We start from the raw sequence: 57671 nt of genomic DNA, 5'->3' as shown, positions 1-57671 counted from the left end.
GGCCGTCACCACCAGCTTAGCGTTACAGTCAATGATGCGCCCGGCTACGGCCTCAGGGGAGAAGCCGCCGAAGATCACCGAATGCACGGCACCAATGCGGGCACAGGCCAGCATCGCTACGGCGGCTTCCGGCACCATAGGCATATAAATTGCCACCACATCCCCTTTGTTTACCCCCAGTTCGGTCAGGGAGTTGGCAAAGCGGCAGACCTCACGGTGCAGTTCACGGAAGGTCAGGGTTTTACTTTCGTTTGCGTTATCGCCTTCCCAGATAATGGCGGGATGATCGCCACGGCTGTGAAGATGGCGATCGAGGCAGTTGGCGGCGAGATTCAGCGTGCCGTCTTCGTACCAGCGAATAGTGATATTGCCCGGCGCGAACGAAGTGTTCTTCACCGAGGTATAGGGTTTGATCCAGTCCAGTATTTTGCCTTGTTCACCCCAAAAAGCATCGGGGTCCTGCACAGACTGCTGATACATAGCCTGGTACTGCTGTGCGTTAATCAGGGTACTTTCCGCAATGTTGGCGGGAATGGGATGACGGTGTAGTTGGCTCATGGCGAATCTCCTTGAAGATGTTAATCATATGTCAATCAAAGGTTAAATGAAGCGAGGCGGGAAGATTTGTTTGCTTTTTGCGCCACAGATCACGTCATAACGACAGGTAATGAAAAGATGAAAAACAGGCCTCTGACGGAGGGAACCTTTCTCTGAGATTACTCACAAAACCGGCACAGAGAGAGATTTTACTGTACAAAAAAGACAATCGATACCCGGCTTTATCCTGGATCAATGAAGGGATATGAATAGCTATGCGTTAAGTTAAATCATTATTGCCATTTATAACAATGGCTTAGTTTATGTGGGGGTGTTTCAGAGCTTTATCCTGCTGTCCGTGTATAAAGTAGCCACATGTCGCTTAGGGTTGCATTTATACCAGTGAAAATGGTACTGATTACGCGCCTGAAATTCAGGTTTCAACCATCCATTATCCGCGAATTAGCCGACATCGGCCTACTCCCCTTGAGAGTGATTCATTCCGCTTATCCTGCGCGGAGACCGGGTTTTGTTAAGGAAAAAGACAAGTTATGAAAGTAAAATTCAGCCTTGCCTGGCAAATTCTGACGGCGTTAGTACTGGGGATCATCGTCGGCGCTATCTTGCATAATCAACCGGGAGAGCGTGAATGGTTAATCACCAATATTCTCAGCCCGGCCGGAGATATCTTTATTCATCTGATCAAAATGATCGTGGTGCCTATTGTTATCTCAACGCTGATCGTGGGCATTGCCGGTGTCGGTGATGCAAAAAAACTGGGACGGATTGGCGTTAAAACCATCGTCTACTTTGAAGTGATAACCACCATTGCCATTGTGGTAGGTATTACCCTGGCGAACGTGTTTCAACCCGGCTACGGCATTGATATGTCGACGCTGGCAACGGTGGACATCTCTAAATATGAAGCAACCACAGCACAGGTGCAGGGTGGGGCGCACAGCCTTGTCACCACCATTCTGTCGTTGATCCCGCAGAATATCTTCGCTGCTATCGCCAAAGGCGACATGCTGCCGATCATCTTCTTCTCGGTGCTGTTTGGACTGGGGCTTTCCTCGCTGCCTGCCGAACACCGTGAACCTTTGCTGAAGGTGTTCCGCTCCACGTCAGAGGCGATGTTCAAAGTTACGCACATGATCATGCGTTATGCGCCGATCGGCGTATTTGCCCTGATCTCCGTCACCATTGCCAACTTCGGTTTTGCCTCGCTCTGGCCGCTGGCTAAGCTGGTTATCCTGGTTTACGCCGCGATCCTGTTCTTTGCTTTCGTGGTGCTGGGTGCCGTGGCCCGCATCTGCAATCTGCGTATCACTACGTTGATGCGTATCCTGAAGGACGAACTGATCCTCTCTTACTCCACCTCCAGCTCCGAAACGGTGCTGCCGCGTATTATGGAGAAGATGGAAGCCTACGGGGCACCGAAATCGATCACCAGCTTCGTGGTGCCAACGGGCTATTCCTTTAACCTGGATGGATCAACCCTGTATCAGAGCATCGCGGCGATCTTTATCGCTCAGCTTTACGGGATTGACCTGTCGATTGGTCAGGAAATCGTGCTGGTGTTGACCCTGATGGTGACCTCAAAAGGTATTGCAGGCGTTCCTGGCGTCTCCTTTGTGGTGCTGCTGGCAACCCTGGGCAGCGTGGGTATTCCACTTGAAGGCCTGGCGTTTATTGCCGGCGTTGACCGCATCATGGACATGGCCCGTACGGCGCTGAACGTGGTGGGAAATGCGCTGGCGGTGCTGGTTATCGCCAAATGGGAGAACCAGTTTGATGCTAAGCAGGCTGTGGCATATGAATCAGAAATGAAGAAATTAGCTTCAGCTTCCTGATTTTAGCCTGATGCTGGTGGCGGGCTCCCTGTCACCAGCTCTCTCTACGGACATTTCCTTTCGCACCTCTTCCTGGCTCTTCCCGAACTGACAGCAATAAATGACTTACCCGCCAGTGTGAAATACCCTCATCTTTATATCCCGCCTCTACTTAAGACATCTCCGTAATACACTGAAATTTCCCTTGATAATTATTGCCTGGATTACCGATGTGCAAATCCTGCGGTAATTGGCTTATTTTGTGAACAATCCGCAACCGGTGGGCTTTGGCAGCATTGTGTTCAGGATCACGAAATATCCCTTATGACACTAAAGTTACCGGTGCTGGCGCCGAAAATATAAAAAAACATAACACATTCTCCTAAACCCAATCCTGGCGGCGTCTTCAAGGATATTCACCCATGCGCATTAACTCCCCCATTACCCAGCAAGAGTACGTGTTTGACGATCGGGCTACCCTGATGTCAACCACCGATACCAACAGCCATATCACCTATGCCAACGATGCCTTTATCGACGTCAGTGGATTTACCCAGGATGAGATCAACGGGCAACCGCACAACATCGTGCGCCATCCGGATATGCCGCCGGAAGCGTTTGCCGATATGTGGGCCACCCTGAAAAAGGGAGAACCCTGGACAGCGCTGGTAAAAAACCGCCGTAAAAATGGCGACCATTATTGGGTGCGGACCAATGCCATTCCCGTGGTGCGGGAAGGGCAGGTGCAGGGCTATATGTCCGTGCGGACGAAACCCGGCGCGCAGGAAGTGCAGGAAACCGAGCGGCTGTACCGTGAATTCCGTGAAGGTAAACGCAAAGGCTGGCGCTTTCATAAAGGACTGCTGGTAAGAACCGGCATGATGCGCTGGGCTTCCCTGTTTAAAACCTTGCCACTGCGCTGGCGGATCCGCAGTGCGCTGATCGCTGTGCTGCCGCTCTCGGTTGTGGGCGTCTGGGCCGTGGGTTTACCGGCTCAGTCGCTGGCTCTATTTGCCGGCATCATGGCCCTGTTGCTGATGCTGGCTTCTGCCTGGCTTGAGCAGCAAATTTCCCGCCCGATTGAACGGATGTGCCAGCAGGCACTGCGCATAGCCACAGGGGCCAGTCATAAAGTTGAGCAAATAGATCGCGTTGATGAAGTGGGAACAACCCTGCGGGCAATTGGTCAGCTGGGGCTGATGTTCCGCTGGCTGGTGGATGATGTCAGCGGCCAGGCGATTACCGTGCTGGGTGCCAGTGATGCCATCGCTCACGGCAACAACGAGCTGAGCCGCCGGACAGAACAGGCCGCCGCCAACGTGCAGCAGACAGCCGCGACTATGAATGAGATGACCGCCACGGTGCAGAGCAACACCGAGACGGCTCAGCAGGTGAACACGCTGTCCAGAAGCACCAGCGACGTGGCGACCAAAGGCGGCAAGGCAATGAATGAAATGGTCACCATGATGGGCGAAATTGCCGACAGTTCGAAGAAAATTGCCAGCATTACCAGCGTGATTGACGGCATTGCCTTCCAGACTAATATCCTGGCGCTGAATGCCGCAGTGGAAGCGGCCCGTGCAGGTGAACAGGGCAAGGGGTTTGCGGTGGTAGCAGGGGAAGTTCGTAGCCTGGCCCAGCGAAGTGCCAAAGCAGCCAGCGAGATCAAAAACCTGGTGGAGAACAGCGCGACAAAAGTGAAGCTGGGCAGCGATCATGTTAACGACGCCGGTAAAACTATGGAGAACATCGTGTTGCAGGTGCAGAACGTCACTTCGCTGGTTGCACAAATCAGTGCGGCCACCTCGGAACAGGCTACGGCGTTGCGTGAGGTCAGTCTGGCGGTGGAAGATCTGGATAACATCACCCATCAGAATGCCGCTCGTGTGGAAGAGGGTGCTCAGGCTTCCGGCCGCATGACCCATCAGGCCACACGCCTGGTTGAAGCCATCAGCGTTTTCCGCTAAAAGCTGTTCGCCCTGTGCCAGCGCATCCGGACTCAGCCCGCGAAGCGCTGGGCTTATAAGCAACAAACGAAAAAAAAGCAGGCTTTTCAGCCTGCTCTCTGTAACGCCCTGGTGTTGGCGTGGTGGTTCTGATGTTTTGCTGTAGGCGGTATTTTAATGGTTTTGAGTCCCTTTCCGCGTAGTTCTTTTTAAACGAAAAAAATGTTTGCTTCAAGCCTTTCTCTGAGACCGACATCTTTTTAAGCTATTTCGTAGAATAATGCATCAATAATCGGGATAAATTGTGACTTAAACAGCAATTTAGCGCCATTGCTCCCGATTAAGAGCACTAATGCTAACAAAGTGTTGTAAAATAAATAACTTATAAATCAGTCAGATAAATTTATCTAAAATTCCCTGGCGCTGTTATTTAAGGAATTTAAGGCCAGTTATAAATAAAGCAGTAGATTATTCTGTTCGGCCCGGAATATGAACGCTGATTAGTTAGCTGTTTCACTAATGCTTATTTCAGAAAAACTTCAGTACCCGCCTGAATTATCTTTTATTCCCCGATTCATTCTCCCCTCAATTTGCCGGTTGAGCCTGTTTACTTCAGCTACAGTTAGGGGCTTAGCTTCCTTTTCACCCTTCATCATCAGAGAGAGATGCGTCATGAGTCAGTTTTTTATGAATCAGAAGAGCGACCTGGTTAATGAGGCAATAGAAGGCGCCCTGGTCAGCAGCCGTTTTCACAACCTGAGCCAGCTGGATGTCGGGCCTGACATCAGAGTGGTGGTCCGCAATGACTGGGATAAATCACAGGTTGCCCTGATTTCCGGCGGCGGTTCGGGACATGAGCCTGCCCATGTTGGGTTTGTCGGCAAGGGGATGCTGACCGCAGCAGTTTGCGGCGATATTTTTGCTTCTCCCAGCGTGGAAGCGGTGCTGAATGCCATTGTGAACGTGACCGGCGAGAAGGGTTGCCTGCTGATTGTAAAAAACTATACCGGCGATCGGCTCAATTTTGGTCTGGCTGCAGAGAAAGCTAAAAAGCTCGGTTTTGACGTGGAACTGGTGATGGTCACCGATGATATCGCTTTGCCTGATAATCCTCAGCCGCGAGGGATTGCCGGGACGGCCCTGGTACACAAAGTGGCAGGGTTTGCGGCCGGGCAGGGCAAATCCCTGAAAGAGGTGGCCGCGCTTGCCAGCGAAGCGATTGAGGCTACCGCAAGTATCGGACTGGCTTTCTCCTCCTGCCATGTCCCCGGCGAGCAGCAGGACGATCGGGTGAAACAAGGTCATAGCGAACTCGGGATGGGCATCCACGGCGAGCCGGGTGCCTCCACCCTGAAAACGCAAAACAGCCTTGAGATCGTCAGGGTGCTGACTGAAAAGCTGGCGGCGCATAATCCGGACGAGAAAAAGGTTGCGCTGCTGGTGAATAACCTGGGCGGATTCTCCGCGCTGGAGATGGCGGTGCTGACGCGAGAAACGTTAAAAACCTCACTGGGGAAAACCGTCAGGCTGCTGATCGGCCCGGCGACGCTGGTCAGCGCGCTGGATATGAAAGGCTTTTCACTTTCCACGCTGGTGCTGACTCCCGCCCTGGAGGAAGCCCTGCTGGCACCGGTGGAAACCAGCGGCTGGCAGCCCGCCGTGACTGTGCAGGCGTTGCAGCGCGTGAAAGGGGAAAAGGTGCAGCAGGCACAGCAGGTGCGACCTTCAGAGAATGCCGCCGTTGCGGCAGTAGTGGAGCAGGTCTGTCAGACGCTGGTGGAACTGGAGAGTGAGCTTAACCAGCTGGATGCCAAAGTAGGCGACGGCGATACCGGCTCGACGTTTGCCGCCGGGGCCGGGAAGGTGCTTAAAGAGTTACAGGAGAAAAAGCTGCCTTTAAACGAGCTGAGTGCGCTGTTAACGCTGGTAGGCGAACAACTGGCCGTGGTCATGGGCGGCTCAAGCGGCGTGCTGATGTCAATTATGTTCACCGCAGCCGGACAGAAGCTGGAGGAGGGTAAACCCTTAGCTGAAGCGCTGAGCTGGGGCCTGGACAGAATGCAGCATTACGGCGGCGCGCAACCGGGAGATCGCACCATGATCGATGCGCTGCACCCGGCTTTTGCGGCACTGGTGGCAGGTAAGGATCTGACTGCTGTCGCTGCTGCGGCTAAACAGGGGGCGGATGAGACGGCCACAATGACTTCTGCCAAAGCCGGGCGTTCCTCATACCTGAATCAGGAGAGCCTGAACGGCGTCAAAGATCCCGGTGCTTACGCCGTAGAACAGGTATTCGCCCGGTTGGCTAAGGGCTGACGGACAGTATTTGTTTTAACAATCCCTTCCTCTGCTGACAGCTTTCACTCCCTCTGCCGGTAACTTTATGGCGGAGGGAGCTTCCCTGCTCCCCGGAAGTAGCCTATCCGACGGTGACATCCTCCCGATCGGGCAGGTTGTCGAGCGTTCTTTCAAAGCTGCGGAGACGTTTGTAGATCGATAACAGCTCTACCAGCGTGGTCCAGGAATTGATCAGATACTGGAAGGAGCTGCGTACCTGATCGAACACGTTAGTGATTTGGGTCATCAGGCCCAGGGTAATGGCGCCGGTAACGATGGACGGGAACAGCACAAAGATGCTGAATACCGCATCCAGTTGCAGGTAGAGAATACGGGCGATATTGAAGTACAGGTAGTGGAAGTACAGGCGGAAATAGTTTTTACGCACGTTGTGAAACAGCTCGCGAACCGTGGGTGGGCGCGCACGATGAGGATCGTCTTCTCCGTAAACCAGCTCTTTACGGTAAGCGGCTTCCACCCGCTGATTACGGAACTCCAGCCCCGGTAGTTTAATCCCAATCACCGCCAGCAATCCGGTACCAAACAGCGACCAGAGCACCGCCGCAATCACCAGCGCATAGGGAATGCTACCCAGAATTGGCACGGTTTTAACGTGCACCGACAGCGCAACCAGCACCGGTAAAAATGCAATCAGCGTCATAATGGCGTTGATAAAGCTGGTGCCCATATCTTCCAGCGTTGTGGAAAATCGCATGGTGTCTTCCTGCACACGCTGCGCTGCACCTTCAATCCCCCGCAGTTCTGACCAGTGCTCCATGTAATAGTTGTTCATGGCCGTGCGCCAGCGGAAGACATAATGGCTGACAAAAAACATATTCAGCACATTGATCACCACCGCAATCATCGCAATGCTTAAAAACCCCTGGGTCTGAGCATAAAAGGTCTCAATCTTAACAGTATTGGGATGCGTCATGGCCCGCTGAATCAGATCGTAGAAGGGCTCATACCAGGCATTTACCGCCACGCCAACCTGCACGGAAAACCAGGTCACAAAGATGATCAGCGCCGAGCCCAGTACGGACCAGCGCTGCCAGGGATGCGGGCTGACAATCGCCCAGAAGGCCGCAAAGATCGCCACCACGACCAGATAATAGAAGTAGAAGGCCAGGGCCGAAGGGGCAACAAAGCGCCAGGCATTGTTGGGCAGCGGCTCGTCAGGGTTGCCAGCAAAAGCGGACAGATGAGTGAACCAGTGACTGGCCCCGGCAAACCAGACCAGAATGGCGAGAGCGCTCCAGAGCACGACACTTGTGAAAAATAGCCCCGGTCGGGGAAAAAACGATTTGAACATAATGACTCCAGTTATTGTGCTCTTTTTATAACGCTTTTTACTGTGAACAATCTTTTTTTGGTTGTTTCTATTGATGTCAAAATTAAAAGTGCTGAATGTTTTTTAAACAATGCCGATAAACTAAACATAACCTCCGCCAGAAAGGGGGAAATGTCTTGATACAGCAAGGCTTTTCAGTTTATAGCTAGTAGGACTTTTCTTAATAAAAACAGGCAACCTGCTGAAATCGTGGCAGTGTTAAGCCATTTTGCGTCGCCCTCTGACGCATGTGACAGCCGGATATTGACTGGCAGCGATCGGTCACAGTCTCCGGCAACCAGGCGAAAAGACCATGACAGAAAATAACGATGTAATGTACCGCCTGCTGGTGCAGAGCGTAGTCGATTACGCGATTTACATGCTTAAACCGGATGGCACCATAGCCAACTGGAATGCCGGGGCTCAACGGGCTAAAGGCTATCTGCCCGAGGAAATTGTGGGCAAAAATTTTGCCCTATTTTACAGCGAGGAAGATCGCGCGAAGGGCGTGCCGCAGCATGGACTGGCTACCGCAGCCCAAACCGGTCGCTATGAAGTGGAAGGCTGGCGTTACCGTAAAGATGGCAGCGCATTCTGGGCACACGTGGTGATTGATGCCGTGCGGGCAGACGATGGCTCGCTGATCGGGTTTGCCAAAATTACCCGTGACTGCACCGGGCAAAAAGCCATCCAGGCAGAACAGCGTGCACAGGAGCAAAAATTCCGTCTGCTGGTTGAAGGTGTGACGGACTACGCCATCTATATGCTGGACACTGAAGGCCATGTGGTGAACTGGAATGCCGGGGCCAGACGTTCGAAAGGATATACCGCTGACGAAATCGTCGGCAAACATTTTTCGGTGTTCTACAGCACTGAGGATCGGCTGGCAAAACTGCCGGAAGCCAATCTGAAAACCGCCTATCGTACCGGCCGCTTTGAAGAGCAGGGCTGGCGTTACCGCAAAGACGGTACCTCATTCCTGGCCCATGTCGTTATTGATACCGTTCATGATGATGATGGCAAACTGATTGGCTACGCCAAAATCACCCGCGACTGCACCGAGCAACAGCGTCTGTTAGACGAGCAGCGTGAAAGAGAGCAGGTTTTCCGCCTGCTGGTGGAGGGCGTGACTGATTACGCCATTTATATGCTGAATCCGCAGGGGTTGGTGGTGAACTGGAATGCCGGTGCGCGTCGGGCCAAAGGTTACACGGCTGATGAGATCGTCGGCCAGCACTTTTCCTGTTTTTACAGCGCACAGGACCGCCTGGCGGGACTGCCGGATATTAACCTGAATCTGGCTAAAACTACCGGACGCCTTGACGACCAGGGGTGGCGCTACCGTAAAGATGGCAGCGCGTTCTGGGCGCATGTAGTGATCGATGCGATCTACAACGATAAAAGGCAGTTGCTGGGTTACGCCAAGATCACGCGTGACTGTACCGAAGTCCGGGAATATGAGCAGCAGATCCTGCGGGCCAAAGATCTGGCGGAACAGAACAGTACCAAAATGGCTTCGCTGTCGAAGTTTCTGGATACGATTATTGCCAACATCCCCTCTTCGGTCATCGTCGAAGATGTGGTGACGCGCGAAATTCTGTTGATGAATAACAGAGCCGACCAGCTTTTTGGCCTGAAGCAAAACCAGAGCAACGGCAAAAAACTGGCGGACTGCCTGACGCCTGAAATGGGGGAGTATTTCAGCCAGCTTTCCACCGCGGCTCAGCGCAATGAAGGGCTGCATAAAAACGAGCAGCTGCTGAATACCCGTGGCGGCGAGCGAATTATTTCCGCATCAGCCTCCATTATTCGTGGCAACGATGCCCGCACCAATTATGTCCTGTTGATTGCTGATGACGTAACAGATCAGCGCGCGGCCGATGCCCGTATCCATCATATGGCGCATCACGATAACCTTACCAGCCTGCCTAACCGGGTGCTCTTCAGCCAGCGTCTGAATGAGGCGCTACGGCAGGATCGTGAAGCCGGCAAGCTCACGGCCATGCTGGGACTGGATCTCGACAATTTCAAAAACGTCAACGATGCGCTGGGGCATCAGGTCGGTGACGATCTGCTCCGCGCTGTGGCAAGCCGCTTACGCAGCGTTCTGCGGGATAAAGACACGCTGGCGCGTAACGGTGGCGATGAATTCACTATTGTCCTGCCTTCCCTCGCGCAGCAGGAAGAAGCTGAAGCGATAGCCCGGCGGCTGATTGAAGTCACCAGCCAGTCTTTTAATATTGATGGACACAATCTTTCCGTGGGCCTGAGCATAGGCATCGCCATCGGGGGCAGAGACCTGGCCACACCGGAACATTTGCTGCGCTGTGCGGATATGGCGCTGTACGAAGCGAAACGCAACGGGCGCAACCGGTTTGAACACTTCTCCGCTGAAATGGGTGAAGCAGCCAGTCTGCGCAGGCTGATTGAAAACGATCTGCGTGAAGCGATAACCCTTAAACACCTCAAGCTTTATTACCAGCCGATTACCGATAATTTTGGGCGCGACATTATCGGCTATGAGGCGCTGATGCGCTGGCATCACCCGGTGAAAGGGCTGATCATGCCGCTGGAATTTATTCCCATTGCCGAAGAGACGGGCCTGATCCACAGCCTGGGTGCCTATGCGCTCTATGAAGCCTGCCGGGAAGCAGCGGCCTGGCCTGCCAATCAGAGCGTGGCGGTAAACCTCTCGCCGTTGCAGTTCAAAAACAGTTCGCTGGTGTCGGTAGTGGAAGCGGCGTTGAAAGAGTCCGGTCTGGCTCCGCACCGTCTTGAAGTTGAGATTACAGAGTCCGTGCTGCTGGATAACACTCTGGTGAACATCCGCACGCTGCAGAAACTGAAAGCGCTGGGGGTACGGATCGCGCTGGATGATTTTGGCACAGGCTACTCCTCACTGAGCTACCTGCGCTCTTTCCCGTTCGACAAAATCAAAATTGATAAGTCCTTTATCAATGATATGAAGGATAGCCGGGAAGCGCTGGCCATAATCCGCGCTATCACCGGCATGAGCCGCAGTCTGGATATTCAGATAACCGCCGAAGGCGTGGAGAGTAATGAGCAGTTTGAGCAGCTGAAAAGTGAAGGCTGCACGCTGTTTCAGGGCTACTTCTTTGGGCGGCCGCAACCGTCGGAAACGCGGCTTAAAATGTTCCACCCGCCGGAACGCTTTGCGGAAAAAACGGAAAGCAGCAGTGAGATCTCCACCGTCGGCCCGGAGAGCTTCCCAACCGGTAACATCCTGACGCAGCCTTAACTCAGTCAGACGTTCCCCGCAGAGAAACAGCCTCTGGAAACCGGTATTGCCACAGGGAAAGGCAATACCGGCACTCTGCATCAAACCTGCTCGGGATCCACTCCACGGGTTCTGGGCCCAAAAATGCCTATCACCAGCATCACTATCAGCATACTCACCACGATAAACGCAATCACGCCCTGCGCGCCCGCCACCTGCAGGATCATGCCAATGATAATGCTGCTGAATACGGTAGAGAGACGGCTGAACGAGTAACAGAAACCCACGGCGCGGGCACGGATAAACGTCGGGAAGACTTCAGTCTGGTAGGCATGATAGCTGTAGGTCAGCCAGGCGTTGGAGTAGGTGATACAGAAGCCGCAGATAATCAGCAGCACAGGATTACTCTGCAGGGCGAAGAGCGTGCCGAATACTACTGTCATCAGCGAGGAGAGAACTATCTGCCATTTGTTCTCGATCTTATCCGCATAACGACTGCAGATCAGCGAGCCAAGGGGATAGGCGAGGGTGATAAAGAACGCATACAGCAGGCTGTGGGTGATGCTGGTACCCTGGCCGGAGAGCAGGGCCGGGAGCCAGTTACCGAAGCCAAAGAAGCCAATGGCCTGAAAAATGTTCATTACCACCAGCATCAGGGTGCGCGATCGGTATTCGGGACGCCAGATGTCACGGAAATGGCCTTTGCGCTGGATAATCTCGCCGCTGACCATCTGGTCGGGTGCCGGTTCTGTCGAAGGTGTTCCGCAACGGATTTCCATTGCCGTCACGCCCTGATGGGCTTCCAGATGGCGGCCCTGCTGGGCCAGCCAGCGCGGGGATTCAGGCAGATTTTTACGGATAAACCAGATCACCAGCGAACAGAGCGCGCCAGCAATCACCACCCAGCGCCAGCCGGTCAGTCCCAGAATAGTTTGCGGTACCAGCCACCAGGACATCAGCGCCACGGCAGGCACGGAGAGGAACTGCACAAAAAAGGCGAAGGCGAATGCCTTGCTACGCAGATAGCTGGGAACGGATTCTGTCAGATAAGTATCAATGGTTACCAGTTCAATCCCCAGCCCCACACCAACCAGGAACCGGAAGAAGATAATCCCTTCAGCCTGGTTTTGAAAAGCCATGAGCAGCGAAAAGCAGCCGTACCAGGCCAGCGCACACATAAATGTCAGCTTGCGACCAAAGCGATCGGCATAAGGCGCGAGCAGGCTTGCGCCGATAAACAGCCCCAGGAAGGTGGATGAAGCAAAAGCAGCCTGGTCGGAGATGCCAAAGACGCCCTGGCTGCCCAAATGGAAAATATTTTCTGCTACCAGGCCTGCGCTGATATAGCCGGTCTGAAAGAGGTCATAGAGTTCAAAAAAGCCCCCGAGCGAGAGCAGAGCGATAAAACGCCAGAGCCCTGCAGAGGCGGGCAGGGCATCAATACGGTCGGAAAGGGTAGGCGGGGTGGATTGACCTTGTGCGGGCAGCGTCCCTGTCGGAAAGACTTCACTCATTTTATTTTTTTAACCTCATTATTACAGTGCAGTAACCTTCCATGCTAAGGCTTACCGGCAGGAGTTATATTTTGAATTGGTCGTAAATAAACGAAAATTAAGCACAAAACATGGCTTCCGCCCAATTTCTGTTATTACCCGCTGCGTTTCCCTGATTTCTTGTTCTGCTACCTGGCCGGGGAGCGCGGACCAGGGGAACACCTCCCTGCACCTGGTTTTTCGCTTGGTTGTTAATGAATTTGTGCCATTTTGTTTCCCGGTGCTAATTTTTTGCAAAAAGACCTGTTAAAATGCAGGTTATTGTTACCGGTAACATTTGAGCCGGTAACCCTGTTTCTGCCCTGCTTATAAAAAATACTGCAAGCAACCGTGAAATCCCTCGCCGTAGCACCAGGCGCAAGTTTGATAAGGCAATGTCATGTCGAAAGAAAATACAGGAAGCTCCCGCCGGGACTTTCTGCTGAGAACCATCACCCTGGCCCCGGCCGTGGCGATTGGCAGCACCGGGCTGGGTGCCCTGACGGCAGTAGCCCCCGCAGCCGCCAAAGAGACGGCACCTGCCGGTCCGCAAAAAGCCCGCGATTACCAGCCGACCTGGTTTACTCCGGAAGAATACGCCTTTGTGCAGGCCGCCGTGGCCCGCCTGATCCCCGCTGATGAGCGCGGTCCTGGTGCTCTGGAAGCGGGCGTACCGGAATATATCGATCGCCAGATGAATACCCCGTACGCCATTGGCTCCAACTGGTATATGCAGGGGCCTTTCCATCCTGATGCGGATAAAGAGCTGGGCTATCAGTATCCGCTGGTGCCGCGTCAGATCTACCGTCTGGGGCTGGAAGATGCCGATGCTGCGGCGAAATCCCGGCATGGCAAAGTCTTCGCGCAGCTCAGCGGCGAGCAGCAGGATGCTTTGCTGCAGGCTTTTGAAGCGGGCAGCGTGGAGTTCAAACAGGTGCCGGCAAAAGTCTTCTTCTCTTTCCTGTTGCAGAACACCCGTGAAGGGTTCTTCAGCGATCCGATCCACGGTGGCAATCAGGGCATGGTCGGCTGGACGCTGATTAACTTCCCTGGCGCCCGAGCGGACTTTATGGACTGGGTTGAACGTGGCGAGCGTTATCCGTTCCCACCGGTGTCTATTCGTGGGGAAAGAGCATAACCATGGCAAACGAAATGAAAAAAGTGGATGCGGTGATCGTCGGTTTCGGCTGGGCGGGATCGATCATGGCCAAAGAGCTGTCCGAAGCTGGCCTGAGCGTAGTGGCGCTGGAACGCGGCCCGCATCGCGACACCTATCCTGACGGGGCTTATCCGCAGGTGATCGACGAGCTGACCTACAACATCCGTAAAAAGCTGTTCCAGGATCTCTCTAAAAGTACCGTCACTATCCGCCATAATTCGGCGCAGACCGCACAGCCTTACCGTCAACTGGCGGCATTCCTGCCGGGTACCGGCACCGGCGGCGCTGGCCTGCACTGGTCTGGCGTTCACTTCCGTGTGGATCCGATGGAACTGCGTATGCGCAGCCATTATGAAGAACGCTACGGCAAAAATTTTATTCCTGAAGGCATGACTATTCAGGATTACGGCGTTACCTATGACGAGCTGGAGCCCTTCTTCGATAAGGCTGAAAAAGTCTTTGGCACCTCCGGTTCTGAATGGAGTGTGAAAGGTAAAGTCATTGGTCAGGGCAAGGGCAACCCGTTTGCGCCAGATCGCTCTGATAAATTCCCGCTGCCTGCGCAGAAGCGTACCTTCTCCGCGCAGATGTTTGCTCAGGCGGCTGAATCCATCGGGTATCACCCCTACGATCTGCCTTCGGCTAACACTTCTGGCCCGTACACCAACACCTATGGTGCGCAGATGGGGCCGTGTAACTTCTGCGGTTTCTGTAGCGGCTACGCCTGCTATATGTATTCCAAAGCGTCGCCAAACGTTAACGTGCTGCCTGCACTGCGTCAGGAAGCGAAGTTCGAACTGCGCGAAAATGCCAATGTGCTGCGTGTGAACCTCACCGCTGACAAAAAACACGCTACGGGCGTCACTTACGTGGATGCGCTGGGCCGCCAGATTGAGCAGCCTGCGGATCTGGTGATCCTCTCTGCTTTCCAGTTCCACAACGTGCATTTGATGCTGCTTTCCGGTATCGGCAAGCCTTACGATCCGGTGACCAACGAAGGCACCGTAGGCCGTAACTTTGCCTACCAGAACATCTCCACCATCAAAGCGTTCTTTGATAAAGACGTCTTCACCAATAACTTTATTGGTGCGGGTGGCGCGGGCGTGGGCGTGGATGATTTCAATGCGGATAACTTTGACCACGGCAAATATGGCTTTGTGGGCGGATCGCCGATGTGGGTCAACCAGGCGGGCGTGAAGCCGATCTCCGGTCTGCCAACGCCTCCGGGCACGCCAAACTGGGGCAGCAAGTGGAAAGCCGCGGTGGCCGATCACTATACGCACCATGTGTCGATGGATGCCCACGGCGCGCATCAGTCTTACCGCAACAACTATCTGGACCTCGATCCTAATTACAAGGATGCGTTTGGTCAGCCGCTGCTGCGTATGACCTTTGACTGGCAGGAAAACGACATCAAGATGTCGCAGTTCATGCACGGCCGTATGCATAAAATTGCCGAAGCGATGAATCCGAAGCTGATCAGCGGTTCACCGAAACAGGCTGGCGCGCATTTTGACACTACCGTTTATCAGACTACCCACATGAACGGCGGCGCGATCATGGGCGAAGATCCGAAGACCAGCGCGGTTAACCGCTATCTGCAAAGCTGGGATGTACCAAACGTGTTTGTTCCGGGCGCTTCTGCCTTCCCACAAGGCCTGGGTTATAACCCGACCGGCATGGTGGCGGCACTGACTTACTGGTCAGCCAAAGCCATTCGTGAACAGTACCTGAAAAACCCAGGTCCGTTGGTACAGGCGTAAGGATAACCATGATGAAAATGATGATCCCGGCCCTGTTACTGGGCATGGCAAGCTTTGCCGCACTGGCGGACGACAACGGTGCAGAACAGATCAAACGCGGAGAATATCTGGCCCGTGCCGGTGACTGCGTGGCCTGTCACACCAAAGCGGGCGGGCAACCCTTCGCTGGTGGCCTGTCGATGGCGACGCCGATTGGTAATATCTACTCAACCAATATCACCCCGGACAAGAAAACCGGGATTGGTGACTACAGCTACGACGACTTCCAGAAAGCGGTCCGTCATGGTGTGGCGAAGAATGGCGACACGCTCTATCCGGCGATGCCTTACCCTTCTTACGCGGTAGTCAGCGATGACGATATGAAGGCAATGTACGCCTACTTTATGCATGGCGTTCAGCCGGTTGAGCAGGCCAATCAGGACAGCGACATTATGTGGCCGCTGTCAATGCGCTGGCCGCTGGCGATCTGGCGTGGCATTTTCGCACCGGACGTGAAGGCTTTCCAGCCGATCAGAGGGCAGGACCCGGTGCTGGCTCGTGGTCAGTATCTGGTGGAAGGCCTGGGTCACTGCGGCGCATGCCATACGCCGCGCAGCCTGACGATGCAGGAAAAAGCCCTGAACGACAGCGAAGGCAGTGATTATCTCTCCGGCAGCAGCGCGGCAATTGATGGCTGGACCGCCAGCAATCTGCGTGGTGATAACCGTGATGGATTAGGCCGCTGGAGCGAAGACGATCTGGTGCAGTTCCTGCGCACCGGCCGTAACGATCAGACTGCTGTATTTGGCGGTATGACCGATGTGGTTGAGCACAGCCTGCAACACCTGAGCGCGGAAGATGCCACGGCGATTGCCCGTTATCTGAAGTCGCTGGGGGCGAAAGATCCAAACCAGACCGGCTTTAAGCAGGACGACGCGGTAGCGAAAGCCTTGTGGAAAGGCGATGACAGCAAGCCGGGCGCATCTGTGTATGTCGACAGCTGTGCGGCGTGCCACAAAACAGATGGCAGCGGGTATAAGCGCTTCTTCCCTGAGCTGCGTGGTAATCCGGTAGTGCAGGCGGAAGACCCAACGTCGTTAATCCATATCGTGCTGAGCGGTGCAACGCTGCCAGGCGTGAAGGGTGCGCCTTCCAGCATCACCATGCCAGCGTTTGGCTGGCGTCTGAAGGATCAGCAGGTTGCGGATGTGGTGAATTTCGTTCGCACCAGCTGGGGCAACACGGCTAAGGCGCAGGTCAGCGCCAGCGACGTAGCGAAGATCCGCAAAACCCTGCCGAATCAGCAGGGGAATGTAGACGTCGAGAAGCTGACAGAAGAGAAGTAACCCAAACAGGGTGCGGTCAACCGTACCCTGTTTTCCCCCGCCCGATCGCCACATCCTTTTTCTGCTTTCCTTTCTCAGCCTCGCTACCCTGGCGAGTAGCCAGCATGCAAAAAATCGTCAATTTCAGATCCGGCTCTGGGTTTAGTAAAGCAAAGCTTAGAGAGGAAAAAATGTGCACTATACTGCGCGACGGGTGCTCAGGATCTTTTTGTCCTGGGTATTTGGGACAGAAAGAGAAAAGCCCCACTTGATGTTAATCAAAGTGAGGCTGCTCTTCCATCTCAACAATGTGAAGGTAGCCTTTTACCTGCTTAAAAGCAATGGAGAAAGGAGGCCAAAGGTGGCACAAAAAATGTTCGCCCTCTGTTTAATTGTGGTCTGTATTACGCTTATTACGGTGATCTGGACCACCCGCGATTCGCTCTGCGAATTGCGCTTTAAACAAGGAGGGACAGAGGTTGCTGCCAGCTTAGCCTGTAATTCGATAAGGTAAAGCAACCCCATTGACGGGCAAGTTGCCCGTCAATGCTCTGTTGAGATTTAATCCGTGAGCACCCTTCTGACATTCAGAATGGCACAGGACGATATGCCGGCCAAATGCCAAAGTTGTGACGGCGGCATGATGGTGCGGCCGGAAAAAATCATACATGCGGAAGGGTCGGTGACAGCGAACAGATGATGAGCAAACACCCCAGGCTAAATTTTCAGCTCTTCCAGTACCGCTAACAGCGCTGCCACTTTTGGCGTCAGCTGTTTTTTGCGCGGCCAGACCACGGTCAGCGGCAATCCTTTTACGGTGAGGTCTGGCAGAAGCTGCACCAGTTCACCCCTCTCTAACTGCTTTTCCATCAGCCAGGTGGCCATTTGCGCCACGCCCAGACCGGCTACTACCGCCGCTACCTGCGATTCGCCATCACCCAGCGCCATGCGGTACGGCACCGTTTTAGTGGCAATGCGCCCGTCGGCGGATTTCACATGCCAGGGACTGGTGCTGCCATCTACCCGGTCATAAACAATCGCACGGTGCGTTGAGAGTTCCTGCAACGAAGAGGGCGTGCCATGCTGAGCAAGATAAGCGGGAGAAGCGCAGAAGATCAGGCGCTCACTGCCCAGAATACGGTAGCCCAGTGAAGGGGGATAATCAGCCAGCCCGCCAATCCTGATCGCTATATCGATCCCTTCCTCAAACAGATCCACAAAACGATCGGAAAAAGAGAGGCTAATCTGCATCTCCGGGTTTTGCAGGCAGAACTGGTTCAGCAGCGGCGCTACCTGCATCCGGCCATAGGTCTGCGAAACCGCAATCCGCAAGCGTCCCACCGGGATGGTACGCTGCGCCGCCAGCACCGATTCGGCTTCCAGCAGTTCATTCAGCACCCGCGTGCAGGTTTCGTAAAATGCCTGACCCGCATCGGTGAGCGTCAGCCGTCGCGTGGTGCGCTCAAACAGCTGCGACCCTAAACGCGCTTCCAGCCTGGCAACACTTTTACTCACCGCTGAACTGGTGAGATGCAGGCTCTCTGCTGCTGCGGTGAAGCTGCCCTGTTCCACACTGGCTACAAAGGGCGTAATGCCCTTGAGACGATCCTGAGTCATCATAATTAGTGAATTCATTTCCGGAATGATGTGAATTTATACCGCAGATAAGAAACAGATTCTCTATTAAGCTTATTACCTGCCCTTAATTCAGGAGACAACCTATGCAACAACGTGCACTTATCGTCGGCGTCAGCGGCGTAATCGGAACCGCTCTGGCGGAAAAACTCACCGGTGAAGGCTGGGAAGTTTACGGTCTTTCACGCGGACGCACGGCGGTGCCAGCAGGCTGCACGTCGTTAACGGCCGATCTCACCGATCGTGATTCCGTGGTGAAAGCCCTGGATGGCCTCAAAGTGGACAAAGTCTTTTTCAGCGTCTGGGCGCGTCAGGCCAATGAGAAAGAGAATATCCGCGTTAATGGCGGGATGGTGCGCAATGTGATCGAAGCGCTGGGTGATGGCCTTAAAGGCGGCCACGTTGCGCTGGTCACCGGCCTTAAGCACTATCTTGGCCCGTTCGATGCCTATGGCAAAGGCGCGGTGCCTGTGACCCCGTTCCGTGAAGAGCAGGGCCGCCAGGACGTGGATAACTTCTACTACGCGCAGGAAGATGAAGTCTTCGCCGGTGCTGAGAAGTATGGCTTTACCTGGAGCGTTCACCGTCCGCATACCATCATCGGCTTTGCGCTGGGTAATGCGATGAACATGGGCCAGACCCTGGCGGTCTATGCCAGCCTGTGCAAGCAGACCGGCCAGCCGTTTGTCTTCCCTGGCTCTAAAGCTCAGTGGGAAGGCGTTACCGATATGACCGATGCCCATATTCTGGCCCAGCAGCTGGAATGGGCGGCGACCACGCCTTCAGCGCAGGATCAGGATTACAACGTGGTGAACGGCGATGTCTTCCGCTGGCAGTGGATGTGGGGCGAGATCGCTGATTACTTCGGTATTGAAGCCGCGCCTTTCCCTGGCGAAATGCAGCCGCTGGAAGGCCGTATGGATGCCGCACCTGAGCAGTGGCAGGCCATTGCGAAGCAGTTCAATCTGAAAGAGGCGGATATCGGCAGGCTGGTTTCATGGTGGCATACCGATGCCGATCTGGGTCGTCCGATGGAAGTGATCACCGACGTCAGCAAGAGCCGCAAAGCGGGCTTTACGGGCTATCAGTGTACCCGGGATGCCTTTATTGCCCTGTTCGATAAGCTGAAAGCTGAGAAGTTAATTCCGGCTTAATCAGGCGGCGCTGCGCAGGGTGTACTCTCTGCGCAGCAGGCCGTAAAAAGCACTGTCCCAACACTCATCGTCCACCACCACGCAGGCTCTCCGCACGCCTTCCCGCACAAATCCCAGCTTTTCATAAGTTCTGACAGCCGCAGTATTAAAGGGATAAACCTGGAGTTCAATCCGATCAAGATTTGGATCTCTGAAGGCAGCATCCACCAGGGATTGCAGCATCTGTACTGCCAGTTTTTGCCCCCGCATAGCGGGATTGACTATTACCCGTGCCAGGCAGACAAAACGATTATCCCAGTCGAATCCCATCTGTGCCACCGCCACCAGCTTCCCCTCCAGACGTCCTGCAAAGGTCAACAGGCTTGCCGGGTTCTGGCTGGCTGAATCCAGCAGGGTGTCGAGAAAGCTGTCGGTCAGCGGCCACGCCACGCCGGGGCCAGCCCACTGGGTCACCTCCTGCTGAGAAGTGAACCAGCTACTCAGAACAGTTTTATCCTCTGCCGTGAAAAAGGTGAGTTGCATAAGGGCTTCCGCGCTGAAGAAAAAAGTGAGTGGGTAATCCGTAAAAAAAGTTCTGCCATCATCCTGTTTTTGCAACAACTGTTTCCTGTGGAAAACAATAAAGGGGTAAATGCATTAATTGTTGCCATCTGAGGCGGGTAAAGTCAGGATGAGTGCAACAGGTCAGCCAGGGCCAGCCGCTAAAGCTGTGCTACCTTAAAACGTTGACCGCTTAATTTACCCTCTGAGAATCACAGGTGCGACCATGAGCAATAAGACTATCCACTGGAACGGCGGCTTACAGCCAGAAGCAGTTAACATCCTGTCTGCTGAAGGCGGCATGATCGTCTGTCCGACCAAAGTCGGTTACATCATCATGACTTCAGATGCCAAAGGCCTGGAGCGCAAGTTTGATGCCAAGCAGCGCAACCGTAACAAGCCAGGCGTGGTGCTGTGTGGTTCTCTGGAGCAGTTGAAAGAGCTGGCGCAGCTGAACCCGGAAATCGAATCGCTGTATCAGCAGCACTGGGACAAAGACGTGCTGTTGGGCTGCATCCTGCCGTGGAAAGAAGAAGCCGTGGCGCGCATCCCGGAAGACGGTTCTAAAGATCTGATGATGGATCGCCGTCAGACCAGCTGCTTCGTGATCAAATTCGGCATCCCTGGCGAGAATCTGGCGAAAGAGCTGTGGGAAAACCACGGTAAATTCTCCTTCGCCAGCTCCGCGAATCCATCAGGCAAAGGCAACCGTGGCCTGGTTGAAGGCATCGGCGAGCGCATCGAAGCTCACGCTGACCTGATTATTGAAGCCAACGACTACGTGAAATCCATCCAGGCGAATGAGTCTGAGAAAACCCGTTACGAGCAGGGTGTGATGGTGGCGATGGTGGACGAGCAGGGCAAACTGGTTCCAGAGCAGAAAGGCGAGCGTAATATCACGCCGTGTCCGGTGCTGATCCGTAAAGGCCTGGATGTCGACAAAATCATGTCCATGCTGTCAGATACCTTCACCACCTGGGATTACCGTCACGGTAACTACTACTAAGCCTGACAGGGGCGGAACATCGTTTCCGCCCGCTATTTTTGCTGCCCTAAAGCCTTCTGTAACGCTTCAATAAATACCCTGACGCGCGGTGAAATCAGGCTGCTCTCTCTGGTCAGGATCCATGACTGATACACATCCATTTCCCATTCGGGTAACACCTGACACAGTTTGCCTTCTTTAACCGCTTCCTGCGCCACATAGGCTGGCAGATAGGCGATCCCCGTCTGTGCAATGGCCGTATTCACCAGTGCAGTGCTGTTATTGGCGCGAAAACGGCTGCGCACTTCGATATCCAGCTTCTGTTTCTCTTTGCGGAACGGCAGGGAGATGGTGTGGGCCGGGCCGCGAAACAGGGCAAAGTCATGGCGGGGCAGATCGTCAGGCTGGGTAATCGGCGGAAAACGGTGCAGATAATCCGGAGAGGCGTACAGGCCCCAGCTGATATCCATCAGCAGTTTGCTGTGCCCGTGTTCGGGAGCATCGCGGCGGATAACAATCGCCAGATCGACATTGTCATCAACCAGATTGACCGGCCTGTCGGTAAGATCCAGATCAACACTCACATGCAGGTTGTTCGCCACGAACGCATTCAGCACCGGCACGATGCACTGGCAGCCAAAGGTGACAGGGGCGACCACTCGCAGGCTGCCGGTGGGTTCTTCGTGATACTGACGAATAAACAGATCGGCGCTTTTGACTTCGCTGAGGATGCGGGCGCAGTAGTGATACCAGGTCATGCCGACATCGGTCACCAGGATTTTACGCGTCGTGCGCTGCAGCAGTTTGGTGCCAAGCCGGACCTCCAGCGCTGAGATCTCTTTGCTGACTGAAGATTTTGATATTCCCAGCAGCTTTGCCGTTTCGGTATAACTCAGCGTCTCCACCACTTTGGCGAAGACGACCATTCCCTGCAGGTTCTCAACGTCGCTCATGGCCGGCTCCGGAAATCATCTGGCTGAAATGGCCAGCGCGCTGCCAGCAAAAACGAACAGGGTGCCGGTAGAACGGTTCAGCATCCGCAAACGTTTTGGGTTGGCAAACACAGAGGAGAGCCGGCGTCCGGCGCAGGCATAGGCAAACATCAGGCTGAAATCGATCACCGCCCAGGTCACCGCCAGCGTGGCGAACTGCGCCGCATGGGGCTGGCTGGCATCAATGAAGTTAGGGAACAGTGCGGCGAAAAATAGCAGATCTTTAGGATTGCTGATCCCTACCATATAGCCTTTGCGGAACAGTTTCAGGCTGTCGGGCCGCTCTTCTGGCTGCTCTGTAGCGACGGCATTTTCTACGTGACCAGGGTCACGCCAGGCGCTGATACCGAGCCAGATCAGATAAGCCGCGCCCACTACCTTCAGTACGGTAAAGGCGGTCGTGGAGGCGGCCAGAATCGCTCCCAGGCCTAACGCGGAGGCGGTCATCAGGGTCATAGCAGAGAGCACGCCACCCAGTACGGTAGCCAGCGCACAGCGGCGACCATAGCGTAAGCCGTGGGTCATATTGATCAGCGCCGAGGGGCCAGGGATAGCGATAAGGGTGGCAATGATCCCGGTATAGGCCAGCCAGAGTGTCAACGTCACGAATGTGTTCCTTTAAGGGCTGCCTGGAAAAGGGTGCAGGCGGGGGGATAGTCAGGAAAATAATGAGGGCCGTAGCTTAATGGTTGAGCAGGGGGAAGTAAATCATCAGCGCAGCAGTTAAGCAGCAGGGGCGGAGGCTGACCTCCGCCCGCAGATCAGCGAACTTTCTTCACCAGTACCGGAATTTTACGCAGATTGTTAGCTAAGAACAGGCCGCCGCTCAGCATCACAGCCACAAAAGCCGAAACGCCCATCCAGCCCCAGTTATGCCAGAACACGCCACCCAGGGTGCCCGCCACGCTGGAACCCAGGTAGTAGAAGAACAGATACAGCGAAGAAGCCTGGCCTCTGGCACGGCGTGCGCGATGGCCGACCCAGCTGCTGGCGACCGAGTGTGCGGCGAAAAAGCCTCCGGCAAACAGCATCAGGCCGGGCAGCACCAGAAACAGGCTGGTGAACTGAGTAGCCAGCAGCCCCACCAGCATCATGGTCAGCGATCCCATCAGCACTACGCCACGCCCATACTTTACCGTCATCATCCCGGCACGCGGTGAACTGAAGGTTCCGGTCAGATAGACCACGGAAAGCAAGCCCACCACTGTCTGGCTGAGTGAGAACGGGGCCGCCATAAAGCGATAGCTGACGTAGTTGAACAGGGTGACAAAACTGCCCATCAGAATAAACCCGACGAGGAACAGCATTGGCAGGCCCATATCCCGCCACTGGAACATAAAGTTCACCAGCAGCTTACGCGGACGCAGCGAACAGGCGCGGAAATGTTGAGAAGGGGGCAGCAGACGGAAGAACAGCGCAGCCGCTGCCAGGGCAAACAACCCGACCACAAACAGCGAAACGTTCCACGAAAAATGGTCTGCCAGCATCCCGGTAGAGAGCCTGCCCACCAGCCCGCCTATAGAGTTGCCGCTGATGTAGAGCCCCATCGAAAAGGAGAGAAACACCGGGTGCAGCTCTTCGCTTAACCAGGTCATCGCCACGGCTGCCACGCCGCTCAGGGCAAGCCCCGTTAGCGCCCGCATAGCGAGTACGCCTTCCCAACTGCTCATGGTGGCGCACATCAGAGTGAAAAGGGCCGCCAGCAGCATTGAAACAGACATCACCGACTTACGCCCGATCGCATCCGACAGTGGCCCTGTTACCAACAGGCCGAGCGCCATCATTGCCGTGGTCACCGAGAGCGACAGGCTGCTCTGAGCGGGCGTGAGATGGAAGCTTTGCGAGAACACCGGCAGGATCGGCTGAACGCAGTAAAGTACGGCAAAAGTAGAGAGCCCGGCACAAAATAACGCCAGCGTGGCATGCATAAACCGGCGCGTGCCTCGCGTTATATAGGTTTTATTTATGGGTGCGGTATTATCAAGGGGGGAAACTAAACTGTCATCCTCGTCAGAGAGGCTTTCCGAGTGCAACGCTGCGGATTTATTTACTACCGGTGCCACAAGAGTTCCTTAGTTATTTTCAGGTCTGGTTTGCTATCAGATAAACTTATTGATGCCAGACGTGGCGGGGAGCACACGGCGTTCTGGCCCGTACAGTATTCGACTGTTTAAATATCCTGTAAAGGGTAAAAGCAATTATTTTTCTTCCGGCTTACCGAATGGCAATTTAGTGTTTATTTCACACAGCGAACCCGCACGCAGGAATATTTGGATTAAGGACCAAAACGCCGGAATTCTGAGCTATTGCTATGAGAGTTGCTAGCTTTAATGGCTGCTTTTTGCACCAGTCGAACCGGCACATTCAGAAGAATTGTCTTAAAAAATTCACGAATTATGTCAAGTTATGTGGGGGAATAATAATGGGTGTGAATGAGGGCGGGGAATATCGCCTGCACAGGGCAATATTTATTTTTTGAAATATAATTTCATGTCCCGTAATAAATTCATCAGGTTGCGTTGTGAGACGCGGATACTATAATAAAGGCTTCTTGCAAATGACATTGTCGATATCAATTGGCATCAGGAGGTTTTTATCACTTTTAACCATAATGACCTAATCATTGACAATAACCAGACCGATTATGAAACCTGTTATCATGATTATGAGGCGGGTCTGGACGCGATAGTGGAGCCACAACCTGAGCCCATTCGCGGTCTTCCTGCACCGGACATGTTAACGCCGTCCGACCGTTATCAGGAGTTATTTGAGGCAGTGCAAACGTCGCGGATATTTACCGACAGTAAAACGTTTGCGGACTGTGCGCCAAAGCTGGAACCTGAAAGAATTCTGTACCGCTATTTTATGCAGCGTGAACGCGAAGATTTTAATCTGTTAGCGTTCGTGCTGGAGAATTTCGATCTGCCTAAAGTCCATGACAGCCGCTATGTTTCTGACCCCAATAAAAGCATGGGCGAACATATCGATTCGCTGTGGCCGGTGTTAACACGCAAGCCGGAAAAACATTCCGAATTCTCATCATTGCTCCCTCTGCCCCAGCCTTACGTGGTGCCGGGTGGGCGCTTTGGTGAAGCCTACTATTGGGATTCCTACTTCAGCATGCTGGGCTTCGCCGCCAGTGGCCGTACCGATCTGCTGAAAAGCATGGCTGACAACTTCGCCTGGATGATCGATACCTATGGCCATATCCCAAATGGTAACCGCACATACTACCTGAGCCGTTCACAGCCACCGGTTTTCGCCCTGATGGTTGAGCTGTTTGAAAAGGACGGTATCAATGAAGCGCACCGTTATCTGAAACATCTGAAGCGTGAATATGCTTTCTGGATGGATGGTGAAGAAACGCTGACGCCCAACGAAGCTTATCGCCATGTTGTGATGCTGTCTGATGGTTCGGTACTTAACCGTTACTGGGACGACCGGGATACGCCGCGTGATGAGTCCTGGATTGAGGATGTGGAGACCGCCAGAAATTCGGCCCGACCTTCCAGTGAAGTCTATCGTGATTTACGTGCCGGAGCGGCTTCAGGCTGGGACTTCTCGTCACGCTGGCTCAGCGAGCCGGGCCGTCTGGAAAGTATCCAGACCACCAGCATTGTGCCGGTTGACCTGAACGCGTTTCTTTACAAGCTGGAAACCACTATTGCGCGGTTATCAGCCGGCAGAAACGACCAGGCCACTGCTGAGCAATTCCAGCAGAAAGCCGTGCGCCGCCGCGAAATCCTGGACCGTTATCTCTGGGATAACGAAGCGGGCCTGTACCGTGATTATAACTGGCGCGACCGCGAAAAAGGCGCCTTCTCGGCGGCCTCTGTTACGCCATTGTATGTCGGCATGGCAAGCCTGGAACAGGCCACACAGACCGCCGCGGCTATCCGTTCGCATCTGCTGGCACCGGGCGGGATCCTTTGCACCGTTGAAGAGACGGGTGAGCAGTGGGATAAGCCTAATGGCTGGGCACCAATGCAATGGATGGCGATTCAGGGCTTCAACAACTACGGCGAAGAGCTGCTGGCGAAAGAGATCGCCGCCCGCTGGTTACAGGTTGTTGGCGCGACCTATCATCGTCACCATAAGATGGTTGAAAAGTATAACGTTGCTGGCCGCGCTCCCGTGCTGGCTGGCGGCGGTGAATACCCGCTGCAGGATGGCTTTGGCTGGACCAACGGCGTTACCCGCCGTCTGTTAGCCATGTATCCGGATGTGGCACCTCAACGCTAATCCCTTGCTAAGGTGCAGGCTCAGGGCTTTTATTTTGAAGGCTCTCAGACTGCTTCCGAACCCCGAAGCGATGGGAGCCTATGCCTTGAACAAAGCATCACGGGCCATGGACGGCCCGTGCTGAGCTGCCATGGATGGCGATTTTTGCGTCTTTGTGAAAGGCATATGCTCCCTGAGCCTGCACCCTTGTCAATAACCTCAGGGTCTTCATAACGAAGGCTCTTTTTTTGCCCTGAAGCTACGTTCAAAGAAGAAAAAATCCCCACTTTGCGTAATAAATCATGTTATGAAATAGGACCACTGTCTTTTTTTATGACTTTTTGATCCCGGGAGCCTTGCATGAAAAAAATCGCCCTTTCCGCGCTGGTGATGTTCGCCTGTGCCAGCACCACGGCTTTTGCCGCTGAGTCGCTGCGTTTTGGCGTGGATCCGACTTTTCCGCCGTTTGAGTCTAAAGCACCGGATGGCTCCCTGCAGGGGTTCGATATTGATATGGGTAATGCGCTTTGCCATCAGATGAAGGTGAAGTGTGTCTGGGTGCAGACCGGTTATGATGGCATCATCCCGGCGCTTCAGGCGCGGAAGTTTGATGCGATCCTTTCAGCTATGGCAATGACAGAGAAACGCCGCCAGCAGGTGGCCTTCACCGACATGATTTACAACACGCCGAGTGCGCTGGTGACCAAAAAGAACAGCGGGTTGAAGCCTGATGTGGCTTCACTGAAAAGCAAAAACGTCGGCGTGGCGCAGGGCACAACTCAGGAGACCTATGCCAAAGCCGTCTGGGCCGCCGCGGGAATCAATGTGGTCTCCTATCCTAATCAGGAAGAGATCTGGCCTGACCTGGCCTCTGGTCGCGTAGAGGCTACGCTGACCAGCGCCGCTTCTGCAGAAACCGGCTTCCTGAAATCGCCACAGGGCAAGGATTACCAGATTAGCGGCGATACGCTGTATGACAAAAAATACTTCGGTGAGGGCGTAGGTATCGGGCTGCGCAAGGACGATCAGGCCCGCGTGGAGCAGATCAACACGGCGCTGGCTGAACTGCACAAGAATGGCGTCTACGACAAGCTGGCGAAAAAATATTTCAGCTTTGATGTGTTTCATAAGCTGAATTAAGTCTGACGTACTGTTTCCCCTGATTCAGGCTGATCTCCCCGGCAGGGAAGAAATTACGCCCTTTAAGTGGGCGCCGTTATGGTGCAGGTGCACGTAGATCTGTGCGTCTCTCTCTGTAAATCTCTGTTTTATAAATGCCCCGGCATAACGCCGCTCGCGAGAAGCCTGCCAACTGTCTAAAGTTAAAAACTGAATGACTCATAGCGACAGGAGAAAATAATGCGAATTGGATTAGTGGGCTACGGCACCGGCGGACAACATTTTCATGCACCTTTTATCTCGGCAGCCAGCGGCGTTGAGCTGGCAGGCGTGGTGGCCAGAGCTGAGGCGACGATAGCGCGCGTCAAAGCTGATTTTCCTGATGTTCCAGTCTATCCCAGTCTGACTGCGCTGCTGGAGGCGGGCGTGGATATCGTGACCATCACCACGCCGCCGCAGACCCGCCGGGAACTGGTGCTGGAAGCCATTAATGCCGGTGTGGCGGTGATTGCTGACAAGCCTTTTGCTCCGGATGCCAGCACAGGACGTGAACTGGCCGCCGCCGCCAAAGCTAAAGGCGTGGTGCTGGGGGTTTACCATAACCGCCGTTTTGATGCCGATATCCTCACGCTGCGCGAAGTACTGGAACAGCAGCGGGTAGGCAAACTATGGCGGGTGCATAACAGAATGGATCTGAATGACCCCAACACGCTGGAAGGTGGTGAAATGGGAGGGTTACTGCGGGATATGGGCAGCCATCTGGTTGACCAGGCCGTGTGGCTGCTGGGGCCGGTGAAATCGGTTCTGGCGCAGACCGATCTGGTGGAACGGCCTGAAGGCCCCACGGATGCCAGTTTCGTCATTACCCTGAACCACACCAGCGGCGTCCATTCACATATCTCTTCTAGCAAGCTCAACCATCTTTCAGCGCGGGATATCCGTGCTTATGGCGATCGGGGGAGTTATGTCTCGAACGGTACGGACGTTCAGGCTCAGGCCATTTTTGCTGGCAAACGTCCAACAGAGGATCTGGCTAATTGGGGATATGAGCAGCCGGAATACTGGGGCACCCTGCGTACGGCTGAGGGCGAAGAGCGTATCCCTTCAGCTCAGGGCTGTTATCACGCTTATTACGAAGCCTTTGCCAAAGCCGTGCGGGAAGGGACTGAACCGCCAGTGACTGCCGGGCAGGCGATCATGACGCTGGAAGTGCTGGATGCCGCGCTGCTGAGTGCCAGAGAAGGGCGCCTGGTGACGATAGGGTAAAGGGTGCGTGGCTGATTGTCTTTCGGCGAGGTATTAATGCCAGCCGGGCAATCTGGCCACACTGTATCTGAGACCCGTGGGTATTGCTTCAGGATGCCAGCGGGCACGTTTTCTCAGACGTGATTTAATAATGGTAACAGCTCACCCTGCTGATGAAGCGTTGCCAGCGGAGCAAACAGAGGCTCAGGTAATTCATCTGCTGCAAACCATGCCCACCCGGCGCATTTCTCTGGTTCACAGCGTTCCGGCGTGCCGCTGAACTCCTCCGCCAGTAGAAAAAGCGTAACGTAGTGTTTCTTTTCCTCATTAAAAAAGTCGTTAGTGAAGGTCACTCTGCTGGTTTTACCTACAATCAGTGCCGTCTCTTCCAGCACTTCCCGCTGCGCGCAGGCTTCAGGTGTCTCGCCAAACTCCAGATGTCCGCCGGGCGCTGACCAGCTTTCTGCGCCATGACTTCCCAGACGTCGGCCCAGTAACAGTTTGCCTTCCCGCACAATCAGTACGCCTACACCAATCTTAGGTTCCATGATTTTTTTCTCCTGCTGTTTTTTCTGACCTGAGCATGGAATTTTATTCTTCACTCTCGCCGGTAAATTCCCGGCGTTTTTGCAGAATCTGATGCAGGTTCATTTCAATCCAGTCTGCCAGCCCAACCACCTGCTCGCGAACTTCATGCCCCAGTGGGGAGAGATGATATTCCACATGCGGTGGAATGACGTCGTAAGCTGTGCGCTCCACAAAGCCATCCTCTTCCATCAACCGCAGGGTTTGCGCCAGCATTCTTTCGCTGATGCCGCCTATTTTCCTGCGCAATTCACTGAAGCGTAGCCTGTCGTCCTGCAGGGCGACCAGGATCAGCAGGCTCCAGCGGCTGGTCAGGCGTTTCAGCACATCCCGTGAAGGGCAATTAACATCGAACAGTTCACCCCGGCGAAACTTGTCGCTGAGTGAGGTACAGGCTGAATCATTTTTTATCACACTAACATTCCTGTAAGTACTTACTTTTGATTAGTGTATGGCATAGGGTAGTGAGGTGAAAGCGATTCCGGCCATTTCAGGGCCGCTGAATGCGCTGTATACCCAAACCAGGAGAAGATCATGATTGCTGTTACCGGCGCGACAGGCCAGCTTGGCCGCTTAGTGATTGAGGCTTTACTGAACAAGGTGCCTGCTGCGGAAATTATTGCGGCAGTACGAACCCCCGAAAAAGCGACGGAGCTTGCGGCGCTGGGCGTGCAGGTGCGTGAGGCCGACTACTCCCGGCCTGAAACGCTGCTGAGTGCGTTTAGTGGTGTGGAGAAAGTGTTGCTGATCTCTTCCAGTGAAGTGGGCGCGCGCGAAGCTCAGCATAAAGCCGTGATTGCCGCCGCCAAAGAAGCGGGCGTTTCGTTACTGGCTTACACCAGCCTGCTGCATGCAGATACCACCCCAATGGGTCTGGGCAGCGAACACCGCGCCACCGAGCAGGCGTTGATCGCTTCAGGCGTACCTTATGCCATTCTGCGCAACGGCTGGTACAGCGAAAACTATGCGGCCAGTATCGCTCCAGCCATTACGCACGGCGCGTTTATCGGCGCGGCGGCACAGGGGAAAATCGCTTCGGCAAGCCGTCAGGATTACGCCGAAGCGGCAGCTGCGGTTCTGACCCGTCCGGATGCTGCTGGCAACATCTACGAGCTGGCTGGTGATACCGCCTATACGCTTGAAGAATACACCGCTGAAATCGCCGCCCAAAGCGGTATGAACATTGAGTATATTGATATGCCGCAGGCGGATTTTGCCGCCGCGCTGAAAGGCGCAGGACTGCCAGACTGGCTGGCAGAAATGCTGGCAGATTCTGATGCCGGTGCGGCAAAAGGGGCGCTGTTTGATCAGAGCCACACCCTGAGCAAGCTGACTGGTCGCCCAACCACGCCGTGGCAGGATGTGGTTAAAGCCTTTATTCCCCCACTCTGAAGCTTTACGGGAGAGCTTCGCTCTCCTGTTTTTCACCCGGCAACGCCGCGTGCCAGCGCCACAAAAGTGCTGTCACCACCACGGCCAGCGCCGCCGCACCCAGAAAAATTCGTGGCCGGTTCCCCGGGATAAATTCCATAAATGACGAGAGAAACTGGCCCAGGAAAATGGCCATCGACAGGTAGGCCAGATGTTGCCCCCGGAGTCCCACCGGGCTGTGTTCCACCACCATGTGGTTAACCAGCGGAACCGACAGGCCAAATCCGCTACCCATCAACACCCCCGCAACCACTAACAGGGCCGGTCCTGTGGCAAAGGCCAGCAATAAATGCGCCGCCGCATAGGCCAGAAAGGCAAGATACAAGGTGCCAAACTCGCCTCTTACTTTGACAACACGCGGCATAGCCCAGGCCGCAATAACCGCCATCAGCGAAATAAACGCCAGAAAATAGCCGGTTTCCGCCTCGCTGAATCCCTGGCTGTGTAGCTGCATCGGCAGCACAATTACCGCGGTAAAAAAGCAGACCATCGAGAACAGCGCAGCGGCATAGATCGGCTTCATTAACGGACTGGCAGCTTCCCCGGATCCCTCTGTTGTCCGTTCGTTGGTGCGATCGGGACGGGGGACAAATATCACCAGCATCAGCAAAAACAGCCAGGCAACAAGATAGAGGCTGAACGGCCAGCGCCAGCCTGCACTGGCGAGTATCCCACCAAAAAACAGGAAAATAACGCCACCCAGCTCAATCGACATCCCCTGGCGGGCAATCATCTTCAGCCGTTGTTCCCCGGTGAAGAAGCTGGAGAGCAGCCCGGTTCCACCAGACATCACCAGCGCGGTCGATCCACCAAGCAGAAAACGGTCAGTGAATAACAGCGCAGGGTGGGTAAGGAAAGCGCCGACGGTGCCTAAAGCGCCGTAAGAGAATAAGCCCAGCACCAGCGAGCGATAAAGGCCATAGCGCTCAATCACTTTGGCGGCTATCGGGCCAAAAATCACTACTCCCAGCGAGGGCAGGGTGATCAGCCAGCCGGCGGCACTTGCCACCCCAAGATGGGCGGCTACAGAGGGCAGACCGGGAACAATTACGCAGCCCACCATAATAGTCAGGCAGGCAATAGCAAGCAGGGTAAATACCCCTGCGGCAGAAAGACTTTTCATCATTATCCCCGGCAGGTTGTCCGTTTGTCCGCATAATGGACATTGTGTCCGTATAGTGGTATGAGTGTTATGGGGGAAGCGCTCAATGTCAATGATTAGCCGGGGAAGATGATGAAAGCTGAAGGAGAGTCCGGCGTTATCGCCCGTGCGGCCTCGTTACTGAAGGTGTTGGAAACTGCTCCCGCCGGTCTGAGTCTGGCGCAGCTGGCGGGGCTTTGTGGTCTGCCCCGCACCACGGTTTACCGGCTGGTAGCTTCACTGGAGGCTCAGGAGTTTGTCAGGCAGACGGCAGAAGGGGTGATATTAGGCCCGGCGCTGATTCGTCTGGCCGCTGCGGCACACACCGATATCGTGACGCTCGCCAGACCCTCATTAGAAGCGCTTGCCCGCCGGACTCGTGAAACGGTGGATCTGGCTGTCTATCGGGGACTGCATGCTATCCTGGTGGAGCAGTATGCCTGCGATCAGGAGCTCAGGGTGGTCTCTCCGGTGGGGACAGCTTTCCCCATCAATGCCACCGCGCCGGGCAAAGCGATGCTGGCAGGGCTGCCCGATGAGCATCTTCTGCAATTACTGCCCGAAGTGCTGGAGCAGCGTACAGCCCAGACACGGTGCCGCCGGGCTGAGTTAATCAGTGACCTTGAGGTTATCCGGCGTAATGGCGTGGCAGTGGACCGTGAAGAGCACGCCGCCGGCGTTTGTGGCATGGCCGTGATGTTGACGTTGCCCGGCAATGAACGTTACGCCCTGTCGCTGGCGGTGCCCAGTTTGCGGTTTGATGACCAGCAGCCGATTCTGCAGCGGGCATTACTGCAGACCAAAGCGGAAATAGAATCTCTGGCGGGAAAATAATCTGGTCTGTTAACTAATCTTTTTGACAGACCCGGTCAAATATCTTCACTATTCGATCGCACAATAATCTTGCACTATCGACGGTACACTTCGCGAAATAAAGGCAAGATGAATGTCATTAATTAAAAAAATTACCCTTCCGTTATTAATTACTTCCGCGCTCTATTCTCAGGTCTCTGCCGCCGCCGTGGAAAATTACGCGATGGATTCTGGCCACACTTCAGTGGTGATCTCCTGGACACATTTCGGTTTTTCTCATCCTACAGCCGTCCTGTCGAACATCACCGGCAACATCAGCTTTGATAACAGCAACATCAGCAAATCCAGCGTGGATGTCTCCCTGCCGCTGGATACCATTGATACACACGTTGATGCCCTGACTACCGAATTCAAAGGTGCCGACTACTTCGACATCAGCAAATTCCCGACCGCTACCTTCAAAAGCACTAAAGTGGTCAGCAAAGGCAAAAATAAAATGGATGTCTATGGCAACCTGACCATCAAAGATATTACCAAACCGGTTATTCTGCATGCCGTTCTGAATAAGCAGGGCATGCATCCGATGGTGAAGAAAGAGGCGGTAGGATTCGATGCCACCACCACGTTTAAACGCTCTGACTTCAAGCTGGATAAATATGTCCCAGCCGTCAGCGACGATGTGAAACTGACCATCACCACTGAAGCTTACGCTAAGTAAGTGCAACCCGGCGATTCACCTTTGCGTGAGCCGCCGGCTTCGGTACGCTACGGTTTAAACAGTCGTGTGCTGATGATGGCCAGCCTGGGCTCGCTTTTGCGCAGGCTGCCTTTCTCCCTCTTCCTCAGCGCCAGAACTTCTTCTTGCTGGTTTTGCCAATCCCCGGATTACAGCTGTTAGTGGGATCGAGCTGACGCAGATGCGCTTCGTGCTCACAGGAAGCATGATAGAGATGCCCGACATTGTGCTCTGCCGGATACTTCGCACCGCGCTGCTCCAGATAAGCCAGCACATCATGCTTGAAGGCTACGGCGTCTACTCCCGGTTTTAAAATGTAATCCTGATGGTTTACATAACAGAAGAAATGGCCGCAGCAGGAGTCTTCCTGCACCTTCTCCTGTAGCGCTTCGGGAAGTTTAATGCGCCACTCCGTATCATTGCGACGTAAAGCGACATCAAAGGCAATCAGTCTCTGGTCGGGGTTGATCCCTTTATAATCGCAGTACGAGATAGTGCAGCCACCCACGCCGAAACGTACCAGAAAAGCATCGCGCTCTTCACGCGGGTCACAGGCGAAAAATTCCCCCGATTTATCCGTAAAGAAAGCTGCAAGCAGCCGGTTCAGCTCCTCGCTGTGACGGGCCTCGGTCTTGATCATCAGGTGATGTTCGAAGCGATTGCGATAATTCAGAATGCGCGGCGCCACGCCTTTGGGCGTAAGGGTATTGATCGCCTGCAGCACTTTATCGACAAAGTTGGCGGGCAGTACGCGAAGGTTCCTGACCCGGATATCCCACTTTGCCTTTTCTGCCATTAACTGAGGTAACGCTTCCGGCCCGAACCGGTTAATCGCCCAATACATATGTTTGGCATACCGCACGGTCAGATCAAAGGCGTTGCGGTGGATATATTCCGCCTGTAACGGCAGTTCGCTCAACCCCGCCAGCAGATAACGACGCAGGGCAACAAGCTCCGCTTCGTCATGGGTGCCGATGTAGTAGGTCCGGGTTTTATCACTGGCAGTAAAGGTCGGGAGCCGGACGGCGAACACCGCCACTTTTCCCGCACTGCCGGCGCTGTCATGCAGGTATTGCACGTTACCGTTGTAGCGGGTGGGCGTATTGGCATCCACATCCCGCAGGATGGTCGCGTAATCATCGGCCCAGATTTTTCCTTCCCAGTCCGGCGCGCTACCGGTGCTGTACTGTTGCGCTTCCAGATTAGCAATCATCTCTTCCGGTGTGCTGCCCAGCTCAATCCCCAGATGGTTCACGAGCTGCAGGCTGCCATCTGCATTGATGCGGGCAAACAGGGATTTTTCAGTAAAGGCCGGGCCGCGTCGAATCAGCGACCCGCCGGAGTTATTGCAAACGCCGCCAATGACGGAAGCGCCAATGCACGATGAGCCGATAACGGAATGCGGTTCTTTACCGTGAGGGTGCAGCGCTTTTTCCAGTTCAGTCAGCGTACTGCCGGGGAAGGCGACCACCTGCCGGGCCTGGTCGATGATCTGAACGCCTTTCAGGCGGCGGGTGCTGACAATCACCAGGTCACGATCGTAATCCGAGCCATCCGGTGTTGAACCGCCAGTAACGCCGGTATTGGCCGCCTGCATCAAAATAATTTTGTCGCAGGCGACACAGGCCTGTAAGACCTGCCAGAGCTGCATTAAGGTTTGGGGGATTGCCACCGCCAGTGCACTGCCGCCGCCGACACGAAAACCTTTGGTGTAGTACGCTTTGCTGTCCTCGCTGGTCAGCACCTGCTCTTTACCCAGAATCTGTTCAAGCTGAGTAATAACACCTGAATCCTTCACCATCAAAGAGAGCTCCTGATTGTTACTTATCCAGTGGCCGTTACCGTGCAGGTGGCGGCCCGAAAGGTCTGAACAGATCATATTACAGAGCAGTGCGACGGAAAGCTGTGATTTCTGTGCGGCCGGGCGCAGCCTGTTTTATGCCGGCTTAAGGCCGTCTGCACCCGGAAAACGTCAGATGCCAGGGCGTGATGAGAGGTAAGTAGGAACGACTTCGCGGATAGCCACGCCAATGATTGTCACCTCATCCAGCAGGTCGCCCTGGATAATTTTCCCGTCGTCAGTGACCATTTGCTGAGGATTCATCCTGACTTTTGCCCAGTCGCCTTTTCCATCCAGCTCGATCAGTACACGGCTTCCGGTGATGGCAGGACGGTAGCGGTCAATAATACACAGGCTGCCGTTGCAGGTTGTCAGGTAGCAGTCGTGATTAGTGGGGATCAGATCCTGCAATTTGCTGAACAGAAACTTCACTTCGTGCCGGCTGGAAGAACGAAAGCGCGCACCGGGTGAGGTCAGCACTTCGCCGGTGGAAAACTGTCGGATCCCTTCTGTCATGTTTCTTTCCCCTTATTCCATTGCTTTGATAGTGAATGTGACAACGCCAAAAATCTCCAGCTTTTCATCTTCCGCCAGCACAATGGGGGCCCAGGCTTCGTTCATCGCTACAAGCTGTACCACAGGTCTGAGGTGCAGTTTTTTGACGGTGAATTCGCCATTCACTGCCGCCACCACGATGTCACCATGATCGGCCGTCAGCGAATTATCCACCACCAGCAAATCGCCATCGTTAATCCCTGCGTCTTTCATCGACTCTCCGCTGACTTTAATAAAGTAGGTGGCATCGGGACGCTGGATCAGCAGGTTATTCAAATCCAGGCGTTGCCCGACGTCATCCTCTGCCGATGACGGCGAACCGCAGGGAACACGGGCAAGGAAAAACGGTAAGGGCAGGTTATCCCGCACTTCAGAAGGCTGGAGAAAGTTCATGATGGTGGCTCGCAAAATGACTGTATATAAATACAGTATTATCATTTGTGCTAATCAATCAAGTCTGGCCGCAGGTTTTTTCGCCCGGGCTCCTGCTGAACCCAGTCAGGCCGTGAGTTGCGGGGGCAATTATTTTTTTCGACATGCCTTTTGCAAGCACACGGATTGGACATTTATTGTTTAGCGTCAGGAAAAGTCGGGACTGACGTCTGATATTAAGAAATGCGAGAAAAAAACCAGAGCTGAAGGCTGTCGATAAGTCCTTTATTCCCGAATTCATTTAACTGGCTGATCGGTGCTTTTTTTATGAACGCAATGACCCAGAATTATCTGAAGGATTATTACGTAAAGGAGGACATTATACCTTCGACGATCCTGCACGGCTGGTTAATGAGTTCTTTAATAGTTTTATTTAAATAAATTAGCAGGAAAAGTTTATAATGTTAAATATGGCTTTTTAAATGCACTCTGAGTGTTAATGTTATTTTTTTATTTATGCTTCTATTATAAACAAAGCTTAAACGAAGTGCTGATATACGCCCGTATATGGCGGCTATTTTTCTTTAGCTGAGGTTTAAATGAATTTAAATTAGTCACAGCGGCAGAAAAAATATTTCAGATAAGTTCTTCTATTACAAAGCGATAGGCATTGTATAAAATTAATATGATCGATTAAGGCAATCAATATCTGCAATGTGAATCGGTATTTTCAATGGGTCGAACTTTATTGAACCTCTTTAACGAACAATATAGATTACTGGCCGAGTTAAGGAGTGTGGCTTTTATACCCAATGATTTATTTAAAAGGAAATTAAACAAATGAATAAACTTATTCTTACTTCGCTGTTGCCCGTGTTGATGGCAAGTGTCTCTCCCACTTTTGCTGCCGATCCTGTTCCGCCAAAAATTGTCACGGTTGATGGCGGGGATATCAATTTTACCGGTTCCATTGTGAGTGCGCCATGCTCGGTTGAAAACGGCTCTGACGGGCAAAGCGTCTATCTGGGGCAGGTTGCCAGCAACCAGTTCACCAGCCAGGGTGATACCAGCTCCCCGGTAAAATTTAAGATAAAACTGACGGGTTGTAACCTCACTCCATTAACTGGTGATACCTCAGCAACGGTGGGTTATACCAAAGCAACCGTTAAATTTATGGGTGATGCTATTAATGCAACCACTCTTAAACTCTCCGGTGAAAATTCGGGTGACGCGATTGCAAAAAATGTCGGCATTCAAATCTCCCAGGGTAATAAGCCTGTGACTATTAATGATTATGTTGGCACCACTTCGCACGAACTGACTGAAGGCGCGAACGAAATTCCCTTCACTGCGGCTTATGTTGCAACAGACGCAGCTGTCACAGCGGGTGTAGCCAACAGCACAGTTAACTTCCGCGTAACTTACGAATAATTGTCTGACCCCAGACGTCATTGCGGTGCCTGAACGTATCGTAATGGCGGTCTGGTTTCTATTTTCAGGGAGGAGATTACTTTGTCCGGATATCTGTTACGTAATGGCTTACTGGTTGTTCTGATGTCAGCAGCCTGTCTGGCAACTTCGCCAGTCCGCGCTGGTGGAATTATGTTGGGAGGAACCCGAATTATTTATCCGGCAGGTCAGAAGCAGGTCAGCATGTCTGTACGCAACACATCTGATCAATCCAGCTTTCTGGTTCAGTCCTGGGTTGAGCAGCCGGATGGGCAGAAAAGTCAGAATTTTGTCGCCACCCCTCCACTTTATGTCAGCGGCCCGGGCAATGAGAATACCCTGCGCCTGATGTATGTTGGCGAACCAGCAAGAACTGACCAGGAAACACTTTACTACTTTAATACTAAAGCCATTCCTTCCCTCGATAAAAAAAAGACGCAGGGGAAAAATATGCTGCTGCTGGCAGCAGTAACACGTATCAAGCTTTTTTTGCGTCCTGAAGGTTTAACGCCGCCCGTTGGCAAAGCACCCTCAGAACTCAAATTTCATCGTACGGGCCACGGCCAGTTGCGTATTGATAACCCCACGCCTTATCACCTTACTTTGGTCGAAATGAAAGTGGGTGGAAATAAACTACCCGACACCATGGTTTCTCCGCATGAAAATGCTTCTCTCTCGCTTCCTGCCACCGCCAGCGGGGCTTTGACCTACAGGACCATTAACGATTTTGGTGCAGCTACATCTGAAATACGTGTGGAACTGAAATAACGCAAGGCGATGGATGCCAGGCTTTACATACATGGATGCAGAATGCGATTTTTATCTAAAAATACACCAAAGGAACGTAAAGCGGTTATTACCTCACGCTTTAATACCATACCGGTAAATGCATTTATCATTGTGGCACTCGCTTTGCCGCTGGCTGGCCATGCGGATCTCTATTTTCCTCCCGCGCTGGTCGCCGCCGATCCGCAAATGGTGGCCGATCTTTCGCGCTTTGAAAAAGAAGGTGCGCAGTTGCCAGGATCCTATCAGGTGGATATTTATATTAACGGTACCCCGGCTGGCAGTCGTCAGATCCGCTTTATTGAGATGGTGAATAAAGACAGAGAACACAGCCCTGAAAATACGAATTCAGCTGTTCGGGATAATACCGGGCTGATGGCTTGTCTTACCCTCAGGGATCTTAAAGGCTTTGGAGTGAACCTGCAGGCCTTTCCTGAGCTTAATGCTGCACCGGAAGAGAAGTGTCTTTCACCCGGTGAATCTATTCCTGATGCTTTTACCCTCTTCAATTTCCAACAGATGCGGCTGGATGTCAGTATTCCGCAGGCGGCAATGACCAACAGCGCGCGTGGCTATATCCCCCCAGAAAGTTGGGATGAGGGGATCAATGCTGCACTTCTGGACTATAGCTTTAACGGCAATACCAGCCAGGGCCGGTATGGAGACAGCAGCAGCCGTTACCTTAATCTGAATGGCGGACTGAATGTGGGGCCGTGGCGATTCAGGGACTTCAGGACCTGGAGTGAATATGAAAGCGATCGTTACCGTTACAGAAAGTGGCAGCATATTAAAACTTTTGCAGAACGCGCAATCATTCCATTACGCAGCACGTTGGTGGTGGGAGACAGTACCTCCAGCGGGGATATCTTCGACTCTCTGGGTTTCCGGGGAATGCAGTTAGAGACGGATGACAACATGTATCCGGACAGCCTGAGAGGATTTGCTCCGGTCGTCAGGGGCGTGGCCCAAACCAATGCCAAAGTCAGCATCCAGCAGAATGGCTATACGGTGTATCAAACGTTTGTTTCGCCGGGAGCCTTTGCCATCAACGATCTCTATCCGGTTTATTCGAGCGGTGACCTTGAAGTCACGGTGACGGAAGCGGATGGCAGTAGTAAAACCTATGTTGTTCCCTACTCATCCGTGCCGGTACTGCAGCGTGAGGGGCATCTGAAGTATTCCCTGACGGCGGGGCGTTATCAGTCTGGCAGTGACAGTTACAGCAGCCCGGAATTTGCTCAGGGGACGCTGGTATGGGGATTGCCCCACAACATCACCGTCTATGGCGGCCTGCAGTATTCGCAGAACTATTTCTCAGGGCTGCTCGGCGGTGGGCTTAACCTTGGGCTGCTGGGCGCGTTTTCTGCCGACATCACGCAGGCCGACAGTACCCTCGCCGATGGCAGTCATCATCAGGGACAGTCGGTGCGTTTTTTGTATGCCCGCTCGCTTAACTCCCTTGGAACAACGTTCCAGTTGACCGGATACCGCTATTCCACACAGGGATTCCACACGCTGGATGAAACCGCGCTGAAGGGGATGGAGGGCTGGCGTTATGACGTGGATCAGGTTGATGCAGAGGGTAAACCAGAAAAGCGCTCCTATACCGACTATTACAATCTTTATAACAACAGACGCGCAAAAATTCAGGCCAGTATTTCTCAGCGCATCGGTGATTATGGGGCGCTTTATCTCTCCGGCGTCCGGCAGACCTACTGGAATAAATCAGGGGCAAGTGACTCCTTCCAGGCAGGATTTAACAGTAGCCTGGGGAGCCTGAGTTACAGCCTTACCTACAGCCTTAATCGTGAAATAAACCAATCCGGGACAGACAAGTCCCTGTATTTATCCCTCTCTTTTCCTCTGGGCGGGCTGTTTTCAGGAGAGGGTACAGGGGGCAGCCACCCGCTATACGCTTCCTACAGCACAAGTCGGGACAATGAAGGAAAGATCGCCCATCAGGCTGGCCTTAGCGGTACGGCGCTTGAAGGCAATAACCTCAACTGGAATCTGACTCAGGGATACACCCAAAGCGAAGGGAACAGCGGCAATCTGAGCGCCAGCTACCGGGGCAGATATGGCAGCGGAGATGTGGGCTACAGCTACAGCAATAATTACCGGCAGGTGAACTACGGCATCAGCGGTGGAATGCTGTTACACAGCGAAGGACTGACCCTGGGGCAGCAATTGGGGGAAACAGGCGTCCTGATTGCCGCGCCGGGGATATCTGGTGCAGTGGTAGAAAATGAAACCGGCGTCAGTACCGACTGGCGGGGCTATGCCATTAAGCCATACGCCTCTGTCTACCGCGAAAACCGTGTGGCACTGGATACGGCTTCACTGGATGATCACACCGATCTTGATCGGCCAGTCAGCCACGTGATCCCAACACGGGGAGCAATAGTTCGTGCCTCTTTCAAAGGATATACCGGCAGCAGGGTACTGATGACGCTGACGCACAAAGGGAAGGCATTACCTTTTGGCACCATTGTCTCCGCTGGAGAACGCGGTGGCATCGTGGGTGATGAAGGGCAGGTTTATCTGTCAGGAATGCCAGAAACTGGCACCTTACGGGCAGAGTGGGGGGTGATGCCAGTAAGCAGTGTGTCACCCACTGGACGTTACCCTCAGATGCGAAGAGTCAGATGGTGGTAAGGATTAACGGGGCCTGTGAATAACGGCTCCCTGAAATGATTCGAAAATTTGTCAATGATGATAAGGAAATTAACATGAGAAAATTGATTAAGCAGAAAGCGGGCATTAGCTCTGCGGCGTTACTGAAGACGGCTACAGGTGTGCTGCTTTTAGGCTTGTGCGGAAATGCGCTTGCAGCTTCGGATAGTGCGGACATTAAGATAACAGGAAAGGTGGTGGCGAATACCTGCACGCTGGATACGGCAGGTTCTGACATGGCTCCCGATATGGGTACAGTGGCAGCTCGCGATCTGAAAGGATTGGGGACAACGCTGGCCCTGAGGGACATTAAAATCCACCTGACAGGATGTGGAGCCGATATTACCCGCGGGATAGACTTCGTGGCTTCAGGAACGGCAGACACGGGCGACAGTGGGGGATTTGCTTTTAAAAATTCTTCGGCATCAAACGGCGTCGGGCTGCGTTTCTATAAAACCGATAAGAAAACACCTTTCAAGGCAAATGGTAGCGTCACCGAAACTATTACCACGCTGCGAGCCGGTGAGAATACGGTGACTTTTGCGGCGGCTTTTGTCGCAACCTCGGCGGCAGCTACAGCAGGAGCCTTTGCCACCACGGTAAACCTCAAGCTTAATTATAAATAAGGTTTAGAGGGGAGTCCGCTCTTTTAAAATTCAAACGCAAAAAAAACAGACTTGCGCAAACAAGTCTGTTTCTTAAGAGCCTTGTAATCACGAAAAGTTACAGCGTGATTCACTGGCTCGCCTTAATGTCCGTCAGGATTGCATTTCGCTTAACTGACCAACTGGCATTGAATATGGTGCCCGGACTCGGAATCGAACCAAGGACACGGGGATTTTCAATCCCCTGCTCTACCGACTGAGCTATCCGGGCAACGGGGCGCATTAAACCTTAAAGGCCGTTCTGCGTCAACGGCTTTGTCATAAAAAACCCTGAAATGACGCCTGACTGCCTGCTTTTCAGACAGCCAGGCGGGTTCCTGTTCAGGTCAAAGCGCCATTCTTCCGGCACAGGGCAAAGCTCAACACATCTTCAGCCAGCGTGCGTGCAGTGACGACCTCCTGAATATTGCGTTTTATCAGCAGGCGGCTCAGGCACCCCTCCAGAATCAGCTCCATCTGATGAGCGACCAGCGTGGGATTATCGGTTTCCAGCGCGGTAAGCAAATCGTGAGTGTATTGCCAGGAGGCGCGTTTTTGTTGATCCGCAACCTGATGGATAGGGTGGTCCGGCTGAGGATAAAAACTGCAGGCGGCAATAAACAGGCAGCCCGGATAACGGTTATTTTTAACCGCGTCTTCCAGGACCTGATAGCGAGCCAGCAGCTTCTGTTCCGCATTCAGTGTTTCATCCAGCAACAGCTTGCGCCGCCAGATATCAATTTGCTGGCTGTGATAACGAAGGGCGTCATACAGCAGCGCTTCCCGGTCTGGCCAGAATCGTTGTAAATCCTCTTCCCGACAATCCACCGCCTCCGCCATCATGGCGAAAGACGTTGAGGCTGCCAGGCCTTTTTGCTCGAGTACGTTCAGTGCATGCTCGAGTACCTGTTCACGTTGCAAGTGACTCTCCTCTGATATGCCGGATTCCCGACCCCAGGCCGGGAAATCTCACCCAAGTGTCGTTTACTGAGGCAATTTCTGCAAATGCTGCTGAAACGCCGTAGCATCCATAAAGCCGGTAACGCGTGACCCAGGGATCTCTTTACCCTGAGCGTCAAAGAACATAATAGTCGGCAGGCCCAGTACCTGAAGCTGTTTCAGCAGGGCACTGTCCGTAGCGCTGTTGGCCGTGACGTCGGCCTGCAACAGCTGGGTGTGAGTCAATGTGGCCTGAACTTCAGGCTGACTGAACGTGTATTTTTCGAACTCTTTACAGGCCACGCACCAGTCTGCATACAGGTCCAGCATAGTGATGCGGCCCTGGCTGTTTTGCAGCGCTTTGTTGAGCTGGGCGGTGTCGTTAATCCGGCTGAAAGCGAGATGAGCCACAGTGGCATGTTGAGAAGACGTGCCAAACGCCCAGTCCTGCAGTGGACGAGCGGCAACAAGTGCCGCCGCAAGCATCACTATCTGCACCAGCCGCGCCCAACCCTGAGTCGATTTCAGACTGAAAGTGGCCCAGCCAAAGAAAGCCACACCCAGCAGGCTCCATAACCGCAGTCCCCACATATCGCCGATCACGCGCTCCAGCAGAAACACCGGCAGGGCAAGGATCACAAAACCAAACCCCTCCTTGACTGTCTGCATCCAGGCACCGCTCTTCGGCAACAGGCGGCTGCCAAACAGCGTGACGACGATCAGCGGTAGCCCCATGCCCAGTGCGTAAAGATAGAGCGTACCGGCCCCGGCCAGCATATTCCCACTCTGGGCAATATAAAGCAGGATGGCGCTTAAGGGGGCGGTGGTGCAGGGGGAACAGATTAGCCCGGCCAGGGCTCCCATCAGAAACACGCCTGTCAGCGAGCCGCCTTGCTGGCGATTACTCCATAACGTCAGCCTCGTTTGCAGCGAAGAGGGGAGTTGCAGGGTGAACAGGCCAAACATGGACAGGGCGAGCAGAACAAAGAGCGCGGAGAGGCCAGTCAGGATCGCCGGAGACTGGAGCGCAGCCTGGAAACGCAGGCCTGCGGCAGCGACTATCATCCCCATCAGGGTATAGGTCAGCGCCATGCCCTGCACATAGACCATGGCCAGCGAAAACAGGCGGCCCAGAGAATATTTGCGGTTACCTCCCAAAATAATGCCGGAAATCAGCGGGTACATCGGCAGAACACAGGGAGTGAAGGCGACGCCAATCCCAATCAGCAATGCCCAGAGCGGTGAAAAGGGCAGATTGTTTGTGGGGGAGATTGCCGGGTCTGGCAGGGCCGCGGCGGTGTTTGCAGCAGAGCCTGAATTCGAAGCTTCACCGGCAGCAGCACTCACCGGGTTCAGCGGAACGCTTCGGGTTTCCGGTGGGTAGCAAAATCCTGCGGCGGCACAGCCCTGATAAGTCACGGTCACCGTGGCGCCTTTATCAGCCTGCTGCAGGACAAGCGGTAGCGTCAGACTCTCCGGATAGATTTCAGTCTTACCGTAAAATTCATCTTCATGCGCTTTCCCTGCCGGCAGTTGCCAACCGGCAAGCTTTGCCCCCTGGGCAGAGACTTTTATTTGCTGACGATAGAGGTAATAGCCGGGTTTCACCTGCCAGCTCAGCGTCAGTTTTCCAGCCTGCTGGGTAAAATCAAAGGCGAAGGCCTGGTCTACCGTGCCGAAATGGCTGTTGCTGTTCTGCCCGAACAGGGAGGCAGAGGCGTTGAAGCTGAACAGGGCAGTAAACAGAATGAAGATGAGTGTGGTAATGCGCTTAGCCATACAGGTAACCAGGTGTTCCATGTTGAGTTGAGTCAGTCAGCAGACAACCAAAGGATCGTCCCGCTTTGCCTGAGATCGGAGGGATCCTTTCAGAGCGCAAACTATACCACGGCAGTACGCAAGGGGGTTTTTCAGGTTGTAACCGGAGAGAGCAGTGCAGCGCTGCATATCGGGGAACTCCTCTGGCAGCATGGCGGCACTGCCAGAGGAGAGGATCAGCCTATAAAATCAGGTGGCCAAAAAGGAAACCAAACAGCACTGACAGGGCAATTGCCAACGTGCCGGGAATGATAAACGAGTGGTTAAATACAAATTTGCCAATGCGGGTGGAACCTGTGTCATCCATCTCTACAGCAGCCAGCAGCGTTGGGTAAGTCGGCAGGACGAACAGCGCAGAGACCGCAGCAAACGATGCTACAGCGGTAACCGGAGAGACACCCAGCATCAAAGCGGCGGGCATCAATGCCTTGGTAGTGGCGGCCTGAGAATAGAGCAGTGTGGAGGCAAAAAACAGAATCACAGCCAGCATCCACGGGAAGTCACTCAGCAGATCGCCAGCCACCTGCTGGATTTCACTGATGTGCGCTTTCACAAAGGTATCGCCCAGCCAGGCCACGCCCATCACGCAGATACAGGCACTCATGCCGGATTTAAACGTGCTGGCCAGCAAAATTTTGCCGGTATCAACTTTGCAGATTAAGCAGATTAGCGCGGCAATGGTCAGCATAAATACCACTATGGCTTCATTGCGGGGCAGCACCGGATTGGCTATCAGGCCTACGGCATCACTGATCGCGGTGGCATAAAGCACCACGGCGATAATACCAAGCAGGAACAGCAACACTGACAGTTTGGCACCAGGCTTTTCTACAAACACGCTCTCGCCACGCAGGGTAATTTCCCCTTTAGCCAGACGTGCCCGATAGACATCATCCTCGTGCAGCTCTTTGCCAAGGAAGTTTGTGATCAGCGCAGCGATAAGGATTGCCAGCAGCGTCGAAGGGACAGACACAGCGAGCAGACCGAGATAGCTGACGCCTTTGGGTTCCAGAATCCCGGCGAGAAAGACTACTGCTGCGGAGATAGGGGAAGCGGTGATCGCTATCTGTGAGGCTACAACGGCTATTGATAGCGGGCGGGAGGGACGCACTCCCTGTTCTTTCGCCACTTCACTGATGACCGGCAGGGTGGAAAAGGCGGTGTGCCCGGTTCCGGCCATCAGCGTCATAAAATAGGTCACCATGGGGGCCAGCAGGGTGATATAGCGGGGATGCTTCCTCAACAAACGTTCAGCCAGGCTGACCAGGTAATCCATCCCGCCAGCTACCTGCATGGCCGCAATCGCGGCGATGACGGCCATGATAATTTCAATGACGTCAAAGGGAATGGCCCCGGGTTTGACCTGAAAGCCCAGCGTCAGAATTAACATGCCGACTCCACCGGCAAATCCGATCCCAATGCCACCCAGCCGTGCGCCCAGATAAATGGCCATCAGAACGAGAATCAACTCCGTTACAATCATATTTTGCTCCCTGGATTTTTTTGCTAACTAAACGTTAATTTTTAGGTTGTGCCATAAAAAAAGGCACGTCGTTCTGCGAACTGGCGTGCCTTTAAGGGTCAGGATGAACTGTTACTGTTCATTTTCATCGGTATAGCGTTTGGCTTTATACACCGGGAACATCAGGTTCTGGGTGGAGAAAATATCGTCCAGCTCTGCTTCGGTCAGCAGGCCTCGCTCGAGCACTACGTCGCGGACACTTTTCCCCGTTTCAGCACATATTTTACCGACGATATCGCCGTTATGGTGGCCGATATAAGGGTTCAGGTAGGTGACAATACCAATCGAGTTGAAGACGTAAGCTTCACAAACAGCCCGGTTAGCAGTGATGCCGTTGACGCATCTTTCCAGCAGATTTGAACAGGCGTTAGTGAGAATATGCACAGATTCAAACAGCGCCTGACCAATCACCGGCTCCATCACGTTCAGCTGCAACTGACCCGCTTCTGAAGCCATAGTCACGGTGACGTCGTTGCCAATCACCTTGAAGCAAACCTGATTGACCACCTCCGGCACCACCGGATTGACCTTGGCTGGCATGATAGAAGAGCCAGCCTGCAACTCTGGCAGATTGATCTCATTCAGTCCGGCACGCGGGCCTGAAGAGAGCAGGCGGAGGTCGTTACAGATTTTAGAGAGCTTAACCGCCAGACGCTTCAGGGCGCTGTGAACCATGACATAAGCGCCACAGTCAGAAGTCGCTTCAATCAGATCTTCTGCCGGGATACAGGGAAGATTGCTGACTTCCGCCAGTTTCTGCACCGCCAGCACCTGGTAGCCATCCGGCGTGTTCAGACGTGTTCCGATAGCTGTAGCCCCCAGGTTCACTTCCAGAAGCAACTCAGCGGTGCGCAGAAGATTTTTGATCTCTTCATTCAGCAGCACGCTAAACGCATGGAATTCCTGCCCCAGGGTCATAGGTACGGCATCCTGCAGCTGGGTACGGCCCATTTTGAGGATGGTTTCAAACTCAACCGCTTTGCGCTGGAAGCCTTCGCTTAACTGTCCGATCGCATCCAGCAGTTTTAAAATTGAGGTATAGACCGCAATACGAAAACCGGTGGGGTAGGCGTCATTGGTCGACTGGCATTTATTGACGTGATCGTTGGGATTAAGGAACTGGTAATCCCCTTTCTGGTGACCCATCAGTTCCAGGCCAATGTTCGCCAGCACTTCATTGGTGTTCATATTCACGGAGGTGCCTGCACCCCCCTGATAGACATCAATCGGGAACTGATCCATGCATTTGCCATTGTTCAGGACTTCATCACAGGCCTGAATAATCGCATTAGCGATGTTACGGGGAATGGTCTGCAACTCTTTATTCGCCATTGCCGCCGCTTTTTTCACCATCACCATGCCGCGAACAAACTCGGGAATGTCGCTTATCTTACTGTTACTGATATAAAAATTTTCAATCGCACGCAGAGTATGAACACCGTAGTAAGCATCTGCCGGGACTTCACGCATACCTAACAGGTCTTCTTCGATACGAATGTTATTAGCCATGAGAACCTTCTTGTTATAGCTACCGGGTATACCCTCAGCCTGATGGCATTCGGATATTTGTAATCACAATCACAGTGAATCTCTGGTCGTGAACAGCCTCGGCCAACATTTTATCCATTTGCAGCAGGCTGAGCACGATCATATTCTGTTAGTGGGCAAAAGCCCGCACGCAGATCACTTAAATTGTGTTCGTTTTCAGACATGTTCGGCACAGTGTGACGCCTGTCACAGTTTGAATGCCAGCAGGAATTTCCTGTAAGAGCATTGAATAATGTTATGAACGGACCCATAACATTATTCTGCGATCATAGTGATCCCCCATTTTGCCGTCCCGCTCCGCGCGGGGCAGCCCTGAAATACAGGAGACTGCGGTGCGCTGGTTACCGTTTTTAGTATTGTTTATTCTCGCCTGGATTGAGATCACCATCTTCATCCAGGTAGCCCATGTGATGGGTGTATTGCTGACGCTGCTGCTGGTGGTGTTCAGCTCCTGCATTGGGATCTCACTGGTGAAAAACCAGGGGATGAAAAACTTTATGCTGATGCAGCAGAAGCTGGCGGTGGGTGAAAGCCCGGCCGCTGAGATGATCAAAAGCGTTTCGCTTATTCTTGCGGGCTTCTTACTGCTGTTACCGGGATTTTTTACCGATTTCCTGGGCTTGCTGCTGTTACTGCCGCCGGTGCAGAAGCATCTGACGCTGAAGCTGATGCCCCATCTCAAGGTCTGGCGTGGAAACGGTGCCGGCCCTGACAGTGGGTTTACCGTTGATGGTGAATATCAGCGCAAAGACAGCAAACTGATTGAACACGACGATCCCGAGGATCGTCGCTAACTGAGCCAAAGGCGGGGATATCCCGCCTTTTTGCTTTTCAGGGGAAAGAGCTGTTTATAATTTGTGCAGTCAGGCCGCATAAGCAAAATTATTATTTTTTCCCCTTGAAAGCCTCCTCCCCAGGCCCTATCTATCTCGTCACGAGGCCGGTGTCGGCGCCGGCAATCATCCCAAAAACCTGATTGGACTTCTCAAAGGAGAGTTATCAATGAAAATTCGTCCATTGCACGACCGTGTTATCGTCAAGCGTAAAGAAGTGGAATCCAAATCAGCTGGTGGCATCGTGCTGACCGGCTCTGCGGCTGGCAAATCTACCCGTGGCGAAGTGCTGGCTGTTGGCAATGGCCGTATCCTGGAAAGCGGCGAAGTGAAACCGCTGGACGTGAAAGTGGGCGATGTGGTCATTTTCAGCGAAGGCTACGGTGCGAAAACTGAGAAAATCGACAACCAGGAAGTGCTGATCATTTCTGAAAGCGACATTCTGGCAATTGTTGAAGCGTAATTACGCGTTACTCACTGAACGAAACGAATTTAAGGGATATTTAAGATGGCAGCTAAAGACGTAAAATTCGGTAATGACGCACGCGTAAAAATGCTGCGTGGCGTTAACGTACTGGCAGATGCAGTAAAAGTTACCCTGGGCCCGAAAGGCCGTAATGTGGTTCTGGATAAATCTTTTGGTGCACCGACCATCACTAAAGATGGCGTTTCTGTAGCGCGTGAAATCGAACTGGAAGACAAGTTCGAAAACATGGGTGCTCAGATGGTGAAAGAAGTGGCCTCTAAAGCGAACGACGCTGCAGGCGACGGCACCACCACCGCAACTGTTCTGGCTCAGTCTATCGTTAACGAAGGTCTAAAAGCCGTTGCTGCGGGCATGAACCCAATGGATCTGAAGCGTGGAATCGACAAAGCTGTGATCCACGCTGTTGAAGAACTGAAAAAACTTTCTGTGCCTTGCTCTGATTCTAAAGCTATTGCTCAGGTTGGTACCATCTCTGCTAACTCCGATGAAACCGTGGGCGAACTGATTGCTCAGGCGATGGAAAAAGTGGGCAAAGAGGGTGTTATCACTGTTGAAGAAGGCACCGGCCTGCAGGACGAGCTGGACGTGGTTGAAGGTATGCAGTTTGACCGTGGCTACCTCTCCCCGTACTTCATCAACAAGCCAGAAACCGGCGCAGTAGAACTTGAAACTCCGTTCATCCTGCTGGCTGACAAAAAAATCTCCAACATCCGTGAAATGCTGCCAGTTCTGGAAGCCGTAGCGAAAGCTGGCAAACCACTGCTGATCGTTGCTGAAGATGTTGAAGGCGAAGCGCTGGCTACCCTGGTAGTGAACACCATGCGCGGTATCGTTAAAGTTGCTGCTGTTAAAGCACCAGGCTTTGGCGATCGTCGTAAAGCAATGCTGCAGGACATCGCTGTTCTGACTGGCGGTACCGTTATCTCTGAAGAGATCGGTATGGAGCTGGAAAAAGCGACCCTGGAAGATCTGGGTCAGGCTAAACGCGTTGTGATCAGCAAAGACACCACCATCATCATCGATGGCGTGGGTGAAGAAGCGACTATCTCTGGCCGTGTGTCTCAGATTCGTCAGCAGATTGAAGAAGCTTCTTCTGATTACGATCGTGAAAAACTGCAGGAGCGTGTTGCTAAACTGGCAGGCGGCGTAGCCGTACTGAAAGTTGGCGCAGCCACTGAAGTTGAAATGAAAGAGAAGAAAGCTCGCGTTGAAGATGCTCTGCACGCAACCCGTGCTGCGGTAGAAGAAGGCGTTGTAGCTGGTGGTGGTGTTGCGCTGGTGCGCGTTGCTGCGCTGCTGGCTGGCCTGACTGGTCAGAACGAAGACCAGAACGTGGGCATCAAAGTTGCGCTGCGCGCGATGGAATCTCCACTGCGTCAGATCGTTTCTAACGCCGGTGAAGAGCCTTCTGTAGTGGCTAACATGGTGAAAGCTGGCGAAGGTAACTACGGTTACAACGCTCAGACCGAAGAGTATGGCAACATGATCGACTTCGGTATCCTGGATCCAACCAAAGTAACCCGTTCTGCACTGCAGTACGCTGCTTCTGTGGCTGGTCTGATGATCACCACCGAGTGCATGGTGACCGACCTGCCTAAAGGCGATGCGCCTGATTTAGGTGCTGGCGGCGGCATGGGCGGCATGGGTGGTATGGGCGGCATGATGTAATCCCCCGGCCTCCCGGCTAAAGAAACCCTCTGTCTTTGACAGGGGGTTTTTCTTTTTGGGGGGAAAATAGTAAAGTTGGGGCGCAAGAAGTAACCCGAACAATGCTTTATCTATTTTTGGGCAACGGAAGCTTAACCAATGTTTTTACTTTCCGGTACGCTCAGGACTGACTCTGATGATAAGAATGGGGAATAAAATGCGGATTAACGTCTTGCTGGGACTTTCTGTAGCGGCTGCGCTGCTGACCGGCTGTAGCACTTCAAACACCCTTAGCCAGGCGGGTGAGCGCGTAACCTTTACCGACCAGCAGCCAGCCAAAGAGTGCCAGATGCTGGGCAATGTGACCGGAGAGCAAAGCAACTGGTTAAGCGGTGCCGGCGGCGGCGAAAGCAGTTCTCTTCGCGGCGCAGCTAACGATTTACGCAACCGTGCGGCAGCAATGGGTGGCAACGTGATTTATGGCGCGACCAGCCCAACGCAGAATGTCTGGTCAAGCTTTGCCCCGCTGGACAGCAAAATGAACGGCCAGGTTTATAAGTGCCCGTAAGCTGATTTAACCCCGCATGCGGCAGACTATGCTCTGCGGCAACAGGTGGGGTGGTGAAGTTAATAAGCAGGGAGGATCGCCGCATCCTCTCTGCTTTTATTCAAATCGTGTCAGACCTGTCTCAGCTGTAAATCCAGCGGTGTTTTGCTGGGTTCCCCGCCAATCTCTCTCGCCAGCTTCGGTACCATATAGCCGGAAACCTGCGCCAGTAATTCCCGCATAATCGCCCTGGCTTCCTCGTCCGAAACGTAGAAGTGCGCTGCACCCTGCACTTTATCCAGCACGTGCAGGTAATAGGGCAACACACCCGCATCGAACAGGGCATTGCTTAGCGCCGCCAGGACGGTAGCGCTGTCATTGATATGACGCAGCAGCACGCTCTGGTTGAGCAGGGTGACGCCCGCCTGCTTAAGTTGCTGTAGCGCCGCCCTGAGAGGGTCATCAATTTCCTGCGCGTGATTGATATGGGTTACCAGCAGCACTTGCAGCCGCGACTGCGCCAGGCGTTGACACAGCGTACGGGTGATGCGGCTGGGGATCACTACCGGCAACCGGCTGTGGATCCGCAGCCGTTTCAGGTGTGGGATCTGCTCCAGTTCGCCAATCAGCCAGTCCAGTTCGCTGTCTTTTGCCATCAGGGGATCGCCACCGGAGAAAATAATCTCATCCAGTTCTGGCTGCTCTCGGATATACTCCAGGGCTTGCTGCCAGTTGCGCTTATTTCCCTGGTTGTCAGAGTAAGGAAAATGGCGGCGGAAACAGTAGCGGCAGTTGACTGCACAGCCGCCTTTGACCAGCAACAGCGCACGATTGCGATATTTATGTAACAGACCCGGCACTACGCTGGTCTGCTCATCGAGCGGATCGGTACTGTAACCCGGAGCATCAACAAACTCCTGGCTGGCGGTGATTACCTGCAGCAGGAGCGGATCTTGTGGATCGCCTTTTCGCATTCTGGACGCAAAGGCCCGCGGGACGCGCAGAGCAAACAGACGACGTGCATCACTGCCCGCCATCAGCTCCGGGTGCGAATCGAGGCCTAAAAGTTGCAGTAATTCGTTTGGATCGGTGATTACATCTGCAAGTTGATGCAACCATTCTTCGCGCGAAGGGGTATTTAGGGTTACAATGTGTGCCATTTTTTTGGCTAAGTACCAGTATTAAATTGTAGAGGGCCTTTATGGCGACTTATTCTAGCAACGATTTCCGTCCCGGTCTTAAAATCATGTTCGAAGGCGAACCTTACGCCATCGAATCCAGCGAGTTTGTTAAACCAGGTAAAGGCCAGGCTTTTGCACGCGTGAAAATGCGTCGCCTGCTGACCGGCAGCCGCGTTGAGAAAACGTTCAAATCTACCGACTCCGCTGAAGGCGCTGATGTAGTAGATACCAACCTCAACTACCTGTACAACGACGGTGAGTTTTACCACTTCATGCACCCGGAAACTTTTGAACAGCACCCTGTTGAAGAGAAAACCGTGGGCGATGCCTCTAAATGGCTGCTGGATAACGCAGAATGTATCGTTACCCTGTGGAACGGCAAGCCAATTCAGGTTCTGCCACCAAACTTCGTGGAGCTGGAAATCACTGATACCGATCCAGGCCTGAAAGGTGACACTGCTGGTACTGGCGGCAAGCCAGCGACGCTTTCTACCGGTGCCGTGGTGAAAGTGCCATTGTTCGTGCAGATTGGCGAAGTGATCCGCGTTGATACGCGCACAGGCGAATACGTTTCCCGCGTGAAATAAAGCGGAAACCGGGCCTGATTTTCAGGCCCTTTTCTTTAATGCAGTGAACGGAATCAGATGATGAAGTGGTTAAAACTCATTGCTGCAGCCCTGTTTATGACCTGCCTGATCAGCGCCTGTAATACTTTCCACGGCTTTGGTGAAGATGTTCAGCACCTCGGCGGCGCAATCTCCCACGCGGCTAAGTAATTTCTCAGTGTCTTAAAATGTCCTTTTCGCCACGCAGTTCAATAGCATGTGGCAAAATTACGGCTATGCTTTTAAAGCTGTACTTTACTTCACTTAAAAGGACATTCTCATGTTAAAGAAAAGTATTGTTTCGATCCTTTCTGTTCTGGTGCTCTCTTCTGTGCTCACAGCCTGTAATACCACGCGTGGTGTCGGCGAGGATGTGTCCGCCGGCGGCCAGGCTATTCAGAGAAGCGCTCAGTAAACGTGATGCCGGTGCTGATGCACCGGCTTCATTACCGGGCTTGCTTCACCCAAATCAGCTGACTGACGTCAAAGCCATTTTCACGCGCTGTGTTTACCAGTGACGTTTTGACCTGCTCTGAAATTTGCGGCGTCCGCGAGAGGATCCACAGGTAATCCCGGTTCGGTCCGCACACCAGTGCGTGCTGATATTCCGGATCCAGTGCAATCACGTTATATCCCCCGTAAAACGGACCAAAAAATGACACTTTCAGCGCGGCCCGGCTCGGCTGACCGGTAAAGTAGGCTTTGCCTGTGCTCTCCTGCCAACGTTGTTTCTTCGGATTAAAACCACGGTTTACCACTTTCAGCCCGCCATCTTCACGCTTGCTGTAGGTTGCCGTTACCTGCTCAAGACCGCGCTCAAAAGGGTGGTTAAACCGGGCAATCTCATACCAGCTCCCCAGATAAAGTTCCGCATTGAATCCTTCGATTGGGGTCACGCCTTTTGGTGGCGTGGTACTACAGGCAACGGAGAGTAATGCGCCCGCTCCAGCCGCAACCATTTTCCACAGAGACATAAGCTATTCCTTTAAGTATGAATAGCTTGAGTATAGGTGATTTTACGCAGGCGGCAGGGATGCCGCCTGAATTTTACAGTGTTACCACGCCGATAGCGGTGACTACGGTAAGAATGGTGGCCAGACCATAGAAGACCCATTTGCCTGCGGCAACGTGGATGCCGATATCATGCATGCCGTGATGGAGGCGGTGCAGGGCGCACCAGACGGGCAGCACTATCATCAGAAACAGGAACAGACGTCCCGGCAGAGTTTGTGCAGCGTGCAGAATACGCTGATAGCTCAGCCCGCCTCCTGTGCTCAACGGCAGCAGAAATCCTGCCAGCAAAATCATTGCCGGTGAGAAGATGGCTGACCAGGTTCCTCCTGCGCCAAACAATCCCCAGAAAAGAGGCTCATCTGAACGTGTGGTTGGCTTTTTCATAGTTGCTCCTGTAGCAGCGCCCAGCTCAGCAGGATCAGGCTGACCAGCACCATAACCACCCACAGGCCTCTGACAATTGGCGTGGGCGACATTTTTTTACCCCCCAGCACGATGATCTGGGCTTTAGGTGCCAAATCAAACCAGGTTTTGCTGTGCAATAACGCGGCGGCCAGGGCCACTGCATTGATCAGCAGCATAACGGGCTGTTGCAGCAGGGTGACAAACGCCAGCCAGCTTTGCTCGCCATTTTTCAACGCAAACAGCCCATAGATCATCTCCAGACTGAACCACAGGGCAGGGATCGACGTGGCTTCGCGCAGCATGTAAAAGCGATAAAAGCCCGACTTCTGCCACCAGTTAGCAGGGATCGGTTGAAGATAAGGTTTCCGTTTCGTGGTCATCAGGCGGCTCCTTATTGCGGTCTGAGGGTGGCAATCATAAAGTCTTTCGCGCTTGCCACTTTGCTCTGCTGAATGGCGGCAGCCGGGTCGACATGCTTTGGACAAACTTCAGAGCAGAAACCGACAAAGGTGCAGGGCCAGACGCCATTATCACCGTTGAGTTGTGGCATACGCTGGGCTTTGCCTTTATCGCGGTTGTCCAGGTTATAGCGGTGGGCAAGGGTGATTGCAGCCGGGCCGATAAATTCCGGATTCAGGCCAAACTGTGGGCAGGCGGCATAACACAGGCCGCAGTTGATACAGCCGGAGAACTGGTGATACTTCGCCATCTGGGCAGGCGTTTGCCTGTGCGGGCCCCGATCGGCCGTTCGCGAGTTGCCAATAATCCAGGGTTTTATCGCTTCCAGACTCTCAATAAACCGGCTCATATCAACAATCAGGTCGCGCTCTATCGGGAAATGCGCCAGAGGTTGCACATGGAGGCCATCAGGGTAATTGCGCAAAAAGGTTTTACAGGCAAGCTTAGGTACGCCATTGACCATCATGCCGCAGGATCCGCATATCGCCATCCGGCAGGACCAGCGGAAGGAGAGGTCGTAAGCCAGGTTATCCTTGATGAACCCCAACGCATCCAGCAGTGAAGTCTGCTCGTCCCAGGGCACCTCAAAGGTTTCATTACGCGGCAGCATGTCGGTTTCAGGGTTATAGCGCTGGATGTTAATTTTACAGCGGGCAAGCTCACTCATGAGGGGTCTCCTTATTTTCGGCTTCCCCACCGTAGACCCGCTTAGCCGGTGGCAGACGGGTGATTTTCACCTCATCCCAGGCTATGTCAGGCGCCCCGCCAGGATTGTAGAAGCTCAGTGAATGCTTGAGGAAACGGTCGTCGTTGCGTTCTGTGCAGCCTTCGTCAAGGCGTTGATGTGCACCCCGTGACTCTTTGCGCTGAAAGGCCGCGTGGGCCATGCATTCCGCCACGTTCAGACCGTGGCCCAGCTCAATGCTGTAGAGTAACTGCGTGTTAAATACGCTGGAGGTGTCGGTGATGCGTACCTGTTTAAAGCGCTCCTGCAACTCTGAGAGTTTGTCGAGGGTCTTTTGCATCAACTCTGGCGTACGATATATGCCGCAGCCCTCTTCCATTGCCAGACCCATCTCATCGCGCAGCCCGGACCAGGTTTCTTTGCCCTGCTGATTAATCAGCCCCAGCAGCCGTTTTTCGCAGTCACGGGCCTGAGCATCAAGCGGGCCTACAGGTTTTTTATGGCTTTGCAGAGCATGAGCAGCCGCCTTTTCACCCGCCAGCCGGCCAAAGACCGCCAGCTCAGCCAGGGAGTTAGAGCCAAGCCGGTTGGCACCGTGCAGACCCACGGAAGAGCACTCGCCTACGGCAAAGAGCCCGGCGATACGGGTTTCGCATTGCGCATCCGTTTCTATTCCTCCCATAGTGTAATGGGCGGTAGGCCTGACCGGTATCGGGGCCTGTGCTGGATCCACACCGATATAAGCTTTGCTGAGTTCGCAGATAAACGGCAACCTTTCATGCAGTTTCTTCTCGCCCAGATGCCGGAGATCCAGATGCACCACATCCCCGCGCGGCGTGGCTATGGTTTTGCCTTTGCGCCATTCATGCCAGAAAGCCTGGGAGACTTTGTCGCGCGGCCCCAGCTCCATATATTTATTCTTCGGCTGGCCCAGCGGCGTTTCCGGCCCCATGCCGTAGTCCTGCAGATAGCGATAGCCATCCTTGTTGACCATGATGCCACCTTCTCCCCGGCATCCCTCCGTCATCAGGATCCCTGACCCTGGCAAGCCGGTGGGGTGATATTGTACAAACTCCATATCGCGCAGTGGGACACCGTGGCGAAGCGCCATGCCCATGCCATCGCCGGTCACGATCCCGCCATTGGTGTTATAGCGATAAACTCTGGCGGCACCGCCCGTAGCCAGCACCACGGCACCGGCATGAATCTGCACCAGTGTCCCTTCCATCATATTCATCGCTACCAGGCCACGCGCTTCACCTTCATCTACCAGCAGATCCAGAACGAAATGTTCGTCGAAGCGCTGGATTTGCGGGTATTTCAGCGAGGTCTGAAACAGGGTGTGCAGCATATGAAAGCCGGTTTTATCAGCGGCAAACCAGGTTCGTTCAATTTTCATGCCGCCAAAGCGGCGAACGTTTACCGAGCCATCTTCACGCCGGCTCCACGGGCAGCCCCACAGTTCAAGCTGAGTCATTTCACGGGGGCAGTGCTCAACAAAATAGTCGACCACATCCTGTTCACAAAGCCAGTCACCGCCGGAAACGGTATCCTGAAAATGCAGATCGAAGCTGTCATGGGATTGGGTGACGGCGGCAGAACCGCCTTCAGCGGCCACGGTATGGCTACGCATGGGATAGACTTTAGAGACAAGTGCGATGGAAAGGGTGGGATTCGCTTCGGCGGCGGCAATGGCGGCACGAAGGCCAGCCCCGCCAGCGCCGACGATGACCAGATCGGCAGTAAAGGTTTGCACAGTATTCTCCCTGTCAGTGGGTCAGAGTGAAAAATGGGTAAAACCCCACTTTTCACAGGGCTATCAGTATAAAACTGCCCACCGCCGGTAAAATTGATATGCGCAGGCATTTGCTTAAGAAAGAATCAGAAAATGCGCGTTTGCAGCGAAGGATCTGATTAAGAATATGAGTCTCCACTGCGGCCTGTTTGGCCCGTACAGGAATTTTCTGGCACATATTTGTTTGTTACTGTCTGTACGGGTAGACTGCTTCACCCTGTCTGATGAGGAGTTGAAAACATGAGCGATACGGCCAGCTGGCTGCCGAGCGCACCCATTACTAATTTGTTGA

52 protein-coding genes and 1 tRNA gene (2 of these 53 only partly in view) are annotated in these 57671 nt (G+C 53.6%); 28 read left to right on the top strand and 25 right to left on the bottom strand.

Translation table 11 applies throughout. The features are described 5' to 3' along the window. On the bottom strand, positions 1–558 hold the 5' portion of the coding sequence (gene acs / locus VRC33_RS20315) for an acetate--CoA ligase (RefSeq protein WP_338558858.1). The gene continues 1398 nt to the left of window position 1, outside the view; 558 of the gene's 1956 nt are visible here — the first part of the coding sequence; its start codon is at positions 556–558; its stop codon lies off the left edge, out of view. Positions 559–1088: 530 nt separating this feature from the next. Here acs and gltP point away from each other — a divergent pair. The 3 genes from gltP (at position 1089) to VRC33_RS20300 (ending at position 6631) form a co-directional block, all read left to right on the top strand. Beyond that, positions 1089–2390, top strand: a complete 1302-nt coding sequence (gene gltP / locus VRC33_RS20310; protein WP_338558856.1) for a glutamate/aspartate:proton symporter GltP — start codon at positions 1089–1091, stop codon at positions 2388–2390. A 401-nt stretch (positions 2391–2791) separates the two neighbouring features. Continuing rightward, the gene (locus VRC33_RS20305; protein ID WP_338558854.1) at positions 2792–4336 is read left to right on the top strand and encodes a methyl-accepting chemotaxis protein; all 1545 of its coding nucleotides are present in this window, start codon (positions 2792–2794) and stop codon (positions 4334–4336) included. A gap of 651 nt (positions 4337–4987) precedes the next feature. Continuing rightward, the gene (locus tag VRC33_RS20300) at positions 4988–6631 is read left to right on the top strand and encodes a dihydroxyacetone kinase subunit DhaK (RefSeq protein WP_338558853.1); all 1644 of its coding nucleotides are present in this window, start codon (positions 4988–4990) and stop codon (positions 6629–6631) included. 103 nt (positions 6632–6734) lie between these two features. Here VRC33_RS20300 and sbmA read toward each other — a convergent pair whose 3' ends face one another. Beyond that, positions 6735–7964 (bottom strand): peptide antibiotic transporter SbmA, encoded by a 1230-nt coding sequence (gene sbmA, locus VRC33_RS20295; protein WP_338558851.1) that lies wholly within the window; start codon positions 7962–7964, stop codon positions 6735–6737. Positions 7965–8295: 331 nt separating this feature from the next. Here sbmA and VRC33_RS20290 point away from each other — a divergent pair, with 331 nt between their 5' ends. Then, positions 8296–11241 (top strand): bifunctional diguanylate cyclase/phosphodiesterase, encoded by a 2946-nt coding sequence (locus tag VRC33_RS20290; RefSeq protein WP_338558848.1) that lies wholly within the window; start codon positions 8296–8298, stop codon positions 11239–11241. 80 nt (positions 11242–11321) lie between these two features. Here VRC33_RS20290 and VRC33_RS20285 read toward each other — a convergent pair whose 3' ends face one another. Beyond that, positions 11322–12734, bottom strand: a complete 1413-nt coding sequence (locus tag VRC33_RS20285) for an MFS transporter (protein ID WP_338558846.1) — start codon at positions 12732–12734, stop codon at positions 11322–11324. Positions 12735–13152: 418 nt separating this feature from the next. Here VRC33_RS20285 and VRC33_RS20280 point away from each other — a divergent pair, with 418 nt between their 5' ends. The 4 genes from VRC33_RS20280 (at position 13153) to VRC33_RS20265 (ending at position 17492) form a co-directional block, all read left to right on the top strand. Next, complete coding sequence (locus VRC33_RS20280; RefSeq protein ID WP_338558844.1) at positions 13153–13890, top strand: gluconate 2-dehydrogenase subunit 3 family protein; 738 nt, start codon at positions 13153–13155, stop codon at positions 13888–13890. A 2-nt stretch (positions 13891–13892) separates the two neighbouring features. After that, on the top strand, positions 13893–15674 hold the full coding sequence (locus VRC33_RS20275) for a GMC family oxidoreductase (RefSeq protein ID WP_338558842.1): 1782 nt from the start codon (positions 13893–13895) through the stop codon (positions 15672–15674). 8 nt (positions 15675–15682) lie between these two features. Beyond that, positions 15683–16999, top strand: coding sequence for a cytochrome c (locus tag VRC33_RS20270; protein ID WP_338558840.1), 1317 nt, complete (start codon positions 15683–15685; stop codon positions 16997–16999). Positions 17000–17351: 352 nt separating this feature from the next. Beyond that, on the top strand, positions 17352–17492 hold the full coding sequence (locus VRC33_RS20265) for a Hok/Gef family protein (RefSeq protein WP_338564376.1): 141 nt from the start codon (positions 17352–17354) through the stop codon (positions 17490–17492). 203 nt (positions 17493–17695) lie between these two features. Here the strand turns inward: VRC33_RS20265 and VRC33_RS20260 are convergent, their stop codons facing one another. Further along, entirely contained in the window at positions 17696–18601 is a 906-nt protein-coding gene (locus VRC33_RS20260; RefSeq protein WP_338564375.1) for a LysR family transcriptional regulator, read from the bottom strand. A 98-nt stretch (positions 18602–18699) separates the two neighbouring features. On the opposite strand from VRC33_RS20260, the gene VRC33_RS20255 reads away from it, so the two are divergent. Beyond that, positions 18700–19767, top strand: a complete 1068-nt coding sequence (locus VRC33_RS20255; protein ID WP_338558838.1) for an SDR family oxidoreductase — start codon at positions 18700–18702, stop codon at positions 19765–19767. Here the strand turns inward: VRC33_RS20255 and VRC33_RS20250 are convergent, their stop codons facing one another. Further along, entirely contained in the window at positions 19768–20289 is a 522-nt protein-coding gene (locus tag VRC33_RS20250; RefSeq protein ID WP_338558836.1) for a GNAT family protein, read from the bottom strand. A gap of 244 nt (positions 20290–20533) precedes the next feature. On the opposite strand from VRC33_RS20250, the gene VRC33_RS20245 reads away from it, so the two are divergent. Next, positions 20534–21313 carry a Sua5/YciO/YrdC/YwlC family protein gene (locus VRC33_RS20245; RefSeq protein ID WP_338558834.1) on the top strand — a complete coding sequence of 260 codons (780 nt, stop codon included), beginning with the start codon at positions 20534–20536 and terminating at the stop codon, positions 21311–21313. A gap of 32 nt (positions 21314–21345) precedes the next feature. Here the strand turns inward: VRC33_RS20245 and VRC33_RS20240 are convergent, their stop codons facing one another. The 3 genes from VRC33_RS20240 to VRC33_RS20230 all read right to left on the bottom strand — a co-directional run bounded on the left by VRC33_RS20240 (position 21346) and on the right by VRC33_RS20230 (position 24347). Further along, positions 21346–22245, bottom strand: coding sequence for a LysR family transcriptional regulator (locus tag VRC33_RS20240; protein ID WP_338558832.1), 900 nt, complete (start codon positions 22243–22245; stop codon positions 21346–21348). Positions 22246–22260: 15 nt separating this feature from the next. Further along, positions 22261–22890, bottom strand: a complete 630-nt coding sequence (locus VRC33_RS20235; RefSeq protein WP_338558830.1) for a LysE family transporter — start codon at positions 22888–22890, stop codon at positions 22261–22263. A gap of 155 nt (positions 22891–23045) precedes the next feature. Next, positions 23046–24347, bottom strand: coding sequence for an MFS transporter (locus tag VRC33_RS20230; RefSeq protein WP_338567438.1), 1302 nt, complete (start codon positions 24345–24347; stop codon positions 23046–23048). A gap of 556 nt (positions 24348–24903) precedes the next feature. On the opposite strand from VRC33_RS20230, the gene VRC33_RS20225 reads away from it, so the two are divergent. From VRC33_RS20225 to VRC33_RS20215, 3 genes are all read left to right on the top strand, one after another. Continuing rightward, a complete protein-coding gene (locus tag VRC33_RS20225) occupies positions 24904–26526 on the top strand; it encodes an alpha,alpha-trehalase (protein ID WP_338564374.1) in 1623 nt (540 codons plus the stop codon). Positions 26527–26865: 339 nt separating this feature from the next. After that, positions 26866–27645, top strand: coding sequence for an ABC transporter substrate-binding protein (locus VRC33_RS20220; RefSeq protein ID WP_338558827.1), 780 nt, complete (start codon positions 26866–26868; stop codon positions 27643–27645). 219 nt (positions 27646–27864) lie between these two features. Further along, positions 27865–28890 (top strand): Gfo/Idh/MocA family oxidoreductase, encoded by a 1026-nt coding sequence (locus tag VRC33_RS20215; RefSeq protein WP_338558823.1) that lies wholly within the window; start codon positions 27865–27867, stop codon positions 28888–28890. A 113-nt stretch (positions 28891–29003) separates the two neighbouring features. Here the strand turns inward: VRC33_RS20215 and VRC33_RS20210 are convergent, their stop codons facing one another. Then, positions 29004–29417 carry an NUDIX hydrolase gene (locus tag VRC33_RS20210; RefSeq protein WP_338558821.1) on the bottom strand — a complete coding sequence of 138 codons (414 nt, stop codon included), beginning with the start codon at positions 29415–29417 and terminating at the stop codon, positions 29004–29006. Between the two features lie 43 nt (positions 29418–29460). Next, the gene (locus VRC33_RS20205) at positions 29461–29868 is read right to left on the bottom strand and encodes a helix-turn-helix domain-containing protein (protein WP_338558819.1); all 408 of its coding nucleotides are present in this window, start codon (positions 29866–29868) and stop codon (positions 29461–29463) included. A 120-nt stretch (positions 29869–29988) separates the two neighbouring features. On the opposite strand from VRC33_RS20205, the gene VRC33_RS20200 reads away from it, so the two are divergent. Further along, on the top strand, positions 29989–30846 hold the full coding sequence (locus VRC33_RS20200) for an SDR family oxidoreductase (RefSeq protein WP_338558817.1): 858 nt from the start codon (positions 29989–29991) through the stop codon (positions 30844–30846). A 4-nt stretch (positions 30847–30850) separates the two neighbouring features. Here VRC33_RS20200 and VRC33_RS20195 read toward each other — a convergent pair whose 3' ends face one another. Then, positions 30851–32011, bottom strand: a complete 1161-nt coding sequence (locus VRC33_RS20195) for an MFS transporter (RefSeq protein WP_338558814.1) — start codon at positions 32009–32011, stop codon at positions 30851–30853. A gap of 105 nt (positions 32012–32116) precedes the next feature. Here VRC33_RS20195 and VRC33_RS20190 point away from each other — a divergent pair, with 105 nt between their 5' ends. Both VRC33_RS20190 and VRC33_RS20185 read left to right on the top strand, forming a co-directional pair. Further along, on the top strand, positions 32117–32860 hold the full coding sequence (locus VRC33_RS20190; protein WP_338558812.1) for an IclR family transcriptional regulator: 744 nt from the start codon (positions 32117–32119) through the stop codon (positions 32858–32860). A 112-nt stretch (positions 32861–32972) separates the two neighbouring features. Continuing rightward, positions 32973–33557: a YceI family protein gene (locus tag VRC33_RS20185; protein ID WP_338558810.1), complete on the top strand. Its 585-nt coding sequence runs from the start codon at positions 32973–32975 to the stop codon at positions 33555–33557. Positions 33558–33681: 124 nt separating this feature from the next. Here VRC33_RS20185 and dld read toward each other — a convergent pair whose 3' ends face one another. From dld to umuD, 3 genes are all read right to left on the bottom strand, one after another. After that, entirely contained in the window at positions 33682–35376 is a 1695-nt protein-coding gene (dld, locus tag VRC33_RS20180; protein ID WP_338558808.1) for a D-lactate dehydrogenase, read from the bottom strand. A gap of 171 nt (positions 35377–35547) precedes the next feature. Then, positions 35548–35931: a hypothetical protein gene (locus VRC33_RS20175; protein WP_338558805.1), complete on the bottom strand. Its 384-nt coding sequence runs from the start codon at positions 35929–35931 to the stop codon at positions 35548–35550. A gap of 12 nt (positions 35932–35943) precedes the next feature. Next, complete coding sequence (umuD, locus tag VRC33_RS20170) at positions 35944–36363, bottom strand: translesion error-prone DNA polymerase V autoproteolytic subunit (RefSeq protein ID WP_338558802.1); 420 nt, start codon at positions 36361–36363, stop codon at positions 35944–35946. An 819-nt stretch (positions 36364–37182) separates the two neighbouring features. Here umuD and VRC33_RS20165 point away from each other — a divergent pair. The 4 genes from VRC33_RS20165 (at position 37183) to VRC33_RS20150 (ending at position 41876) form a co-directional block, all read left to right on the top strand. Next, positions 37183–37773 carry a fimbrial protein gene (locus tag VRC33_RS20165; protein WP_338558799.1) on the top strand — a complete coding sequence of 197 codons (591 nt, stop codon included), beginning with the start codon at positions 37183–37185 and terminating at the stop codon, positions 37771–37773. 171 nt (positions 37774–37944) lie between these two features. Then, positions 37945–38559: a fimbria/pilus periplasmic chaperone gene (locus tag VRC33_RS20160; RefSeq protein WP_338558796.1), complete on the top strand. Its 615-nt coding sequence runs from the start codon at positions 37945–37947 to the stop codon at positions 38557–38559. Positions 38560–38601: 42 nt separating this feature from the next. Beyond that, entirely contained in the window at positions 38602–41232 is a 2631-nt protein-coding gene (locus VRC33_RS20155; RefSeq protein WP_338558794.1) for a fimbrial biogenesis usher protein, read from the top strand. A 35-nt stretch (positions 41233–41267) separates the two neighbouring features. Beyond that, complete coding sequence (locus tag VRC33_RS20150) at positions 41268–41876, top strand: fimbrial protein (RefSeq protein WP_338558791.1); 609 nt, start codon at positions 41268–41270, stop codon at positions 41874–41876. A gap of 174 nt (positions 41877–42050) precedes the next feature. On the opposite strand, the gene VRC33_RS20145 is transcribed toward VRC33_RS20150, so the two are convergent. The 5 genes from VRC33_RS20145 to aspA all read right to left on the bottom strand — a co-directional run bounded on the left by VRC33_RS20145 (position 42051) and on the right by aspA (position 47682). Continuing rightward, positions 42051–42126, bottom strand: a tRNA-Phe gene (locus VRC33_RS20145). 110 nt (positions 42127–42236) lie between these two features. Further along, complete coding sequence (locus VRC33_RS20140; protein WP_338558789.1) at positions 42237–42815, bottom strand: transcriptional regulator; 579 nt, start codon at positions 42813–42815, stop codon at positions 42237–42239. Positions 42816–42878: 63 nt separating this feature from the next. Continuing rightward, positions 42879–44612, bottom strand: a complete 1734-nt coding sequence (locus VRC33_RS20135; RefSeq protein ID WP_338558787.1) for a protein-disulfide reductase DsbD — start codon at positions 44610–44612, stop codon at positions 42879–42881. A 220-nt stretch (positions 44613–44832) separates the two neighbouring features. Beyond that, complete coding sequence (locus VRC33_RS20130; RefSeq protein WP_338558785.1) at positions 44833–46134, bottom strand: anaerobic C4-dicarboxylate transporter; 1302 nt, start codon at positions 46132–46134, stop codon at positions 44833–44835. Between the two features lie 111 nt (positions 46135–46245). Continuing rightward, a complete protein-coding gene (aspA, locus tag VRC33_RS20125; RefSeq protein WP_338558783.1) occupies positions 46246–47682 on the bottom strand; it encodes an aspartate ammonia-lyase in 1437 nt (478 codons plus the stop codon). A gap of 371 nt (positions 47683–48053) precedes the next feature. Here aspA and VRC33_RS20120 point away from each other — a divergent pair, with 371 nt between their 5' ends. The 4 genes from VRC33_RS20120 to VRC33_RS20105 all read left to right on the top strand — a co-directional run bounded on the left by VRC33_RS20120 (position 48054) and on the right by VRC33_RS20105 (position 51256). Continuing rightward, positions 48054–48515 carry an FxsA family protein gene (locus tag VRC33_RS20120; protein WP_338558781.1) on the top strand — a complete coding sequence of 154 codons (462 nt, stop codon included), beginning with the start codon at positions 48054–48056 and terminating at the stop codon, positions 48513–48515. Between the two features lie 208 nt (positions 48516–48723). Next, positions 48724–49017: a co-chaperone GroES gene (locus VRC33_RS20115; RefSeq protein WP_034891529.1), complete on the top strand. Its 294-nt coding sequence runs from the start codon at positions 48724–48726 to the stop codon at positions 49015–49017. 45 nt (positions 49018–49062) lie between these two features. Continuing rightward, positions 49063–50709, top strand: coding sequence for a chaperonin GroEL (groL, locus tag VRC33_RS20110; protein ID WP_338558775.1), 1647 nt, complete (start codon positions 49063–49065; stop codon positions 50707–50709). A gap of 196 nt (positions 50710–50905) precedes the next feature. Beyond that, positions 50906–51256, top strand: a complete 351-nt coding sequence (locus VRC33_RS20105; protein WP_338558773.1) for a DUF4156 domain-containing protein — start codon at positions 50906–50908, stop codon at positions 51254–51256. A 110-nt stretch (positions 51257–51366) separates the two neighbouring features. On the opposite strand, the gene epmB is transcribed toward VRC33_RS20105, so the two are convergent. Next, positions 51367–52395: an EF-P beta-lysylation protein EpmB gene (gene epmB / locus VRC33_RS20100; protein WP_338558771.1), complete on the bottom strand. Its 1029-nt coding sequence runs from the start codon at positions 52393–52395 to the stop codon at positions 51367–51369. Between the two features lie 41 nt (positions 52396–52436). Here epmB and efp point away from each other — a divergent pair, with 41 nt between their 5' ends. From efp to VRC33_RS20085, 3 genes are all read left to right on the top strand, one after another. Then, complete coding sequence (gene efp, locus VRC33_RS20095; protein WP_338558769.1) at positions 52437–53003, top strand: elongation factor P; 567 nt, start codon at positions 52437–52439, stop codon at positions 53001–53003. 57 nt (positions 53004–53060) lie between these two features. Next, entirely contained in the window at positions 53061–53192 is a 132-nt protein-coding gene (locus VRC33_RS20090) for an entericidin A/B family lipoprotein (protein ID WP_338558767.1), read from the top strand. A 109-nt stretch (positions 53193–53301) separates the two neighbouring features. Beyond that, positions 53302–53436 (top strand): entericidin A/B family lipoprotein, encoded by a 135-nt coding sequence (locus VRC33_RS20085; RefSeq protein ID WP_147194441.1) that lies wholly within the window; start codon positions 53302–53304, stop codon positions 53434–53436. Between the two features lie 31 nt (positions 53437–53467). Here VRC33_RS20085 and VRC33_RS20080 read toward each other — a convergent pair whose 3' ends face one another. From VRC33_RS20080 to frdA, 5 genes are all read right to left on the bottom strand, one after another. After that, a complete protein-coding gene (locus tag VRC33_RS20080) occupies positions 53468–53995 on the bottom strand; it encodes a lipocalin family protein (protein ID WP_338558762.1) in 528 nt (175 codons plus the stop codon). A gap of 73 nt (positions 53996–54068) precedes the next feature. After that, positions 54069–54419: a fumarate reductase subunit FrdD gene (gene frdD / locus VRC33_RS20075; RefSeq protein ID WP_338558760.1), complete on the bottom strand. Its 351-nt coding sequence runs from the start codon at positions 54417–54419 to the stop codon at positions 54069–54071. Next, on the bottom strand, positions 54416–54820 hold the full coding sequence (gene frdC / locus VRC33_RS20070) for a fumarate reductase subunit FrdC (protein ID WP_338558758.1): 405 nt from the start codon (positions 54818–54820) through the stop codon (positions 54416–54418). Before frdC ends, frdD begins: the two co-directional genes overlap by 4 nt. A gap of 11 nt (positions 54821–54831) precedes the next feature. Then, the gene (locus VRC33_RS20065) at positions 54832–55566 is read right to left on the bottom strand and encodes a succinate dehydrogenase/fumarate reductase iron-sulfur subunit (RefSeq protein ID WP_338558754.1); all 735 of its coding nucleotides are present in this window, start codon (positions 55564–55566) and stop codon (positions 54832–54834) included. Beyond that, complete coding sequence (frdA, locus tag VRC33_RS20060; protein WP_338558752.1) at positions 55559–57340, bottom strand: fumarate reductase (quinol) flavoprotein subunit; 1782 nt, start codon at positions 57338–57340, stop codon at positions 55559–55561. Before frdA ends, VRC33_RS20065 begins: the two co-directional genes overlap by 8 nt. A gap of 279 nt (positions 57341–57619) precedes the next feature. Here frdA and epmA point away from each other — a divergent pair, with 279 nt between their 5' ends. Continuing rightward, positions 57620–57671 carry the 5' portion of an elongation factor P--(R)-beta-lysine ligase gene (gene epmA, locus VRC33_RS20055; RefSeq protein ID WP_338558750.1) on the top strand. It continues 926 nt past the right edge of the window, so the window shows 52 of its 978 coding nt (coding positions 1–52); its start codon is at positions 57620–57622; its stop codon lies off the right edge, out of view.

This window comes from Erwinia sp. E_sp_B01_1, assembly GCF_036865545.1.
Classification (GTDB): Bacteria; Pseudomonadota; Gammaproteobacteria; order Enterobacterales; family Enterobacteriaceae; genus Erwinia.
This window is presented reverse-complemented; position numbering and strand designations above follow the sequence as displayed.

Bases quoted from the DNA above. Each gene is read 5' to 3' on its own strand.
- gltP (WP_338558856.1), top strand. From the start codon at position 1,089: ATGAAAGTAAAATTCAGCCTTGCCTGGCAAATTCTGACGGCGTTAGTA.
- VRC33_RS20305 (WP_338558854.1), top strand. From the start codon at position 2,792: ATGCGCATTAACTCCCCCATTACCCAGCAAGAGTACGTGTTTGACGAT.
- VRC33_RS20300 (WP_338558853.1), top strand. From the start codon at position 4,988: ATGAGTCAGTTTTTTATGAATCAGAAGAGCGACCTGGTTAATGAGGCA.
- sbmA (WP_338558851.1), bottom strand. From the start codon at position 7,964: ATGTTCAAATCGTTTTTTCCCCGACCGGGGCTATTTTTCACAAGTGTC.
- VRC33_RS20290 (WP_338558848.1), top strand. From the start codon at position 8,296: ATGACAGAAAATAACGATGTAATGTACCGCCTGCTGGTGCAGAGCGTA.
- VRC33_RS20285 (WP_338558846.1), bottom strand. From the start codon at position 12,734: ATGAGTGAAGTCTTTCCGACAGGGACGCTGCCCGCACAAGGTCAATCC.
- VRC33_RS20280 (WP_338558844.1), top strand. From the start codon at position 13,153: ATGTCGAAAGAAAATACAGGAAGCTCCCGCCGGGACTTTCTGCTGAGA.
- VRC33_RS20275 (WP_338558842.1), top strand. From the start codon at position 13,893: ATGGCAAACGAAATGAAAAAAGTGGATGCGGTGATCGTCGGTTTCGGC.
- VRC33_RS20270 (WP_338558840.1), top strand. From the start codon at position 15,683: ATGATGAAAATGATGATCCCGGCCCTGTTACTGGGCATGGCAAGCTTT.
- VRC33_RS20265 (WP_338564376.1), top strand. From the start codon at position 17,352: ATGTTCGCCCTCTGTTTAATTGTGGTCTGTATTACGCTTATTACGGTG.
- VRC33_RS20255 (WP_338558838.1), top strand. From the start codon at position 18,700: ATGCAACAACGTGCACTTATCGTCGGCGTCAGCGGCGTAATCGGAACC.
- VRC33_RS20250 (WP_338558836.1), bottom strand. From the start codon at position 20,289: ATGCAACTCACCTTTTTCACGGCAGAGGATAAAACTGTTCTGAGTAGC.
- VRC33_RS20245 (WP_338558834.1), top strand. From the start codon at position 20,534: ATGAGCAATAAGACTATCCACTGGAACGGCGGCTTACAGCCAGAAGCA.
- VRC33_RS20240 (WP_338558832.1), bottom strand. From the start codon at position 22,245: ATGAGCGACGTTGAGAACCTGCAGGGAATGGTCGTCTTCGCCAAAGTG.
- VRC33_RS20220 (WP_338558827.1), top strand. From the start codon at position 26,866: ATGAAAAAAATCGCCCTTTCCGCGCTGGTGATGTTCGCCTGTGCCAGC.
- VRC33_RS20215 (WP_338558823.1), top strand. From the start codon at position 27,865: ATGCGAATTGGATTAGTGGGCTACGGCACCGGCGGACAACATTTTCAT.
- VRC33_RS20210 (WP_338558821.1), bottom strand. From the start codon at position 29,417: ATGGAACCTAAGATTGGTGTAGGCGTACTGATTGTGCGGGAAGGCAAA.
- VRC33_RS20200 (WP_338558817.1), top strand. From the start codon at position 29,989: ATGATTGCTGTTACCGGCGCGACAGGCCAGCTTGGCCGCTTAGTGATT.
- VRC33_RS20195 (WP_338558814.1), bottom strand. From the start codon at position 32,011: ATGATGAAAAGTCTTTCTGCCGCAGGGGTATTTACCCTGCTTGCTATT.
- VRC33_RS20190 (WP_338558812.1), top strand. From the start codon at position 32,117: ATGATGAAAGCTGAAGGAGAGTCCGGCGTTATCGCCCGTGCGGCCTCG.
- VRC33_RS20185 (WP_338558810.1), top strand. From the start codon at position 32,973: ATGTCATTAATTAAAAAAATTACCCTTCCGTTATTAATTACTTCCGCG.
- dld (WP_338558808.1), bottom strand. From the start codon at position 35,376: ATGGTGAAGGATTCAGGTGTTATTACTCAGCTTGAACAGATTCTGGGT.
- VRC33_RS20175 (WP_338558805.1), bottom strand. From the start codon at position 35,931: ATGACAGAAGGGATCCGACAGTTTTCCACCGGCGAAGTGCTGACCTCA.
- umuD (WP_338558802.1), bottom strand. From the start codon at position 36,363: ATGAACTTTCTCCAGCCTTCTGAAGTGCGGGATAACCTGCCCTTACCG.
- VRC33_RS20165 (WP_338558799.1), top strand. From the start codon at position 37,183: ATGAATAAACTTATTCTTACTTCGCTGTTGCCCGTGTTGATGGCAAGT.
- VRC33_RS20160 (WP_338558796.1), top strand. From the start codon at position 37,945: ATGTTGGGAGGAACCCGAATTATTTATCCGGCAGGTCAGAAGCAGGTC.
- VRC33_RS20155 (WP_338558794.1), top strand. From the start codon at position 38,602: ATGCGATTTTTATCTAAAAATACACCAAAGGAACGTAAAGCGGTTATT.
- VRC33_RS20150 (WP_338558791.1), top strand. From the start codon at position 41,268: ATGATTCGAAAATTTGTCAATGATGATAAGGAAATTAACATGAGAAAA.
- VRC33_RS20135 (WP_338558787.1), bottom strand. From the start codon at position 44,612: ATGGCTAAGCGCATTACCACACTCATCTTCATTCTGTTTACTGCCCTG.
- VRC33_RS20130 (WP_338558785.1), bottom strand. From the start codon at position 46,134: ATGATTGTAACGGAGTTGATTCTCGTTCTGATGGCCATTTATCTGGGC.
- aspA (WP_338558783.1), bottom strand. From the start codon at position 47,682: ATGGCTAATAACATTCGTATCGAAGAAGACCTGTTAGGTATGCGTGAA.
- VRC33_RS20115 (WP_034891529.1), top strand. From the start codon at position 48,724: ATGAAAATTCGTCCATTGCACGACCGTGTTATCGTCAAGCGTAAAGAA.
- groL (WP_338558775.1), top strand. From the start codon at position 49,063: ATGGCAGCTAAAGACGTAAAATTCGGTAATGACGCACGCGTAAAAATG.
- VRC33_RS20105 (WP_338558773.1), top strand. From the start codon at position 50,906: ATGCGGATTAACGTCTTGCTGGGACTTTCTGTAGCGGCTGCGCTGCTG.
- epmB (WP_338558771.1), bottom strand. From the start codon at position 52,395: ATGGCACACATTGTAACCCTAAATACCCCTTCGCGCGAAGAATGGTTG.
- efp (WP_338558769.1), top strand. From the start codon at position 52,437: ATGGCGACTTATTCTAGCAACGATTTCCGTCCCGGTCTTAAAATCATG.
- VRC33_RS20090 (WP_338558767.1), top strand. From the start codon at position 53,061: ATGATGAAGTGGTTAAAACTCATTGCTGCAGCCCTGTTTATGACCTGC.
- VRC33_RS20085 (WP_147194441.1), top strand. From the start codon at position 53,302: ATGTTAAAGAAAAGTATTGTTTCGATCCTTTCTGTTCTGGTGCTCTCT.
- VRC33_RS20080 (WP_338558762.1), bottom strand. From the start codon at position 53,995: ATGTCTCTGTGGAAAATGGTTGCGGCTGGAGCGGGCGCATTACTCTCC.
- frdD (WP_338558760.1), bottom strand. From the start codon at position 54,419: ATGAAAAAGCCAACCACACGTTCAGATGAGCCTCTTTTCTGGGGATTG.
- frdC (WP_338558758.1), bottom strand. From the start codon at position 54,820: ATGACCACGAAACGGAAACCTTATCTTCAACCGATCCCTGCTAACTGG.
- VRC33_RS20065 (WP_338558754.1), bottom strand. From the start codon at position 55,566: ATGAGTGAGCTTGCCCGCTGTAAAATTAACATCCAGCGCTATAACCCT.